Raw genomic sequence first — 54,682 nt, 5'->3', positions numbered from 1 at the left:
TGCCGGACTGGGTGGCCCGCAAGCGGGAGCAGCTCGCCGACCCGCAGTTCGTCGACTTCTATCTCACCCTGGGCCAGGCTCTCGACCGCCCCGGCGACGACCCGCGGCTGGTCGAGTTGGCCGACAAGCTTGCCGCCTACATCACGCGGATGGCCGACGAGCAGGGCGAGGACTACCTCGACGACGCCGACATCGAGCCGCCGTTCGCCAAGCTGATGGACACGCTGGCGTTCGACACCGCGCCTCCGGCCCGTCGCCTGATCGAACTGCTGAAGCAGCGAGGCTGGACCGGCTGGACCAAGCTCGAACGCGTGGACCCGGTCGCGAAATGAATTGCGCAAGGGGGTGGCGATCGGATAGATCTAGCGGCCGGACCCCTGCCGGGACGAGCGAGGGGCCACGACATCGAGAGGAGGGATAAGCCCATGATCCCCATGATCACTGCGCTTGTGTCCTCCCGGGGCGCGGACCACGTCTGACCCCGGAGCGGACAGGCGCCTTCACCTGGAGCGTGCCTTGACCGTGAATCAGAACGACCTGACCATTCGCCCGATCACCGGGCGGGAAGAACTCGACCTTTTCTCCCGGCTGCCTTACGTCCTCAACGAGGAACTGGCGGACGACCTCGCCGCCGGCCGCCGCCGGCCGGAATGGATGTGGGTCGCCCTGCGCGATGACCACCTGCTGGCCAGGGCCGCCTGGTGGGGCCGGGCCGGCGTTGACACGCCATTCCTCCTGGACATTCTCGACCTCGACGACAACAGGGTCGACATCGGCGTGCGGCTGCTGCGTTCGGCCATGGCCGAAGTGGTCCCGGCAGGCGCCCGTCCCCCCGAATACATCCGGATGGTCCCGCCCGACTGGCGCGAGGGCGGGGTGACCAGGCGCGTCGTCGAGGACCGCATGCTCGCCTTGGAACGGAGCGGCGCCCGCCTGCTCGTCGAACGGCTGCGTCTGGAATGGCGCCCCGGGACGCCGATCCCCGAGCCCACCGGGCGCCTGGCGTTCCGGCCGGTCCGCGACACCGAGGAGATCCTCGCCCTGATGACCGAGGTCCTGGACGGCACGCTGGACGCGCACAGCAACGCCGACCTGACCCGGATGTCCCCCCGCGAAGCGGCGGTCAGACACTACGAGGACGAACTCGCGCACTACCGCAGCCCGCGCGACTGGTGGCGGGTCGCGACACTGCCGGACGGCGAGCCGGTGGGGTTCGTCACCCCGGCCCGCAACGACTACAACCCCGTCATCGGCTACCTCGCCGTACTGCCCGCACATCGGGGCAACGGCTACATCGACGACATCCTCGCCGAAGGCACCCGGATCCTCGGCGCGCAGGACGACGTCCCGCGCATCCGGGCGGCCACGGACCTCGGCAACACCCCCATGGCGAACGCCTTCCGGCGCGCCGGATACGTCAACTTCGAACGCACGATCAACATGACCTGGGACTGATCCGGGGCCCCGGCGACCTCGAGGGTCGCCGGGGCCCGGAGGCATCACGTCAGGCGATCTTCTCGAGGAGGTAGGTCCCCGTGCCGTCCGCCATGCCCATGCTGTACTGCCGTACGCTCTCGGCGTCCGCGATCCTCGTCTGGCCCGCCATGTAGCCGCTGCTCTTGACCTGGATGCCGACCAGGTTCGAGCCGGGCACGTCCCGGTAGAGGTAGAAGCGCTGGCGGTCGTCCACGGTCAGGCAACCCCCCTCCATGAGCCGGCCGCCCTCGCTGAGGGTCTCCGCGGAGTGCAGGGTCAGGCACTTGCCGCTGTAGCGGGTGATGAGGACGTACTCCGGCAGGCCGTTGCTCACCGGCCCCTGGCACAGGCTCCATTGGGAGCGCGACGAGCTCGACCAGCCGCGCAGGCGGATCTCGTCGGTGCCGTCCTCGTTCCACCAGTTGAGCAGCCGGTCCGGGGTGCCGATCCGGTAGTAACCGGGCTCGCAGGTGAACCCGGGCGGCGCGGCGAACGGCGCGACCACCCTGCCCGCCTGCTCGCCCGCCTGCTCGCCCGCCTGCTCGCCCGCCTGCTCGCCCGCCGGCTCCGAAGGCGTGGCCCGCTGCTGCTCGCGCGCCTTGGCCGGCGCGCCGTCGCAGCCGAGCTGGATCTGGGCGAGCCGCATGAGGCTGTTCGCGGGCACGACGTCCTCGCACCGGATCGCGCCCTCCTCCATCACCGAGTACGTCGTGTAGGTGCCGCCGGGGCGCTCGGCCCACTCCGTGGCGTACACGCCGCCGCCCTTGTCGACGCGGGTGCAGTTGAGGCTGCCGTACTCGCCGGTGACCTTCCTCGTGCCCTTGAACAGGCCGTAGTAGCCGGGCGCGAGGAAGTTCCAGGTGATGGTCGTGGTCTCCTTGTCGGTGGAGGAGGTGATCTTCTTGACGGTCCGGTTCACGAAGGACTCGACCCTGCCGAGGGTGGCGATGTTGAAGGAGGCCAGGATCTGGGTCGTGGTGCCGACCTCGACCGTGATCGTGGTGGCCGTCTCGAGTGTGATGGTCTGGGTGCCCGTGGTGCCCGCGGTGACGAAGAACGTCTTGAAGTGCGTGATCGTCGGTGTCGTCGTCGCACTCTTGACGAAGGGGTAGCGCTTGCCGAGGTCGGCCGTGGTGCAGGCGTCGCCGGCCTTCGGATCGGCCGCCGCGCTCGCGGGGCCGGCGGCCGCGACCGTGCCGGCGGCCATGATGACGGCGATCAGCGCAGGTAAGAGCACGCCCCTGGTCCAGCGGCCGGGCCCGGATAATGACCGTTTCACTGTGACTCCCTTCGGCCGGCCCTCCTTCATGAGGGCCGGCGCCATCTTTGCTGCAAGCGTTTTCAGCGCGATTTAACAGTGAGCAGCCATGGCGGGCCTGTCAAGAGGTTGTGTCAAGGTGGCGTGCGGCGGTGGGCCAGAGCGTCAGACGGCCCCGCAGCCGCAGCTTCCGCGGATCACCAGCTGCGTCTCCAGCACGAGGTCGGCCGCCCCCGGGCCGCTGCCGTCGATCCGGCTCAGCAGCAGCCGCCCGGTCTCGCGGCCGAGCTCGCGCATCGGCTGGCGTACGGTGGTCAGCCCGGAGACCGGCAGCCCCGCCATGGGGATGTCGTCGAATCCGGTGACGGCCACGTCCTGCGGGACGCGATGGCCCTTGTCGAGGAGGGCGAGCACGGCCCCGATGGCGGTCTCGTCATTGGCGCAGACGAGCGCCCTGGGCGGCGGCCCGGCGTCCAGCAGCCGGTCGACCGCGATGAACCCGTCCGACTGCGTCAGCCCCACCCGGACGGGGCTCTCCGGCGTCCCGGCCCGGACGTGCCGGTGCGCCTGCGTGAACCCCCGCCACCGGTAGCCGGCGTCCGGCGAGCTGTCGGGATCGCCCACGAACGTCAGCCTCCCGTAACCGTGGTCGACCAGAAGATGCCTGGTCAGGCGGTCGAAGGACGAGACGTTCTCCGTCCGTACCGTGGGGATGCCCGCGCGCGGCCTGCTGGCCAGCAGGACCACCGGGTCGCCGCGGTCGCGCAGCCGGTCCACCAGCTCGTCGGGCAGCACGCCCCCCATGACGGCGAGCCCGTCCACCCGCGCCGCGGTCTCCCTGACCAGCTCGCCCGACTCGCGCAGCAGGTGGGTGCCGAGGATGACGACGGCGAGCTGAGCGCGTACGGCCTCCTCCTCGAAGCCGCCGATCACCTCGGAGTAGTACGGCCCCGACAGGCCGGGGAACACGATCCCCAGCGCGCCGTGGGAGCGCTGGGCCAGCCCGCGGCCCAGCCTGCTCGGACGGAAGTCGTGACGCTCGATGGCGGCCAGCACGCGTCGGCGGGTGTCCTCCGAGACCTGCCCCACGCCGCGAGCCACCCGGGACACCGTCGCCACCGACACGCCCGTCTCCTGGGCGATCTCCTGGAGGGTCGCGCCCCGCCTGCCCTGCCTTGCCATCGCCGCACCCGAGCTCTGCAAACGCTTACTGAAGGTTTTCTGAAACTCTATGCCGTGCCCGTCGCGGCGCGCAACGTGCACCGCGGGCGTCGGTCGGCCACCGCGGGGTCGCGTGGGCGGGGTACGGCGCGGGACGGTCGGGATTTCGGGCAATCGCTTGATCGCGGACCTCCGAAGCGACGCTGACGCCTCAGGGCCTGAGGCTTTCGGGGAATCCGGTCCAGCGCAGGTCGGCCGGGAGGTGGCTCATGTCGTTGAACATCACGATCGTGGGCGGCAGGCCGCCGCGGTACTCGATGATCGTCAGCGCGGTGTTGGCGCTGTTCAGCCCGAGCCACCGGGACGGCGGCGCGTCCAGCGCGTGCCGTACGAGCCACGCGATCGGGTACGCGTGCGTCACCACGACCTCATGGGCGTCGGTGTCGGGAACCTTCGCGAACCGGGCGACCAGCGCATCGGCAAGCCGATGGCCCGAGGCCGCCTCGGCGGCGTCGTAGCCGTCGAAGAAGCCGGCCCAGGACGGGGGCGTTTCGGCCGCGCCGGGAACGTAGGGCACGTGGTCGATGAGTTCGGCGGCCTCGGCCACGGGCACGTTCGGCAGGTGCCGGGCGAGTTCGCGCGCGCTCGCGACGGCGCGTGGCAGCGGAGAGTGCCACACGGCGTCGACCGGTACGCCGGCGAGCCGTTCGCCCAGCAGGCTCGACTGCCGGTGCCCGATGTCGGTGAGATTCCCGAACGCGTCGGCCGCGCCATGGCGTGCGAGGTACAGGTGTCGAGTTGCCATGAGCGGTGAGGGGCGCGGTGCCCGCGTCCCAGCTCCTTTCGAGCAGAAGGTGTGGGGTCGGCTCCCGGCCGGTTACGCGTTCGCCGCCGTGACGGTGCCGGCGGTGCCGTCGATCGTGACGATGGCGCCGTCGCGGAGCCTGCCGGTCGCGTCAAGGACGCCGAGGACGGCGGGGATGCCGTGCTCGCGAGCCACGATCGCGGCGTGGCAGAGCACGCCGCCGGTCTCGGTGACGACACCGGCGGCGATGCGCAGCAGCGGCGTCCAAGCGGGGTCGGTGAAGGGGCAGACGAGGATGTCGCCCGGGCGCACGCGTCCGAAGTCGCCGGGACCGCGGACGATCCTCGCGGTGCCGGTCACGCTCCCGCGGCTGCCCGGTGTTCCGGTGAACGCGCCGGCCGCGACGTCTACCGCGCGGGAAGGCGGTGGGGGCGCGGCGGTGACCGGCCGGGCCTGCAGGACCCAGACGCGGCCGCCGGCGATCGCCCACTCGATGTCCTGCGGCCCACCGCGTACGGCGGCGATCTCCGCGCCCAGCGTGGCGAGCCGCGTGGCGGTCACGTCGTCGATCGCCGGCTGCTCCCTGGCAGAGGCGGGCACGTCGCGAACGACGAGCCGCGTGCCGTGCCGGTCAAGGCGGGTCCGTTTGTCGGCGACGGTTCGGGTGACCGATCCGTCCCCGGCGACGCGGTAGGCGTCAGGGGTGACCTTGCCCTCGACGACGCTGGGGCCGAGCCCCCAGGACGCCTCGATGTCGGTCGGCTCCTCCGGGTCCGCGGGTGTGAACATCACCCCGGAGACCTCGGCATCCAGATGGCGCTGGACGATGACGGCCATCGCGAGATCGTCGTGGCCGGAGGCGCCCCGGTAGCCGATGGCGCGGGGGGTGAACAGCGAGGCCCAGCAGGCACGTACGGCGTCGGCGACCTCGCCGACTCCGCGCACCGCGAGGAAGCTCTCGTGCTGACCCGCCGCCGACGCCTGACCGGTGTCCTCGTTCGCGGCCGACGATCTCACCGCCACGGGCGGGTCGCCGAGCTCGCCGAGCGCGCGTCCCAGCGCGCCGATCACGGCGGCGTCGACCGGGCGGGCCCCGATCGCCTGCCGCGCCGCGTCGAGATCGTCCGGCTCGCCGAGGTCCAGGTCGCGGACGGCGGCCAGGTACGCGGCGAACGGGACGACGAAGCCGTCGGGCACCGGCAGGCCCGCGCGGAGCAACGAGCCGAGCGCGCCGGCCTTGCCCCCGCAAGTGCCGGCGACAGCCTCCGTCAGGGTTATGATCACTCACTCCTGCCTTTCAACAATTGGTTGACAACGTTTTGTTGATTCTGCATCATGAGTTACATGTCACGCAAGCAGGACATCTCACACGCCGCCCACGCTGACCACGCCCAGGCTCACCGTGAGCGGGAGGCGCGCGAGCGCCTTCTGAGCCGGGGCGCGGACGCGCTCGACCCGCGTCCGTGGCGGCCCCCGCCCGTCCCACCGTCGGCGGTCGACCTCGTGGAGTTCGCCGTCTATCGCCACGCCGACCTGAGCCCGGAGGACATCCTCAGCGCGCTCGCCCTCCTGCCCGCCGCGCGCGCCGAGGTCGAAGGGCTCGAATCGGGCCTGCTGTTCATGGCCCGGAGCGCAGGGCTGACCTGGGCCCAGATGGCGCAGGTGATGGGGTTCAACTCCCCGCAGGCGTGCCAGCAGCACTACAACCGCCTGACGGCACGGCAGGAGGCCGACTCATGACGCCGGACTCCGCGCTCGACCTCCTGGTCCTGCACGCCGTACGCGTCACCGGGTACGCGGACACCCCGGTGATCGCCGATCGGTACGGGCTCGACGCGGCCGAGACGAAAGAGGCGCTGCACGACGCCGAGGCGCGTGGCTGGGTGCAGTACACCGCCTTCGCCGGCACCGGAGGCTGGTCGTTGACCGAATCGGGCCGGGCCGAGAACGAGCGCCGGCTCGCGGCCGAGCTCGCCCGCGCCGGCGGCGCCGACGAGGTCCGTGACGTCTACCGCGAGTTCCTCCCGCTGAACGCCCTCCTGCAACGAGCCTGCACCGACTGGCAGCTCCGGCCCACCGCCGGCGATCGGCTCGCCGCCAACGACCACTCCGATCCCGCCTGGGACGCCAGAATCCTCTACGAGCTCGCCGGCATCGACCGCGCGCTCATCCCACTCGCGGACCGGCTCGGGAACGTCCTCACGCGGTTCCGCGGATACGACGCCCGGTTCGCCGCGGCTCTGGCGCGCGTCCAGGCCGGGGAGGGCGCCTGGGTCGACCGCACCGACGTCGACTCCTGCCATCGGGTCTGGTTCGAGCTCCACGAGGACCTCATCGCCACGCTCGGCATCGACCGGCACGCGAACCCCTGACCGTTAGCGCTAACGTGATCGGATGTCCCGCCTGCCCATCCTCTGCGTCGCCGTTCTGACCGTCGCGGCCGGATTGGGGGTGCGCGCGTTGTTCGACGGCCCCGTGTCGAAGTACGCGGGCGACGCCCTCTACACCGTGCTGATCTACACGCTCGTGGCGCTGATCCTTCCCAGGGTGCGCCCCTGGGTGGCGGCGGTGGTGGCGGCCGGGGCGAGCTGGGTGATCGAGTTCGCCCAGCTCGGGGAGATCCCGGCCGCGCTGCGGCCGCTGCTGGGCAGCACGTTCAACCCGCCCGACCTCTTCTGGTACGCGGTCGGCGCCGCGGCGGCCTGGGCCGCGCACACACTCTGGTTACGGCGGGCGGGGGCAGATCATCCGTCCCCCTTATGAGGGTTCGTCGCGGAAGTCCCCGGCGTGGTCGCGGGCCCACTGGCCGTACGTGCGGGCCGGCCGGCCGGTGACCTTCTCGACCGTGTCCGTGGCCGGCGTGGGCCGGTCGACAGCGGCGGCGGACTCCCTGATCACCACGTCGGCGACCTGGGGCGTCGTCCAGGAGCTCAGCTCCGCCCGGTACTCCTCCAGGTCCTGGACGGCGAAGTGGACCGGACGGCCGACGGCCTCCCCGATGAGCTCGGCCTGGCGTCTGCGGCTGACCAGCTCCGGCCCGGTCAGCGTGTACGTCGCGCCTTCGTGCCCCGGCTCGGTCAGGGCACGCACGGCGACCGCCGCGATGTCCGCCTCGTGCACGGGGGCCGACCGCGAGTCCGGGAAGGCGTCCCGCACCATCCCCTCGGCCCGGACCAGGGGAGCCCACTGCAGCGTGTTGGTGGCGAAGTCGCCCGGGCGCAGGAACGTCCAGGCGATCCCCGAGCGGGTCACCGCCTGCTCGGCGTCGCCGTGCAGGCGGCCGATCGCGTCGGTCGCGTCGGGGTCGGCGAGCAGCGCCGAGAGCAGGACGACGTGCTTCACCCCGGCGGCCGCGGCCCGGGCGAGGAAGCCGTCCAGGCCGCGCGGCTCGGCGTACAGGAAGACCCTGGTGACGCCGGCGAGCGCGGTGTCGAAAGTGCCCGGGTCGGCGAGGTCGCAGAGCACCACGTCCACTCCGGCGGGCAGGCGCGCCGCGCCCGGGTTCCGGCCGGCCGCGCGGACGGGCTGCCCCGCGGCGAGAAGTTGCTGAATGAGGCTGCGCGCCACGTGCCCGCGCGCTCCGGTGACCAGAATCGTCATACGACCAGGCTGGCCGCCCGGCCGGGACGGCGGGTAGGCCCCGGCGGGCCTGGGACTCGTGATACCAGGCCATGATGGAAGACGATGAACAAGGACGAGCTGGGCAGTTTCCTGCGAAGCAGGCGCGGGCGGGTCAGGCCGGAGGAGGCGGGGCTGGCGCCCGGCCGCCGGCGCCAGACACCGGGCCTGCGGCGCGAGGAGGTCGCGCTGCTGGCCGGGATCTCCGTCGACTACTACATCCGGCTGGAGCAGGGGCGCGGGCCGCAGCCGTCCGCGCAGGTGCTCGTCGCGCTGAGCCGTACGCTGCGGCTGACCGGCGACGAGCACGACTATCTGCTGCGGATGGGCGGCCAGACCCCGCCTCGGGCCGGCCCCGCGCCGGAGGTCCCCAAGAACGTGCTGCGCCTGCTGGAACGCCTCGACGAGGTTCCCGCCGTGGTCGTCAACGTCTGCTGGGACCTGCTCGCCTGGAACAGGATGCTGGTCGCCCTCATCGGCGACCCGGCGGCCAAACCGCGCCGCCAGCGCAACACGCTGCGCTGGCTGTTCGGCGGCGCGCCCGCCCTGCTGGGCAACCACGCCGGGCTGGCCCGCCAGGCCGTCGCCGACCTGCGGGCCAGTGGCCGCTATCCGGACGATCCTGAGGTACGGCAGTTCGTGGACGAACTGGCGGCGGCCAGCCCGCTGTTCGCCGAGTTGTGGGCGGCGCAGGACATCGAGGTGCAACGCACCGTCACGAAGCGGGCCGTGCATCCCGTAATGGGCGAGATGGAACTCGACTGCGACATCCTGCCCCTGCCCGGCGGCGAGCACCGCATCGTCATCTACACCGCCGCCCCGGGCACCCCCTCACACCACGCCCTCCAGCGCCTGCGGTCACTCAGCGACAGCGGTCCTTCCTGAGCCCGCTCCAGGGGTCGTCCCGCGGGCGGCGCCCTACGCGGCCACGTCTTCGCAGCGAACCGCGACCACCGCGAAGAACACGTGCGAACGCGCATCCTGCGAAACCACCGACTCGAACACGTCGCACGCCGTGAACCCGTGGCTGAGCGCGTTCTGCCTGGCGGCGGCCTCGGCGTTGGCGAGCGCTGTGCCCTCGTCGATGCCCTTGCCGAAGCCGTCGAACAGCGCGCCGCTCTGCACGGTGACGCTCGCGGAGGCGGGCAGTGCGGCGCCGAGGGCACCGGACGCGGCCAGCGCAGCCGCAGCCACCGCGACCAGCAGTTTTCTCTTCAGGTACATCATGGAATCTCCTCGCGATCGGGTCACTGGGTCTACACCCGGTGGGCGTTCCATCCCGTTCCACGTCGCCGGGCAGCCAGGTGGCGCGCTCCGCCATGGGTGTCGTCCGCCGGTCTGCCGGGCCGATCACGACAGGAGGTCGCGCCAGCGCTCGGCCGACTCCAACGTGTCCAGGCCGATCCGCTCCAGGTACGCCCCGCCCCGGGCCAGCCGGCGCCCCACGGGCGTGTCGAGCCCGACCTTCTCGGCTGCCTCCTTCGAGACCTCCGCCGCCTCCAGCGTCTGCCGCGAGCTGGTCACCATCGAGTGGTGCCAGGCGTCGTCGTCGAACACGTAGATGTCGCGGCGCCGCCGCGGATCGCGCTCGCGCCTGATCAGCCCCTGCTGGACCAGGTAGCCGACGGCCAAGGAGACCGAGGCCGGGCTGACCTTCAGCCTGCGCGTCAGCTCGGCCGCGGTGAGCCTGCCGGCCTCGCACAGCCACAGGCCGATGAGCACGCGCGCCATCATCCTCGGCAGCCCTATCCCGACCGCCATCTCGACGAGGTGGTATTCCGCCTCGCCCGCAGTGCCGCCCGATGACCCGGCCGCTGGCGGGGGAGCGGGCGTGCCGCGCCGCGCGCGCCGCTCCGTCGCCCGATGCGCCCGCTCGGGCCGGTAACCGCCGGGGCCGCCGTTGCGGCCGACCTCCCGGCTGATCGTCGAGGTCGGCCGGTCGAGCCGCCTGGCGATCTCGGCGTAGGAGAGCCCTTCGGTGAGCCCGGCCGCGATGCGCTGGCGGTCCCGCTGGGTCAACCTTCCTCCTGGCATGGCGCCATTATTGCGTTCGTCGCCATTCCATTGCAACGTAGCATTGCATTCGCATCCAGCGTCATTGCATCAATTTATCGGTCTTGAGCTGCGTAAACACAATCTTCTGATTGACATACATTTTAAACGCAACGTAGCTTTCGAGACATGTCGAACACGTACTATCGCGAAGAGCCGGTCGCCCCCTCCCTCGACCGGGCACCGGCCTGTCCCTTCGACCCCGCCCCCGAGGTCACCGCCCTGCGCGCCGAGCAGCCGGTCGTCCGCCTGGCCGCGCCCGAGGGCGCCCCCGGCGTCTGGCTGGTCACCGGTTACGGGCCGGTCCGCCAGATCCTCGCCGACCCGCGGTTCAGCTCCCGCTACGAGACCCAGTACCACCCGTCGATGGGCGGGCAGCTGCCGCCCGCCCCCGTCGGCGACCTCACCGGCATGGACGCGCCCGAGCACACCCGCATCCGCAAGCTGCTGACCGGCAAGTTCACCGTCCGCAGGATGAACCTGCTCACCGAGCGGGTCACCGAGATCACCCGCGAACGGCTCGACGCGATGGAGCGGCAGGGGCCGCCCGCCGACCTCGTCGAGGTCTTCGCCCAGCCCATCCCCGCCCTGATGATCTGCGAGCTGCTCGGCGTGCCGTACGAGGACCGCGAGCGGTTCCAGGGCCGGGCGCGGACCGTCACCGACCCCGGCGACCCTGAGGTGCAGTACGCGGCCTTCATGGAGCTCGGCGCCTACCTGCGGGACCTCGCGCTCGCCAAGCGGGCCGAGCCGACCGACGACCTGCTCAGCGACCTGGCCACCGGCGGCGACCTGACCGACGACGAGCTCGGCGGCGTGGCCGCCCTCCTGTTCGGCGCCGGCCTCGACACCACCGCCAACATGCTCGCGCTCGGCACGTTCGCCCTGCTGCGCGACCCGGCCCAGCTCGCCGCCCTGCGCGACGACCCCGGCCTGGCCGCAGGCGCTGTGGAGGAGCTGCTGCGCTACCTGTCCATCGCCGCCCTCGGCATGCGCGGCGTGCTGGAGGACGTCGAGCTCGGCGGTCGGCAGCTCAAGGCGGGCGACACGGTCGTCATCGCGGTCAACGCCGCCAACAGGGACCCGGCCAGGTTCTCCGACCCCGACGTGCTCGACCTGCGCCGCTCGGCCGCCGGGCACCTCGCCTTCGGGCACGGCATCCACCAGTGCCTCGGCCAGCAGCTCGCCCGCGTCGAGATGCGCGTCGCCTTCCCCGCGCTGTTCACCCGCTTCCCGGCGCTGCGGCTCGCCGTGCCGGCCGAAGAGGTGCCGCTGCGCACCGACCCCGTGCAGATCTACGGCGTGCGCAGCCTGCCCGTCACCTGGGGTCCTATGTGAGGGTTCACCAAGGTCGGTACGCCGCCGCACTCGGTCCGTTCGACCGTGACGCCGGGCAGGCCCCTGACCCATCGGCCGGTGATCTCGCCGAGCCGTGCGGCCTGCGGGGGAGTGCGGCCCAGCCCGATGGCGTACCGGGCCGATCGGGGACCGGTCTCGAACGGGCGCGGCCAGGCATGCACGTCCCGGATCCCGGCCTCCTCCAGGGCGGCGAGCAGGTCCAGCAGCCGTCCCCTGACCCGGCCGAGCTCTTCGGAGGGTACGGTCAGCACCGCCCACGCCGCGTGCCGCCGGTGCAGGGAAGGTGGTGCGGACAGCTCGGCGGACCGGCCGGTCCCGATGAGCTCCCAGGCCTGGTAGAGCTCCTGGGTGAGCAGGTCGAGGCCGCCGGGGGAGACCTGGCGGGCGCAGTTGCGCACGGGGGCGCTGGGCGTCAGCACCGCGATCGGGTCAGGCCGGGGCGGGGCCGGGCCGAGAGCGACCGGGTCTCGCCAGTTCCAGGCGGCCCACGTACTGAAGAAGCGCCCGAGCAGGTCGTCGGCGGGGAGGTCGCCGCTCTCGCGTACGGTGTGCGCGGCCATGACCGCCCAGGCCAGGCCGGGGAGCCCGCCGAACGGGGCCGAGTCCAGGCCGCGGGCCCGCGCCCACGCCTTCACCTGCCTGGCGAGCAGGGCGAAGCGGGCGTGGTGCCCGCCGACGGCGGCGCGGATCGCCTCCGCGTCGCTGACCGCGCTCAAGGCGATCGCGGCCGCCTCGCCCAGCTCGGCGCGGCGGCCCACGGCCTGCTCGGGGGGAAGGGATCCGGTGGGGACCACGGTCAGGTCCACCTCCAGATCGGCCGTACGGAACCGCAGGCCCGGCACCCGCGCGCCGATCACCTGGCGCAGCCGGGCCGCGTCGGGCAGCGCCGCACGCACCCGGGCCGCCACCTCGGTCATGTCCGTCTCGCCGGGCAGCGCCGCCACCAGGTCCAGGTCGGCGCCCGGCAGCTCGCAGCCCATGCGCCGGGATCCGGCGACGCGCACGAGGCCCGGCCGCAGCGCCTCCTCCAACCGCAGGGCCACCCGGTCGGCCACGGCGTCGCGCGGTCCCTCTGCGCCGATCAGGGCGTCACGCTGTCTGTCCGCGCCGATCAGGGCGTCGCGCTGTCCCCCCGCGTCGGTCACGGGCTCGGGGAGCCAGCGGAGCTCGCCCGTGCCCAGCGCGACCCGCGCTCTGGGGCGCATGGGCTCGTCCGCGCGGCGCGACAGCAGCACCAGCTCCCCCACCTGTGCCGTCATCCCGGCCAGGCGGATCGCGTCGTCCGTACGGCCGAGCGTCAGGTGCGGGGTGAAGCCTTCGGGGCGTCCCTCGCAGCGGGGGAAGCGCCGTTCGAGCGCGCGACGCAGACGCGCCCACGGCGCCGGGTCGCCGGCGGCGGGGTCGAGCCAGGCCGTCGAGTGGTCGCGGTGCCGGAACGTCCGCACCCCTTCCAGCCTGGCGGCGAACGGCTCGACCTCGGCCGCCGCCGCGGCCAGCAGCGGCGCCGCCGCCTCGAACTCCGACTCCGGCACGAAGCCGAAGAGCAGGTTGACGTGCGGCGGCCAGCGGTCGATCTGCGGATCGTGCGCGCGGCGGACGGCCTGGATCGGCGGCCACAGCTCCCGCGGCGGTATCCACGCCACCGCCGTCCGCGCCGTCGGCGGCACGTCGAGCACCCCGCCGGGCTCGTCCCCGGTGGCGTCGAGGACCGCCTCCACCCCGTAGTGGTCGGAGACGTACAGCCCATCGGGGGTGGGCGTGTCGCCGCGCAGGGCCGCCGAGATCACCCGAGTCCGGCCCCTGAGCAGGATCCGGTCCAGGCGGGCGGCCCGGCCGGATAGGGAGGAGAGCGCCGCCAGCGGGTTGGCGCCCGGGTCGAAGGTGGGGGTCTGGTCGGGTCCGTACGCCTCCGTCCAGGCGTCGCGGAGGCCGAGCGCGGACGCGGGGGTGTCCGTGCCGTCGTTGAAGTCGCCCAGCAGGACCACGTCGCCGTCCACGCCGGCCAGCCCCTCGGCGATCCTGGCCAGCTCGGCCCGCCGCCTGGTCGCGCCGTCAGCGGAATGGTCGCTGGTCAGGTGGGTGACCGCGACGACGAGGGGGCCGGTGGCGGTGTCCACGACGATGGCGGCCACCGACTTGTGCGGGCCGAGCTCGTGCCGGGCCGCCTCCCGCACGGGCAGCCGGCTGAGCAGCAGCAGGCCGCTGTCGTCGACGTCCGGGCCGTACGGGTCGGTGCCGACGGTGTAGCCGGCGCGTACCCAGGGCGCGGCCAGCAGCATCGACACCAGCGCGGGCTCGACCTCCTGCAGGGCGATGACGTCGGCGTCGGCCGCTTCGAGGGCCGCCAGGAGCAGGGGGCGGCGCCGGGCGGTGTCGATGAGGTGGCTGTCGTAGCGGTCCCACAGCGTGTTCCACGTCAGCACGCGCGCAGCCATGTGCCCGGCGCGCGCGTGTCCCGTGGCGGGGCGCCATCCGCCGGCCGGGTCCCAGGCGTGCGGGGTCCTGGCCGTGAAGAACGGCGGCCGCAGGCGGAGCGGGTCCCTGGCCCGGCCGGCCTCGCAGGTGTCGACGCGGTCCAGGCCCGTGGCGCGGTCCCAGACCAGCTCGCCGTCCGCCTCCACGAACAGCACCCGATGCCAGGGGATGTCGCCCCCCGGGGTGAACGCGGGCAGCGCGACGCGCTTGGGCGCGGCGTCCCGCTGGCTGACTCCCAGGACGAACCGGGACGGGTCGAACCGCGGGTCCCAGCGGACCCGGTGGTAGATCTCCTCGCTGGTGCGCATCACGCCTCCGCCCCGTCCAAGGTGCCGTCCACGTCGTCGACGGTCCCGGACGCCCCGACGTACCAGGTGCGATGGGCCTGCCCGGGATACGGCGGGACGAACCGGCGCGCCTGCGCGGCCAGCACGTGCGAGGGCACCGGGTGGTCGCGGCGGGCGTTGCGCCGGTGCAGCTCGTCCTCCTCCACCAGCGCGACCGCGTGCGTCGTCAGCGCGTCGCGGCGGCGCGCCACGGCGTGCACCAGGGAACGCTGGTGCTGGTTGAGCGAGGTGGCGTCCCACACGACGGTGCCGCCGGCGGCCAGGGCGGCGTCGAGCCGGTCGAGCCCCTTGCCGAGCACCTCCCGGTTGGCCCGCTGGTCGGCCCGCGCGCCCCGGGCCTGGCGCAGGTCGTCCAGCGACAGGTACGTGTCGACCCCCGGCAGGCCGGCCGCGAACGTGCTCTTGCCGCTGCCCGACGGCCCGACCAGATGCACCAGCCTGGGGAACGGCCTGGACCGCCACCGCCAGGTCGCCGCGACGGCCTCCTCGACCGTGGCGATCCGTCCCCTTGCCCAGGAGTCGCGGGCCTCCGCCCAGCACCGTCCGGCCGCCTGCGCGCCGAGGCCGGACAGGGCCTCGCGCAGGCCGTCGCGCAACGGCTCCAGCGGCTCCGGCCCGAGCAGCCCGGCGTCCTCGGCGTGCAGGGCCGACCACTCGACCTGCTCGCGCGCCTGGTCGTCCGCGCGCCCGGCCGGCACGGCCGCCGCCACGGCGTGCAGCACGCCCAGATCGGCGGCCAGCGCCATGCGCCCGAGCCCGGCCCGCCGCTCCTCGTCCGGGTACGGCCGGTGCAGCGCACCATGCAGCCCGACCAGGTCCGCGACCCGCCGTGCCGGCCCCATGCCCAAGGGGCCCGCCAGCCGCGCCGCCAGCCTGGCCCGCGGCACGGCGTGCAGCGCCACGGCCAGCACACCCGCCAGCCGGGCGTCCCCGCACCGGCCGATCGCGTCCAGCCGGGCCGACACCTCGGCCACCGCCTCCGGGGTCACGCACCCCGCTTCGGCCCCGGCCACCGCCTCCGGGACCACGCGCCCCGCTTCGGCTCCGGGATGACCCACCGCGTTCAGCAGAGCGCTTACGTCGGGGTCCGCGCCCGAGCGCACCGACCACAGCGCCGCGGCCGGGCCCAGAGCGTTCGGCACGACGGCGGCGTGCATCCAGTGCGTGTCCGTCCGCACGTGCCGCGGCCGCACCCACTTGGCCACCCGCCCCGCGAACTCCTCCCGCGCGAACCCTTCGACGGCCCGCACCACGTAGCCCTCCTGCCGCTCCGGGTCCAGCCGCAGGCCCCGCAGCGCCCGCTCGTCGAAGACGCCGCGCCACAGCACCGGCGGCGCCGGAATCCCGAGCCCGCGCAGGAAGGCGACCGTGCGGTCCCAGCCCAGGCACCGATCGCCGTCCCAGACCGAGAACCCGTAGAACCAGCTCTCCAGCCCCTGGTAGGCGATGGAGTGCCGGGCGTACATGTTCTCCCCGCACACGCGCCACCCCGCCGGGATCCGCCCGCCGATCCGCCCCTGCAACCCCTTCACCCACGCCCGCGACGGATGGTGGGCCGAGTCCAGCGACCTGGCGTGCATGCCGTCGGCGTACAGGGTGGTGTTCTCCCCGTCGAGCTTCTCGGTGACCACGACCTCGCGCCCGCGCAGCCCGGACAGGTCGCCCGCGCGCACGTCGTCCGGGGTCGCGCCGGGCGACCAGGGCAGGTGAGGGGTACGCGGATAGTGCACGCGCATGATCCCTCCCCTCTCGGCCGGAGTCACTGTACAAGCGGCGAGAGACCCGCCTCCATCGAATTAGTCGCAGGGTCCTCGCCACCGAGGGATACCGGAGCAGCGGAAACTCCAACATCACGGTGGGCGGCTCCTCCGGCGGCGGTGGCGGCAACCCCGGCGGCGGCTGCACCGCGTCGTTGTCCGCGGGCCAGCAGTGGAGCGACCGCTACAACCTCAACGTCGCCGTCAGCGGTTCGAGCAACTGGACCGTGACGATGAACGTGCCGTCTCCCGCGAAGGTCATCGCCACGTGGAACATCACCGCCGGCTATCCCGGCGCGCAGGTGCTCACCGCCAGGCCCAACGGCAACGGCGACAACTGGGGCGTGACGATCCAGCACAACGGCAACTGGACCTGGCCGACGGTCTCCTGCGGCGCGAGCTGACCGCCGACCCCCCGGGGGGGACGTCCTTTTTGATCTTTTCGGCCCGTTCCTCTCGACCATGAATGCCCTCTGAGCCACAATCGGCGCTGACGCCACAAGCGTGCTACAGAGCCACCATAAAGGCGAGGAGGTGGGTCATGGTCGACACGACCTTTGCAGTCTTGGGCCCGGTGCGGGTGTGCCGGGCCGACGGCCGGGAGGTTCATCTCACCGGCAAACCGCGGGCCCTCCTTGCCAGCCTGCTTCTCAACGTCAACACACTGGTGTCCAGGGAGCGGCTGGTCGAGGCCCTGTGGGAAGATCCTCCCGCCTCGGCCATCCCCAACCTTCAGACCTACATCGGCCAGCTCCGCAGGGGCCTTTCGCTCGACGAGCGGCTCCTCACCAAGGAGACGGGATACATCTTCGAGGCCGGCGCCGAGGAGGTGGACCTCCTCCAGTTCGAACAGGCGGTCCGGCTGGCGCGGAAAGAGACCGAGACGGGCGACGTCCGCGCCGCCGTCGCCCAGTTCGAGAGGGCTCTGGCGATGTGGCGGGGGAGACCCGCCGAAGGCACCAAGCTCTCCGGCCACATGCTCGCCCGCGTGACCGAGCTGGAGGAGCGGCTGGCCGCGGTCAGACTCGACTGGGCCGAAGCGAAGCTCGCCCTCGGCCAGCCGGCGGAGGTGATCGAAGACCTCCGCGCGTTCGTCGCCGAGCAGCCGCTGCGCGAGCACGCGTGGCGGCTGCTCATGCTCGCGCATTCACGCGCGGGACAACGGGACAAGGCGCTGGAGGCCTTCCAGCACGCCCGCTCGGCGCTCACCGACGAGCTGGGCCTGGAGCCCGGCGAGGAGCTGCAGCAACTGCAGGCCGCCATCCTGGCCGGCACCACGTCGGTGAGCGAGTCATTGCCGTGGACGCCGGTCTGCCAGCTCCCCTCGGACGTCAAGCATTTCGGCGGCAGGGAGGCCGAGCTGTTCGTCCTGGACGGGCTGCTCCCGCTCGCGGACGAGGCGCCGTCGCGCACCGCCACGACCTGCGTGATCACCGGCCCCGGCGGGGTCGGGAAGACCGCGCTCGCCGCGCACTGGGCCCACGCGGTGCGTGACCGCTTTCCCGACGGCCAGCTCTACGTGGACCTGCGGGGGTTCAGCCCGGCCGAGACGTCCATGTCACCGGCGGAGGCGGTGCGGATCCTGCTGGGGTTCCTCCAGGTGCCCCACCACCGGATGCCCTCCACCTTCGGGGAGCAGATCGGGCTCTACCGGAGCCTGCTGGCCGGTCGGCGGGTGCTCGTCCTCCTGGACAACGCCCACGAGCCGGACCAGGTGCGCCCGCTGCTGCCCCCGTCCCCGGAGGCCCTCGCCCTGGTGACCAGCCGGACCGCGCTCACCGGTCTGATCGCGGCCGAGGGCGCCCAGCTGCTGCGGCTGGCGCCGCTCTCCGACGAGCAGGCCGGTCTGCTGCTGAGACGCCGTCTGGGCCAGGACCGCATGGCGGCCGAACACGATGCGGTGGACGACATCATCAAGACGTGCGCGGGGTTACCGCTGGCGCTCGGGATCGTCGCCGCGCGAGCCATCATCAACGCCGGCCTTCCGCTGGCGGCGCTGGCGGACGAGCTGCAGGCGGAGACCACCCGCTTGGACGCACTGCAGACCGAAGAGCTCAGCACCGACCTGCGGGAGGTCTTCGGCTCCTCCTATCGCGTGCTGACCCCTCAGGCGGCCGAGACCTTCGCCTACCTGGGCCTCGCGTCCGGCCCCGACATCAGCCTGCCCGCCGTCGCTGGCCTCATCGGCCATCCGGTGGCTCGCGCCCGCACGCTGCTGCGCACCCTGGAGACCGCCCATCTGCTGTACCAGCACGTTCCCGGCCGCTATCGGATGCACGACCTCGTCCGCCTCTACGCCATCGAACGCGCCCGCCTCGACCTGAGCGCGGACGCCCGTACCGCCGCCGTGCGCCGTCTCGTGGACTTCTACCTGCACACGTCGCACGCCGGCGACCGCCTGCTCTCTCCCCGCCGCCGGAGCGCCATCGAGATGGAGCCGCCGGCCCCTGGCTGCCTTCCGCACGCCTTGGCGGACGCGGCGCAGGCCCAGGCCTGGTTCAAGGCCGAACACGCGTGCCTGCTCGCCGCTCAGCGGCTGGCCGTCGAGCACGGCCTTCATACCGCCGTATGGCAACTGGCCTGGACACTGGACACCTTCCACCTGGGCCACAACATGCTCCACAACAGCGTTTCGGCGTGGCGCCTGGCCTCCAGCGCCGTCGAACACCTGAAGGATCCGGCCGCCCACGCACTTGTCCACCAGCTGCTCGGGCGCGCCTGCACCCGGGCGGGGCACCACGCGGAGGCCCTGTCCCATTTCGCCGAAGCCCTCGCCCTGTACGAGGGGACAGGGAACATCGCCGGCCAGGCCCATGTCCGCCACACGATCGCGCTGGCCTGGGGCCACCGGAACGAGCCCCAGCAGGCGCTGGTCCATCTGGAGCACGCGCTGCGCCTCTACCAGGACATCGACGACGCCATGGGGGAGGCCAACGCGCTCAACTCCCTGGGGTGGGGCCACGCGATGCTCGGCGACTTCGCCCAGGCCCAGGGGTACTGCGAGCAGGCGCTGGCCCTGCTCCGCCGGCACGGCGACCGCAACGGCGAGGCGGCGACCCTCGACAGTCTGGGCTACATCGCCCACAACACCGGCCATTACACCCGAGCCCTCGACTACTACCGCAACGCCTTGAGGGTGCGGCGGGAGACCGGCAACGCCAGCCAGGAGGCCGACACGCTGTCCCACCTCGGCGACACCTACCAGGCCCTCGGCCAGTACGGCGAAGCCACCCGAGCCTGGAGCCAGGCCCTGGCCATCTACCGGGACCAGCACCGCACCGCGAAGACGAAACACGTGCAGGAGAGGCTCGACGCCTTGGGCGCGAGATCCTCCTGAGCCTCGGCGGGCCGGGCTCAGCGGGGGATCGGGAGCGTGCGATCGGGACGATCCGCCCGGTACGCCTCGCCGTCCGGATAGACGCACCACGAATCGCCCCGCCGCAGCAGGATCGGGCTCGTCCACGCCTCACCGGGCGCCGGGAGCTGGAGGTGCCGGACGCGTTTCGCCGCGTCCCAGATCAGCAGCCCGCGGATGTTGCCGAGCAGATCTGTTTTCACCGGGTCGTACAGAGGATGGCTCCACAGGCCGCCCACCTCGGCGTGGACGAATCGGTCGTCCAGCCAGGCGACGTGCTCGTCGCACAGCGGGCCCCACCTCCGGTCGCACGGCACGGGCACCGGCTCGCCGTCGACCCACAACTGCGCGCCGATCCCGTCAGGGGCGCGGATCGCCAGGGCCTGGTGCCGCAGGCCGGGAGCGAAGGCGACGCGGACCACGCCCTTGCCCGCGCCGTCGAGGAAGTCGTACGCGCACCGCTCGTCCGTGAACTCCCAGCCGATCTCCCCGTACTCGGCGGGCGTCACCCCGGCGGGCGGAGCCGGGTAGGTCCGCCCGCACCTGTCACCCGCACGCGCGGCCACGCGCCCGGCCGCGCCCGTCCACGCCCACATCGCCAGGGCCCGCGCCGGGTCTTGCATCGCGCCCGTCGAGAACCGATGCTCCAGCCAGCGCTCCAGGGAGGCGGCCTGCGGCTCGCCCCCGACGCCGGTCGGGACGGCGGCACTCCGGCCATCCACCGCACCAGGGCTTCGCCACTCATGGTCGCCATTCTGAGAGCACGGCGCGGATGGCGCCACCGGTCGCGCAGGCGAGTCGGCAACGGTGATCCCGGCTCGCGCGGTCCTGCGTGCGTGCGGCTCGCCAAGCGCTCAGGCTCGGCTCGATCGACGTCCAGCGGGCATCGGACAGATGAGCCGGGGCACGGCAGGTGCTGTTGGATTCACCGTTCTGACGCGATGCCCGGCACTGCCGACCCTCGACCCGGCCGACGCCCGCCGTCTGTACGAGCTGACCCGCCACCTGCACGGCTGATCAGAGCCAGACCTGGCTGGGCCTGAAGGTGGCGGAGGCCGAGGCCGCCCGCGCGTCACCCACCGGCAGGCCCGCCGGTCTCCACGAGCCGGCCGCCGGACAGCTCCAGCCGGCGCTCCACCCCGATCTCCGCCAGGAACCGCTCGTCGTGGCTGACCACCACGAACGCCCCCTCGTACGCGGCGAGCGCGCTCTCCAGCTGCCCCACGCTGACCAGGTCGAGGTTGTTGGTGGGCTCGTCGAGCAGCAGGAGCTGGGGCGCCGGCTCGGCGCAGAGCACGCAGGCCAGCGTGGCGCGCAGCCGTTCGCCGCCCGACAGCACGCCCACGGGCAGGTGCGCACGCGCGCCGCGGAACAGGAAGCGGGCGAGCAGGTTCATCCGCTCCGCCTGCGGCATGCCGGGGGCGAACGCGGCCAGGTTCGCCGCCACGGTGCGCTCGACGTCGAGCAGGTCGAGCCGTTGCGACAGGTACGCGACGCGGCCGTCGGCCCGCCTGGTCGTGCCGCCGTCCGGCGCCAGGTCGCCGCTGATCAGGCGCAGCAGGGTCGACTTGCCCGCGCCGTTGGGGCCGGTCAGCGCGATGCGTTCGGGGCCGCGAACCGTCAGGTCGACGCCCGGCTCGGCGAACAGGTCCCGGGCCCGCAGGTGCTCGCCGTGGAAGACCGTGCGCCCGGCGGGCACGTTCGTGCCCGGCAGCTCCAGCGCGATCTTCTGGTCGTCACGCAGCGCCCGCCCGGCCTCGTCGAGCCTGGCCTTGGCGTCGCTGACGCGGGCGGCGTGCATCTGGCCCGCCCGCCCGGCCGACTCCTGGGCGCCCCGCTTCATGTTCCCGGCGAAGATGCGCGGCAGCCCGGCGCTCTTGAGGTTGCGGGCGGCGGTGCCCGCGCGGCGCTCGGCCCGCTCGCGGGCCTGTTGCATCTCCCGCTTCTCGCGCTTGAGCTCCTGCTCGGCGCTGCGGACGTTCCGTTCGGCGGCCTCCTGCTCGGCGCGTACGGCCTCCTCGTACGCGGTGAAGTCGCCGCCGTAGGAGCGGACCTCGCCCCGGTCGAGTTCGGCGACGCGGTCCACGCGGTCGAGCAGGGCGCGGTCGTGGCTGACCACGAGCAGGCAGCCGTTCCAGTCGCCGAGCACGTCGTAGAGCCTGCGGCGCGCGGCGAGGTCGAGGTTGTTCGTCGGCTCGTCGAGCAGCAGGACGTCGGGCCGCCTGAGCAGCTGCGCGGCCAGGCCGAGCGAGACGATCTGGCCGCCGCTCAGCGTACGCAGCGTGCGGTCGAACCCGAGCTCGCCGAGCCCGAGCCGGTCGAGCTGGGCGCGGGTGCGCTCCTCGACGTCCCAGTCGTTGCCGATCGTGGTGAAGTGCTCCTCGCTCGCGTCGCCCGACTCGATGGCGTCCAGCGCGGCGATCACAGGCGCGATGCCGAGGACCTCGGCCACGGTCAGGTCGCCGGCGAGGGGCAGGCTCTGCGGCAGGTAGCCGAGCGGCCCGCTGACGGACACGCTCCCGCCTCCGGGCCGGTACTCGCCGGCGATCAGCTTGAGCAGCGTGCTCTTGCCGGCGCCGTTCGGGGCGACGAGGCCCGTACGGCCGCCGCCCACGGTGAAGGACAGGTCGCTGAAGACGGGCGTGTCGTCAGGCCAGGAAAAGGACAGGCTGGAGCAGATGATGAACGCATCGGACATGTGAGAAGACCTCGTACGAGAACGCGGGCGCGCCGAACGCACCCGGCAAAGGGGGACAGGGATCGGGGAACGACGACATGGGCCACATCGGCGGCGGTCATGCGCGCCTGCCGGGGCCGGTCAATCTCCGGTATCACCCGGAGATGTCGTCGTCACCTGCCACGTCTGGTCTCCTAGCTTCCGATCACGAGCGTTTCACACCATAGCAGCCCACCGGCAAGCCCCCGCCACCGAAGCGCAGGATCAGGGAGCCTGGACGAGTGGTTGCAGGACCGTGAGGCCGCGGGACTCGGCCGGTGACGGCGGCGCGGACTCCGGCGCGGTGCGGCGGAACGCGGTCGGCGCCATCCCGTAGACCGCGCGGAACCGGCGGGAGAAGTGGTACGCGTCCGCGAAGCCGCACTGCGCGGCGATCGCCCGCATGGACAGGTTGCTCTGCCACAGCAGGGGTTCGGCCCTGGTCAGCCGGAGCAGTTCGACGGCGGCGACCGGTCCGACCCCGAAGACGCGGCGGAACGTACGGGACAGCGTGCTCGGCGAGACCCGGGCGGCCGAGGCGAGCTCCCGCATCGGGACCGGCCTGGCCACCCCGTCGGACCAGTGCTCGCGCACCGCGCGCGTCATCGCGATCACCGGTGAGGGCAGGGTCGCCGGCGTGCGCTGCGCGGGCGCGGGATCGGCCAGGAACGTCAGCGTCAGCAGTCGCAGCGTCTCGCAGGCCAGGACCCGCCACCCCGGCGGGCACTCGGCTCCCAGCCAGAGCAGATACTGGCACAGGGCGCCCATCGGGTCGTGCCGGCCGGTCAGGTCCCGCACCAGCGGCCAGTCCACGGGCAGCTGACCGGTGAGCGTGAAATGCACGTACGCGTGCCGGGTCGGGGTACGCGGATCCCACCGGAACGCGTCACGCATGCCCGGCCGGATGAGCAGCAGCCGTCCCGGAGCCAGCGACAGCGCCAGGTCGTCCCACAGCCAGGTGGCGCTGCCGCCGAGGAGCCAGACGAACTGGTACGACCTGGCCTCCCGCGGGCCGAAGGCCGAGCCGGGCGGATAGTCCGCGACACTCGGCCCGAGCCGGGCCACCAGGTCGACGGAGATCGTCATCTGTCACAGCCGCCGTCGCGATTCGGGCGGATCCGCGGCCGGCGCACGTCCTCGACGCCCTTGTACGCGTACGGGTCGGTGCCGGAGACGAGGACGACATCGCGGAAGTCCGCCTGCGCCATCCCCGTCCCCTCTGCCGGGACGGCCCAGGGCAGCAGGGATTCGGCGCTCATGTAGTGGTTGACCAGTGCCCGGCGGTAGCCGCGCCGGCCGGTGTTGGGCAGCGACTTGTGCAACAGGTAACCGTTGAACACCACCACGCTGCCGGCCGCGACCTCGACGGGCACCGCGTCGGAGCCGTCGTGCGGGAAGCCGTACGACTCCACCGTGCAGTCGTAGCGGGGGTCGTCGTGCTCGCGGTTCGGGTAGAGCACGCCGCGCCGGTGGGATCCCGGCAGCACCCAGAGGCACCCGTTCTCCACGGTGGCGTCGTCGAGCGCGAGCCAGGCCGCCGTCAGCGAACGGTCGCGGGTCGGGATGAACAGCTCGTCCTGGTGCCACGCCTGCCCCGGCTCGCCCTCGGACTTGATGAACAACATCGACTGCATCGCCTTGACGTTCGGGCCGATCAGCGAGGTGAGCGCCGAGACGATCGCCGGATGGCGCATCGTGGCGAGCATCAGGCCGGAGAGCTTGTGCGGGTAGTGGACGCACAGGAACCTGCGCAGCACGTCGTCGTCGGTGTCGGCGTCCCCGGCGGGGAGCGCGCCGCGGATGCCGCCGAGCTCGCCCCGGCAGATGCGGACGGCCTCTTCGAGCAGCTTGCCGACCTCGCCGGAGTTGAGGGCCTGGTCGAGGACGAGGTAGCCGTCGCGCTCGTACGAGCTCTTCACGTCAGGGTTCGTCATCGCCCCATCATCGCCATCGCGCTCCGGCCCCGGCCATGGCCCGATCACGCATCCGGATGGCGAATCCTGTCATCCGCCGGCGCGACCGCGATGGCCTCGCCCGGGCCGGAGGAGCCGCCGGTGAGATCGACGCCGGGGAGGGCCTGGCGAGCGGCGGTTCGGGCAGGTCGACACCTCTCGCGGGCCGGTGTCCCGGTCAGCTCTCCGGATGCACCATGAGCAGGACGGCGCGATTGTGCGCGGCGTGCCCCCGGTAAAGGTGCGGGCGGGCGGCGCTGAACCGGATGGAATCGCCTTCGGCCAGGTCGATGGGGGCCTCGGCGGGCCCGGTGGTGACGTGTCCGTGGGTGAGCACGAGGCACTCCTCGACGCCGGACAGGTGGGCGTCGGAGTGCTGGGTGCTCTGGGCGACGGCGATGTCGTACACCTCCACGGTGCCGCGCAGGCTGATGCGGTGGAGCAGGCGCGCGCTGACCGCGTCGCCCTCGACCTGCGGCCGCCTGTCGTCGGCGCGTACCACCTCGACCGTCGAGGCCCGCGCCTCCAGCAACTCGCCGAGGGACGTCTTCAGCGCGGTGGCCAGGGCCCACAGGGTGCTCAGGGTCGGGTTGCCCTGGCCCTGCTCGATGCCGTGCAGCGTGGTCTTGCTGATGCCGCTGGCGGACGCGAGGTCGGCCAGCGATATCCCGGCCGCCGTGCGCAGCCGCTGCACGTTCTGCCCTACCACTTGCGTGAGATCCATGCGTATCAGCATAGTGGTATGAACGTACCAGCAGGGTGGTCCATCTTGGAGGCGGTATGACGGTGACGCGGCTGCGCGACATCCCGGGCATCGGTGTGGACACCGTCGGCGACGCGGCCGACGCCGTGGGCGACCCGGAGTTCCTGCGACTGGAGAACCTCGACACCGACCTGCGGCCGCCCGCCGTCGCCCTCGCCGCCACGCGTGCCGCCATCGACGACGACGCGGCCAACAGCTATCTGCCGTTCCAGGGGCGCCGCTCGCTTCGCGCGGCCGCCGCGGCGCACGTCGGGCGCATCTCCGGGCGCGCCTACGACGCCGACACCGAATGCGTCAGCGTGGCCGGCGGGCTCAACGGCATCCTCAACACCCTGCTGGCGACCGTGGAGCCCGGCCAGGAGGTCGTGCTGTGCGACCCCATCTACGCCGGCCTGGTCAACCGGGTCCGGCTCGCGGGCGGCATCCCCCGTTTCGTCCCCGCCCGGCCCACCGCGGACGGCTGGACCGTCGACCCCGAACGACTGGCCGGCGCCGTCGGCCCCGGCACGGCGGCCGTCCTGATGATGGGGCCGGCGATGCCGACCGGGCTCGTCCTGGACGAGCGCCACTGGTCCGCCCTCGCCGACGCCTGCGAGCGCCACGACGCCTGGTTGATCTACGACGCGGCCATGGAGCGCATCCGCTTCGACGGCCGCCCGCCGAGTCACCCGGCGGCCCACGAGGGCCTGGTGCGGCGTACCGTCACCGTCGGTTCGGCCTCCAAGGAGCTGCGGCTCATCGGCTGGCGCGTCGGCTGGGTGACCGGTCCCGCCGACATCGTCGCCGACATCCGCCTGGTCGGCCTGACCAACGTCGTCTGCCAGGTCGGCCTGGCACAGGACGCCGTGGCCGCCGCGCTGGACGCGCCCGACGCCGACGCCGACGTGGCCGCCGCCACCGCCGAATGGGGACGGCGCTGCGAGACGGTCCTGCGCGAGCTCGCCGGCTATCCGGTCATCCGGCCGCACGGCGGGTGGTCGCTCCTCGTCGACGCCAGGCCCCTGGAGCTGACCCCCGCCGAGCTGTCCCGGCGCCTGTTCGACCGGGCGAAGATCGCGGCCACCCCCATGGACGGCTGGGGTCCCAGCGGGCGGCACTACCTGCGGATCGTGTTCGCCAACGAACCCGTCGAACGCCTCACCGGCCTCGGCGACCGCTTCCGCCTGGCCGTCGGATGACGCGCCCGCCCGGGGTGGTCAGCGGTCGTGGGCCGCGTTCGATCGCTGGGCGGGTCGCCGGTCAAGCGGAGACCTCTCGGTGATCTGTTCGCGAGGTAGCTCGCAGAGCGCGTGCAGGGCGCGGAGGAATCCGTGGCGGTCGGCCTCGGGCAGGCGCGCGAGCAGGCGCTCCTCGTTGGCCTGGATCTCGGCCCGCACCGATCTGCGCACCTCGCGGCCCTCGTCGGTGATCGTGAGGATCCTCGCGCGGCGGTCGTGCGGGTCCGGTTCGCGGGTGATCAGCCCGGCCGTCTGCAGTTTGTCGAGGGTGGCGATGATGCGGGTCTTGTCGGCGCCGATCGCTTCGGCCAGCGCGGCCTGGGTGCGTACGGACCCGTCGTCCAGGGCGCCGAGCACGGTGTAGCCCCACATGGAGACCCCGTGCGCCGCCAGCACCGGCAGCTCCGCCGCGATGAGCGACTGCAGGAGGGGGTGCATCATCTCGGCGAGGTCGCGGCGGCCCGTCACGGGTCCAAGATAACCGTTTGACAGATAATAATCGTGTGCACATCATATGCGGATGCGTATGAATGACGTGGTCGCAAAAGCTGATCTTGTCGCGCTCGACGCGCAGGCCGTTCGCGCCGGCGTCGAGCTGGCGGCTCTCGTCCGGCCCGCGGATCTGTCCCGTCCGACGCCCTGCCTTGGATGGACCGTGTACGGGCTGCTCGCGCACATGGCCACGCAGCACTACGGCTTCGCCGCGGCGTCCAGGGGAGACGGCGATCTGGCTCAGTGGAAGTCGCGTTCCCTCGGCGACGACCCCGTGGCGAGCTACCGAGCCTCGGCCGAACACGTCCTGGAAGCCTTCGCCGCCGACGGCGTGCTGGAGCGGACGTTCCCGCTGCCCGAGCTCTCAAGCGGAAGCGCCTTCCCCGCTGCGCAGGCGATCAGCTTTCACTTCATCGACTACGTGGTGCACTCCTGGGATCTCGCCAAGGCGCTGGGCACCGAGGTCGAGTTCCCGGCGGACCTGCTGGACGTGGCCCTCGCCGTGGCCGAAGCCGTACCCGACGGTGCGGCGCGCCTGGCGCCCGGCGCGGCCTTCGCGCCGGCGCTCCCGTGGTCGGAGGGGTCGCGCCTGGATGAGATCGTGGCAATTCTGGGCCGTTCACCGAACTGGCCCGGGTGAACTCTTCGAAATGGAGCACGATATGAGCAGCAGCGTCAGACTGATCCGCAATCACCAGCTCACGCAGCAGGTGGAATATGCCTATGCCGCGGTCGCCGACGCGCCGGTGCGGTCCATCTGGGTGGCCGGCGCGTGTCCCCTTGATCTCAAAGGCGAGACCGTCGCGGTCGGCGACTACGCGGGCCAGGCGCACCAGGTGATGCGCAACCTCGTGACCGCGCTGGAGGGGGCGGGCGCGTCGCTCACCGACGTCGTCAAGACCACGGTCTACGTGGCCTCCTCCCGGCAGAGTGACCTGGTCGCGGCGTGGGAGGTGTATCGGGAGTACATGGGCGAGCACGACGTGCCCAGCACTCTGCTCGGCGTGACCGTGCTCGGCTACAAGGACCAGCTCGTCGAGGTCGAAGCCGTCGCCGTGCTCGCCGCGGCGGACGTCTGATCTCCCTGCCGAGAACGGTGGCGGCTGGAGACCCGGGCTCGGGTGACGCGGCGACGGCACGCCCTTCTCCGGCGCGCCGGTGAGCCGCCACGGGCCTGACGCCCTCACCGACCTTGCCGCCGATTCGGCTGCGCAACTCGAAGTCCGTCGTCCCCCAGCCCGCTGAGGAGCTGGGGGACGACCTCAGGCGGCGCGGATCCGCGGTGTCTCCACGCTCATCCGCTGGGGCGACGGTGGTTACGTCGGCTGGCTGGTGGGACGCTGTCCGGCTGGGCGAGGGCGTACGGCAGGCGGTCGAGGACGGCGCCCGCCCACCGCGATGAAGCCTGCCTCGAAGGACGCCGGCTCACGGTGCGACGCGCACCTGAGGGATGTCTTCGATTTCCTGTAGGTGATCTTTGGGCGCTTCGGAAGAGGGGATGGCTCCTCAGAAAGCGTCGCGCTAGGAGAAATCATCACAATCCACAACCAGGTGAGAGGCCCACTTGGGAATCTTGTCGAAGTCGGCCTCGTTCAGATCGATCCGTTCCAGCGAGGGAAGCTTCTTCAACCATTTCGGCAACTCACTCAGATACGTGTCGGTGACGTCGAGCTCGACGAGGGCATGGAGCGTGGCCAGCGAGTCCGGCAGCTCGCTGAGTGGGTTGCCTGCCACGTCGAGCCGGGTGAGCGAGGCGAGGTTTCCGAGTGAATCGGGCAGCTCGCTGAGGTTGTTGCCGTGGACGTCGAGCATTTTGAGGGCGGTGAGCTTCCCCATCCACGCAGGCAACTCGTCCAGGGAGCCATCGGACAAGTCCAGGACGGTCAGCGACTCGAGGTCGCCCAACCACATGGGTAGCTCCTCGAGGTGGTGACCGGCCAAACCGAGTTCCTGGAGAGCGTGAAGGCGGGTCAGGGATTCGGGAAGTTCGCGGAGTCTGTTGCCTGCCAGGTCCAGCTGGGTGAGCGAGGTGAGCCCGCCCAGCCAATCCGGTAGCTCGCTGAGCTTGTTGAAGTTCAGATTGAGGTGGGTGAGTGAGGTGAACGCGGCCAGTGTTGCCGGCAGGCTGCAGAGCTCCATAGCGGAGAGGTCCAGGACGGGAGTGCCGGTGCGCAGTGCGTGATTTATGCGCTCTTCGGCTTCTGGTGCCATCGATGCCTCCTTGAGGAAATACACGCCAGGCCAGCGTTGAAGATCAGAACAGGACCTGCCACCAGAGAGCTGCGGGTCGCTGCGTGCGTCGCCGTGGACGCCCAGATGACAGCCGTTCCGCCAACGGGTTGCCAATAAGGCGGCCACCTGTGGGGAGTGCGAGAAGCCGTCTCCCGGGCCGAGCACGAGGGGAGGGCATCAGCCGCGCTCCTCCAACCAAGCGACGACGGAACGGACGAAACCGTCGACGCGCGACAAGGGTCTGCCGGCGAACACCGCGTGGAGGTGCCCGACCCCGACCGCGTCGTTCCAGGCCCAGGCGCGTCGGTAGGTCTTCTCGTCGGTGGCGCGGAGGACGTCCCAGCCGTGCCAGGTCGCGATAAGTGCCGCGTCGATCGCCGGGTCGGACAGGATCGCCATGTCCCAGTCGAAAACGCCGGTCAGCTTGCCGTCCTCGCCGAAGTGGACGTTGCTGCCGCCGAGGTCGCCGTGGACGAGTCTGGCCGGGACCTCCTCGAGCGCCAGCAGCGTGTCCAGCCGCTGCCGAACTCCGTCACGCCACTTCGTCGGCAGGCGCGGAACGATCTCGTCGTTCAGGATGTCGGCCCATCCCAAGCCATCGGCATAACGGCGCGGCGTGTGGAGAACAGCCTCGAGCTCCGGCGAGATCTCAACCTCGCGCAGTGCCTCCAAGAGCAGGCCGAACGCCGCCGGGTCCCCGATGCCTTCCGGTAGCCCCTCGCCGTCGATCCACGAAATCGCGACGGCCGCGCGTTCCCCGAACGTGGCCACCGCAGTCAGCGGCTCCGGCACGGCGAAAGGCAGGCCGGCCGCCGCAACGGCTCGAAGAATCTCGACTCGGCGCGGCAACTCGGCGGCGGCATCGGGGCGCTTGCTGATACGCACGGCGGCGACGTCGGGGAACAGCACGACGTGGTGCATATTCCCGTGCTCGGCAAGGCGTGCGGAGCCAAGAGGAGCGTCGGGGACAAGTGCTTCAGCGATTTCCATGAGGTCGGCGGGGACTGGTTGGGGCATCCCGCTATTTTGGCGGACGATCGCACTCGGTGAAGCCTTTGTGTCGCCCGAAACCATCGGACGTCTGGAGCGTTTCGTGAGACCTGCGCTTCCTGGGCGAGCGCGACGATGGTCAGCGGAGCTCGACCGGCTCGTTGACGCCCGCACCTCGACACTCGCCGACGCGGTCGCGCCCACCGCGACGAACGTCGACAACGCCGGCATCAACTGCGCCGCCTGGCCTTCCGAGCACGGCATTGCCGGCACCTACTCCTACGCCCCCGCGACCGGCGAGGAGGACCACATGGAGAGCGCCGAACTCCTCCTCCGCCCCACCCTCACGACCCAGGTCGCGACGCCGCCGGCAAGGCGGCACTCCTCACCGCCAAGAGGAAGACGGTCAGCCTCCTCGGCACTGGGACCACGCTCGCGGTCGCCGCGGAAGAGCCTCCAGCCGGCTTCATCGACCGGTACGGCCCACCGCCCGGCATCTACTCCGCCGACATCAACCACTGGCTCTGGACCGTCGCCGTCGACCTCCTCTCTGTCCACACCGCCGACTACCCCATGCGCGCCTGGGCCCCCGGAACGCCTCCGTCGAACGACCATCTCGCCAAGCTCGACACGCTCATCGGCGAAGCCGCCCACGCCGCGCCCGACGCGGCGGTCTCGCCACCGCCGACCACGGCAGGAACGCCAAGAGCCTGGTCCACGACCTCGGACAGACGCTCGCCGGACGCGACGCGCCCATTCGGCCCTCTCTGCCCGCCGGGAAGGACAAGGGGTGTCTCGCTCCGGGATATCTGGGCGGACATCTCCGCGCCTTCCAGCGAGTTGATCAACGTGTGGGCGAGGTCGCGCGCGATGTCCTTGGGGAAGCCGGATCGTCCACCCGCTCCAACGTGGCGCGCAGAAGGCCGGCGAACTCCTTGTCCCTGTGGTGGACGGCGGCGACTGCCGGCTCCGTCCTGCCGCCCGGGAAGAAGTGGTAAACCGAGCCGAGGGTGGCCTGGGCCTCCGCCGCGGCATCGCCGCTCTCTGCGACGGTGGTGCGGACACGGGATGAGCCGGCCGATCAGTCAGCCGCCGCGCCGGTCGTCGACGACCACGGACAGGCCGGGCCAGCCGTCCGCGAAGCGGCGCAGGTCGTCGGTGAGCGGGGGCAGGTGCGCGCCGGGAAGGAAGCGCACGGTCGTTCCCGTGGTGCCGTCGCCGGCGACGGACTCCAGGTCCGTGACGGGGACGCCGTGCTCGTACCGCTGGGTCCAGGACCCGTTCAGGCGGCGGTTGGTGTGGACGAGCCACTCGCTGAGCGCGGCGACGACGGACATGCCGCGGCGCGGATGCCCGTCGGGCAGTGCCTCCGCGCCGGGATCGTCGAAGAAGCGCAGGTCCTTGGAGGCCATGACGGGCTTCTTCACCGGCCGCCCCCGCTCGTCGAACCGGGTGTCGGTGCCTCGCCCCTCGTCGGCCACGGACACCGAGCCGTCGGGGTGGAGGGTGACGGCGCAACGTCCGCCGCCCGTGCTCGCCGCCTCGTCGGCCGGGTAGGCGAGAACCTCGAGGATCAGGTGCCGGACGCCGCCGGGAGCGAACTCCGCCGGCTTCTCCCGGATGCGGCCGAGGTGGCCGAGGTCGACGTCGGTCGCCCAGTCATGGGTGGTGTTACGCCAGGAGGCTCGGGAGGTGCTCACCGCAGCACCCTACTCACGACTCGGAAGGGTCGGCATGTCCGAGCGGCCTCACCAGGTGACCGGGAGCTCGTCGGCGCCGAGAGCGTGCTGCCCGACCGGCTGGCCGAGCTCGGCCACGCCCCGCGACACCGGCATGAACTACTGGGCTTCTCCCAGGCGGACGGCGATGTGACCGCGCGGGTCAGTACACCGGACGGCGATGTGGCCGCGCGGGTCGGCACACCGGACGGCGAGTCGACGTTGCGGGCCGCCGCGTACCTGGCTGGCATCGACCTGTTCCAGTGCCAGGGCGCCGTCCCGCTCGAAGGCGAGGTGGACACGTCCGCGGCCGGGATCACCGCGATGCCGCGCGAGCGCACCGGACGCGCCGGCCGAGTCGCTGCTCGACTCGTACGAGGCCGAGCGCCGGCCGTTCCAACTGCTTGCCGGTCCCCGGTGGACGCTGATCGGGTACGGGGTACCGCGCGCCGGACTGCGCGTCCACACCACCGGGGTCCGCGGCGACATCCTGGACGGCGGCGGTCACCTGCGCGACGCGTACGCCCTGTCGCCCGATGACTGGGTCCTGATCCGGCCGGACGGATACGTCGCTCTGGTCACCGCCGACCTCGCCACCGTCGGGTCGTACCTGGACCGGGCCGGGTTGCGCCGGTCGCAGAGCTGAGGAGAGCCGGCCACGTCGCAGTGCCGGTAGTCCCAGGGGTGCGCGCGGGGCCTTCGGCCTCACGAGGTTGACTTTTCGTATCTATATGATTACTAATCGCTATGGAGCGTTCACCGCAGGAAGGAATCCCGTGCGCCAATCCTCCAAGGCAGCCCTCGCCTCCGTCGCCCTCACATGCTGCGTTCTCGCGTCAGCTCTCCCCGTTCGGGCCGCGGTTCCGGCAGGCAACGCGCCCGCATGCGTAACCGTCTGGCAGGCCACGGGCAGGATCACCAAGACCGGGTACGCGCGCAACGACTGCGGCCGCACCCTCCGGCTGAACATCGTGTGGGCGCGCGGCACCGACGGCGAGTGCTACACCGTCCGGGCAGGCGAAACCATCTCCTCCAAGGTCGCCCGGGGAGTCCGAACCTTCGACGGGGCCGACGCCTGCTGACCTTTGCACTTGGAGGTCGGTAAAGAGAGCGGTATTGAGAAGAGATCTTTGCATAGATATCTTCTCATCATGCCCGAATCGCAACCGCGCGTGCTGTCCGACATCGACGCTCTCAAAGCCCTGGCTCACCCGCTGCGACAACAGCTGCTGACCTGGCTTCACCGTCATGGCTCGGCGACCTCTGCCGACCTGGCCTCCGAGTTCGGCGCGGATCGCGGAGCGACGAGCTACCACCTCCGGCAACTGGCCCGGTTCGGGTTCATCGAGGAGGACACGGGCCGTTCGTCAGGGCGTCGCAGGTACTGGCGGCCCATCCCGCAGGACGTACGGTTGCCGCGGCGCCCAGCCGATCCCGAGATTGCCGCCGCCGCCGATGAGATCGGCCGGCAGTGGATGGAACGTGCTGATCGCGATCTCACCGCCTACTTGTCCGACAGGGAGGCGTTCGGCGAGTTCGCCGCTGCGGCGATGCACTCCTTCGGCGCCACCGTGCTCAGCGCCGAGGAACTGGCCGAGTTCGGCGAGGACTACCTGGCCTTCCTCAAGCGCTGGCACCGGGCACCCGGTCAGGCGTCTCCCGGCAGCCGGCACATCTCTGTGGTGTTCCACGCGTTCCCCACCCCGGACGGCAGAGATGCGTCGTGACCGTGCGGGGAGAGTCGCTGTGGCGCAACCGCGAATTCGCCGCCTTATGGAGTGGTCAGGTCGTCTCGACCCTCGGGGCCCAGATCAGCGGGACGGCGATGCCGCTGCTCGTGCTCGTGACCACCGGATCGCCCTCCGCCGCCGGGATCGTCGGAACCGCCGGCACGCTGCCCTTCCTCATCGCCCACCTGCCGGCCGGGCCGCTGGTGGACCGGTGGGACCGCCGTAAGATCCTGCTGGTCAGCGAGCTCGTCGCGGGCCTGGCGCTCTGCACGGTCCCGATCGCCATCTGGCTGGGCGTGCTCACCGTGGCGCAACTCGCGGTTGTCGCCTTCGTACGGGGGCTGTGCTTCGTCTTCTTCGGGCTGGCCGAGCGCGCCGCCCTCCCCATGATCGTCCCGACCGGGCTCCTCCCCGAAGCGGTCGCCCAGAACGAGGCCAGGAGTCGCGGCGCGGCTCTGGCCGGGCCGCCCCTGGGCGGCCTGCTCTTCGGCATCGACCGTGCCGCGCCGTTCCTGGCCGACGTGCTCGGCCACGTGATCGCCTCGATCGGGCTGCTGTTCATCCGACGCGACCTGCGCAGCCCCGCGAGGCCGGAATCGGAACCGCTGTGGCAGGCGGCCGTCGCGGGCCTGCGGTGGATTTGGCGCCACCCCCTCATCCGCGCCGCGATCTTGCTGATCGCCGTCAGCAACCTGGTCTTCCACGCCCTCACGCTCGTTCTCGTCGTGCTCGCGCAGCACCAGGGTGCCTCCGCCGCCACCATCGGCGTGATACTCGGCATCTACAGCGGTGGCGGTCTGATCGGAGCGCTTGCGGCGAGCAGGCTCCATCAGCACTTCACCCCCAGAACCGTCATCATCGGAGTCAACTGGATCTGGGCCGCGCTTCTGCCCCTGTTCGCGGTCGCGTCCAGCCCGTTGCTGCTCGGGGCCGTCGGTGCCGCCTGCGCGTTCATCGGACCGTTGTGGAACGTCGTGATCACCACGTACGCGACCGTCCTGGTCCCCGACGAGCTGCTGGGGCGCGTCACCAGCGCGGCCATGACAATGTCCTGGGGAGTCACGTCCCTCGCCGGCCTCGGCGCCGGCTACCTGCTGGCCGCACTCGGACCGGCCGGTTCCATCGTGGTGCTCGCCGCGGTGGCCCTCGTCACCGCGATCATCGCTACTGTCAGTCCGGCTGTCCGGCACGCTCCACCGCTCCCCAGACCCGACAAGGGACCCGACAAGGCGACCTGACCCCCGAGTACCTGGATCGCCTGGGCGCGGGCTCAGGCGAGCGTGACCTCGACCGGCAGTTTCTTGATGCCGTTGACGAAGTTGGAGCGCACCCGGGGCACCTCGCCGGTGACGCGGATGTCGGCGATGCGGGGGATGAGCTCCTCGAACATGATGCGGATCTCGGTGCGCGCCAGCAGGTTGCCCAGGCACAGGTGCGGGCTGCTCTTGCCGAAGGTGACGTGGTCGTTGTGGGTGCGGGTGACGTCAAGGCGGTACGGCTCGTCGAAGACCTTCTCGTCGCGGTTGCCGGAGGCGTACCACATGACGACCTTGTCGCCTTCCCTGATCCGCTTGCCGTCCAGTTCGACGTCGCGCGTGGCGGTGCGGCGGAAGTGGTAGACCGGCGAGGCCCAGCGCAGGAACTCCTCCACCGCCCCCGGGATGAGGGAGGGGTCGCGGCGCAGCAGGTCGAGCTGGTCGGGGTGCTCGATGAGGGCGAGCATGGCGTGCGAGATGGCGTGCCGGGTGGTCTCGTTGCCCGCGACCACGAGCAGCAGGAAGTAGTTGTCGAAGTCCTGCTCGGACAGGGGCACGCCGTCGCGCGGCGTCTCGTTGACGAGCCTGGAGACCAGGTCGGTGCCGGTGCCGCCGCGCCGCCGCCGGGCGAGCTCCCGGCCGTAGGCGAAGACCTCCAGGGAGGCGGGGGAGCGGAAGGGCAGGTGCTTGTACTGCTCGCTCTCCTGGCTGCCCAGCAGCACGTCGGCGTAGTCGGGGTCGGTGTTGCCGATGATGCGGTTGCCCCACTCGATGAGCTGCTTGGTGTCGCCGTCGGGGACGTCGAGCAGGCGGGCCAGCACGTTGATGGGGAAGTCGGCGGAGACCTCGGAAACGAAGTCGAAGGAGCCCTTGGCGAGCGCCGCGTCGAGGGTGGTGGCGGTCAGGCCGCGCAGGAAGTCGGCGTACCGGCCGATGACGGCGGCGCCGAACTGGCGCTGGAGCAGGCCGCGCAGGGCGCGGTGGCGCACGCCGTCCAGCTCCAGGATGGAGGCGCGGCGCTTGATCTGGTCGTCGTCGACCTCCTCCAGGTTGACGAACCTGGTGGAGGTGAACGTCTCGGCGTCGCGGTCGACGCGGGCGATGTCCTCGTGGCGGGTGACGGCCCAGAAGCCGGCGTTCGGGGCGGGCTCGGGCTGCCAGTGGACGGGATCCTGGTGGCGCAGGGTGTGGAACATGCGCCACGGGGTGATCCCGTCGGTGAAGTTGCCGGGGTCGGCGAGGTCGACCTCGTCGAGGGAGAGGGGCTCGGGGATCATGTGGTGGCGCTCCTACAGGTGGTAGGCGTACTCGGTGAACTCCCAGTCGGTGACGTGCCGGTGGAAGCGTTCGATCTCGTTGCGCTTGTAGGCCAGGTAGGACGTGGTGAAGCCCTTGCCGAGCAGGTCGGTCAGCTCGCCGTCGGCCTCGAAGGCGTCCAGCGCGTCGGCCAGCGTCATGGGCAGGACGGCGGCGCGCGCGGTGTCGTAGCCGTACCCCTCCAGCGGGGGCGGCGGCTCCTGCCCGGCGCGCACCCCCAGCAACGCCGCGGCGACGGTCCCGGCCAGCAGGAGGTACGGGTTGGCGCTGGCGTCGCCGAGGCGTACCTCGAACCGCGTCCCGGCGCCGCGCTCCGGCGGGATGCGCAGCATGGCGCTGCGGTTGTCCAGGCCCCAGTCGATCAGCCAGGGGGCGAGCGTGTCGGGGCCGAAGCGCTTGTAGGAGTTGACGGTCGGGTTGGCCAGCGCCGCCAGGGCGGGAGCGTGGGCCAGGACGCCGGCGACGGCGTGCCGGGCGGTGGCCGACAGCCCGTACGGCGCGGACGGGTCGTCGAAGCAGTTCCGCTCGCCGTCGCCGCTCACACAGGACAGATGGACGTGGAAGCCTGAGCCGCCCTCGTCGTTGAACGGCTTGGCCATGAACGTCGCCAGCCGCCCCTCCACGCGGGCCAGCTCCTTGATCGCCGACTTGAACAGGAAGGTCCGGTCGGCGGCGTCCAGGGCGGCGGAGTGCGTGAGGTTGATCTCGAACTGGCCGCTGCTGAACTCATGGTTGCCCATGCTCACGTTCAGGCCGAGGTCACGCAGGTGGCGCAGGGTACGCAGCAGGTGACCGTCGGGGTCGCCGCGCCGCCCGGCGGTGTAGACGTTGCCCGGAGCCTCGGCGTAGCGCCGCCACCCGGTCGGCGCGGCCGGATCGGGCTCGCACAGGAAGTACTCCAGCTCGGGACCGGCCACCGGGGTGAGCCCCTGCTCGCCGCAGCGGTCGAGCACCGCGCGCAGCAGGTCGCGCGGCGACTCGGGGACCGGTTCGCCGGTCGCGGGGTCGATGACCTCGCCGAGGCACCAGGCGACGCCGGGCTCCCAGGGCAGCGGCCTGATCGTGTCGAGGTCGGGGCGGACCGCGATGTCGGGCAGGCCGGCGTCGAGGCCGCCCGCGACGGGAACCACGTCGCCCTGGGGGCTGGTGTGGTAGACGGCGCGGCAGAAGGCCAGCCCGTGCTCGCACGCGGCGGGCAGGTGGTCCACGAGAACGTCCCTGGCCCGGTCGACGCCGATGAGGTCGGGGTAGATCACGCGGACCACGTCCACGTCCTGAGCGGCCAGCCGGGCCAGCTGCTCTTGGAGGTGGGGGATGTCCTGAGCGCTCATCGGCGTCTCCTCGGGCGGGTGGAGGTGGCACAGTGACTTCGTTTGAAGCCAAACGATATGTGTCGGCAGGCGAGCCCACAAGAGGGCCGCCCTCATCATTTTGCGTGGTCACGGCTCTTGACCTGGTCCCGGGCACCTCCTTATGTTGTTTGGACCCAAACGAACTAGGAGGTGTGGCTCATGAAGGTCGTCGTCGACATGAACAAATGTCAGGACCACGGGCAATGCGTGTTCGCCGCCCCCGACGTCTTCCGGCTCGACGAGACCGGCCACCTGGCGTACGTCGCCGACCCGGACGAGTCGCTGCGCGCCGACGTCGAGAACGCCGCGGACGTCTGCCCGCTCCAGGCCATCACCCTTGAGGACTGACATGCCGTCCCGCGTCGTCGTGGCCGGCGCCTCGATGGGCGGCCTGCGCGCGGCCGAGCAACTGCGCGCGGCGGGCTGGACCGGAGCGATCACGGTGATCGGCCAGGAGCCGGTGATGCCGTACAACCGGCCGCCCCTGTCCAAGGAGGTGCTCGCCGGCAAGGAGCCCTTCGAGTCGCTGGCCTTCCGCCCCCGGGCGAGCGTCGCCGACGTCGAATGGATCCTCGGCGCCACCGTGACCGCCGCCGACCTGGGACGTCGAGCGGTCGGCCTGGCCGACGGGACCGAGCTCGCCTTCGACGGCCTGGTGATCGCCACCGGCGTGCGTTCCCGGCGGCTGCGCTGTCCGGGCCCCGCCCGGGGCCGCCACACCGTGCGCACCATGGCCGACGCCCGCATGCTGCGCGCGGAGCTGGCCCGCCCCGGAGCGCGCGTCGTCGTGGTCGGCGCCGGGTTCATCGGCTGCGAGATCGCCGCCACCGCCGTCGCGCTCGGCGCCGCCGAGGTGACCGTGGCCGACCCGGAGCCGCTGCCGCTGCTTCGCCCCCTCGGCGAGCTGCTGGCCCGCGAGCTGCTGCGCCGTCACGAGGACCGCGGCGTGCGCTTCGCCCTCGGCACCGCCGTGACCGCCTTCGACGGCGAGGACCGCGTGACCGGCATGGCCGCCTTCGACGGCGAGGATCGGGTGACCGGCGTGACGCTGGGGGACGGCCGCCGGCTGGCCGCCGACGTGGTGGTCGAGGCGGTCGGGTCCGTCCCCAACACCGAATGGCTGGACGGCAACGGCCTGGACCTCGCCGACGGCGTCGTCACCGACGAGCTGCTGCGCGCGGGCGGCCTGCCGCACGTCGTGGCGGTCGGCGACGTGGCCCGCTTCCCCAACGCCCGCTACGACGGCGTGCCCCGCCGGGTCGAGCACTGGTCGATGCCCGCAGACACCGCCAAGCGCGCCGCGAAGACCCTGGCCGCGCATCTTGCCGGCGCAGAGCCGGACCCCGAGCCCTTCGCGCCCCTGCCCACCTTCTGGAGCGACCAGCACGACTTCCGCCTGCAGTCCTTCGGCGCCCCGGCGCTCGGCCTCGACGACGCCCGGGTCCTGGAGGGCGAGCCGGGCGGGGACCTGGTCGTCGGCTACCACCGCTCCGATCGGCTGGTCGGCGTCGTCGCGCTCGGTGGCCCCGCCGCCGCCGCCGCGGCCGCCCGCCACCGCTCCGCCCTGCTCAAGCAGCCCGCTCTCACCGCGTGAGGAAACGCATGTCCTTCTGGTATCCGCAGACGGCCACCGGCCGCGCCTCGCTGATCCCCGCGCCGCCGTGGCACTACTCCGGCGACCTGCTCACCATCGAGTACCGCACGGATCCGGCCCGGGTCAGGGAACTGCTGCCCGAGCCGCTGGAGCTCGCCCCCGAGGACCCGGGCGCGGTCGCGCTCATCTGGGCCGACTGGCAGTCCTGCTCCGCCTCCGCGGAGGAGCTGCTCGACCCCGTACGCGCCCAGTACAAGGAGGCGTTCGCGGTCGTGCGCTGCTCCTACCAGGGGCGCACGTACTCCCGATGCGTCCACATCTGGGTGGACAAGGACTTCGCCATCGCCCGCGGCATCCACCAGGGCTATCCGAAGAAGCTCGGCTCCATCCACCTGACCCGCCCCCACCCGTACGGGCCCGCCCCGCGCATCGAGGCCGGCGCCCGCTTCGGCGCGACCCTCGCCGCCGCCGACCGCAGGCTCGCCCAGGCCGTGGTGACGCTGCGCGAGCCCGCCGAGAGCAACGGCTTCGTCAACGGCCACCCGATGGCGCACCACCGCCGCCTGCCCTCGATCGAGAAGGGCGCGGGGCTCGCGCTCGACGAGCTGATCGCCTCCGGCGCGGCCTCCTTCGAAGGCGGCACGCCCTGGCGCGGCGAGGCCGACCTGGAGCTGTTCGAGGCCCCCACGGAAGAGCTGGCCCGGCTGGAGATCCGCGAGCCCATCGGCGCCTACTACCGCCAGGTCGGCGTCGTCTGGGACGGCGGCACCCTCCTCGAAACGAAGGAACGCGCATGACCACGTACACAGCGACCATCGCCGGGGTCGCCGTCGACACCCGGCACTGGATCGGCGGCGCCCGCGTCGCCTCCGCCACGACCTTCACCGACGAGTCGCCCATCGACGGCGGCGTGCTGGCCGAGATCGCCCGCGGCGGCCAGGCCGAGGCGGACGCCGCCGTCGCCGCCGCCCAGGAGGCCTTCCCCGGCTGGGCCGCCACCTCACGGCAGCAGCGCGCCGCGCTGCTGCGGGCCATCGCCGAGGGCGTCGAGAAACGCCTGGAGGACCTGGCGATCGTCGAGACAACCGACAACGGGGCGCTGCTGCGCTCCCACCGGCGCGGCGTGATGCCGCGCGTCGCCCACAACTTCCGCTTCTTCGCCGACTGGCTGGACGGGCTCGGCCACGACGACTTCACGACGTACACCGGCGGCTCCGCCGCGGGCCGCGGCCACACCAACCACGTCTCCTGGGACCCGGCCGGTCCATGCGTCCTCATCACGCCGTGGAACGCCCCCCTCATGCTGGCCACCTGGAAGGTCGCCCCCGCGCTCGCCGCCGGCAACACGGTGGTGCTCAAGCCCGCCGAGTGGTCGCCGCTGACCGCCTCGCTGCTGGCCGGCATCGCGGCCGAGGCCGGGCTGCCCCCCGGGGTCCTCAACGTCGTCCAGGGTTACGGCGCGGAAGCTGGGGCCGCGCTGGTGTCCCACCCGGGCGTGCGCCGCATCAGCTTCACCGGCTCGGTGCCCACCGCCCGGCACATCGCGCGGGCCGCCGCCGCCAACCTCGTCCCGGCCAGCTTCGAGCTGGGCGGCAAGTCCCCGCTGCTGGTCTTCGCCGACGCCGACCTCGACCTGGCCGTGGACCTGGCCGTCGAGCAGTACGACAACGCCGGCCAGGTCTGCCTGGCCGCCACCCGCCTGCTCGTGGAGTCCACGATCGCCGAGGAGTTCACCCGCCGCTTCACCGCCAGGGCGCGGGCGCTGCGCCAGGGCGACCCGCGTGACGAGGCCACCGACCTCGGCCCCAACATCCATCCCCGCCAGCTCAACAAGATCGACGGCTTCGTCCGGCGGGCGCTGGCCGCCGGGGCGCGCGCCGTCATCGGCGGCGAGCGCGGGGAGGGCCGCCACTACCGGCCGACGCTGCTCACCGACGTGGCCCAGGACAGCGAGATCGTCCAGGAGGAGGTCTTCGGCCCGGTGCTGACCCTGCAGACCTTCGACACCGAGGACGAGGCGATCCGGCTGGCCAACGACACCCGCTTCGGCCTGGCCGCCACCGTGGCCACCGGCGACCGCGAGCGTGCCGAGCGCGTCAGCGCCCGCCTCGTCGCCGGGACCGTCTGGGTGAACTGCTTCTTCGTCCGCGACCTGCGCGCCCCGTTCGGCGGCTCGCGCGAATCGGGCGTCGGCCGCGAGGGCGGCACCTGGAGCTTCGACTTCTACTGCGACCTCAAGAACACCGTGACCGCCCCGAAGGGATGGCAGGACCATGGGTGAGATCGTCGGGGCGGGCCTGCTGGCCCACGTCCCCACCATCGTGCTCCCCGAGCAGGACCGGCTGGAGCTGAACGGGGGCAAGGAGATCACCCTCGTCACCGGCCTGCGCGAGCTGCGCGAGGACGTCTTTGAGACCCTCGATTACGACACCGTCGTCGTGCTCGACTCCCACTGGGCCACGACCGTGGAGTTCGTGGTCACGGCGCAGCCGCGCCGCGCCGGGCTGTTCACCTCCGAGGAGCTGCCGCGCGGGATGTGCCGGATGCCGTACGACTTCCCCGGCGACCCGGAGTTGGCGCACAACGTGGCCGCCTTCGCCGACAAGCACGGCACCTGGATCACCCCGATCGACGACGAGTACCTGCCGATCTACTACGCCACCGTCAACCTGTGGAAGTTCCTCGGCGAGGGGCTGCCCGGCAAGCGGTGGGTGTCGATCGGCGTCTGCCAGACCGGGGACATGGAGGACCACCTGCGGCTGGGCCGCGCCCTGGCCGACGGCATCGCCGCCACTCCCGGCCGCAAGGTGCTGCTCATCGCCTCCGGCGCGCTCTCCCACACCTTCTGGCCCCTGCGGGAGCTGCGCGACCACGAGGCCGGCGACCCGCGGCACATCTTCACGCCCGAGGCGCGGGCGGCCGACCAGGAGCGCATCGCCTGGTTCACGCAGGGCCGCCACGACCGGGTCCTCGACACCATGCCCGAGTTCTGGAAGTACAAGCCCGAGGCCCGCTTCTACCACTACCTCATGATGGCCGGCGCCCTCGGCGAGCGGGCGTGCACCGCCCGCGCCCGCCAGTACGGCGAGTACGAGAACTCCATCGGCACCGGCCAGGCCCACCTCTGGTTCGACCGCCCGTCCGGCGGCTGGACCGCACCCCGCCGGGAGGACGCCCATGCCTGAGTACCGCCGCATCCTGCTGGGCGGCGCGGTCGTCGAGACCGTCCGCGACGGGGACCAACTGGTCGCCGGTGACGGCCGCCGCGTCAAGGTCGACGACGCCGCGCATCTCCCGCCGGTCGTCCCGTCGAAGATCATCGCGGTGCACCTCAACCACCGCAGCCGGGTCGAGGAGTTCCAGATCAAGCTGTCGGCCACGCCGACCTACTTCCACAAGCCCACCTCCTCGCTCAACGCCCACCGCGGCGACGTCGTGCGCCCCGAGGGCTGCAAGTGGCTCAACTACGAGGGCGAGGTGGCCATCGTCATCGGCCGGACCTGCCGCAACGTCTCCCCGGAGCAGGCGGGGGAGTACATCGCCGGCTACACGATCGGCAACGACTTCGGCCTGCACGACTTCCGCGACACCGACGCCGGGTCCATGCTGCGCGTCAAGGGCTCCGACACCCTCTGCCCGCTCGGCCCCGGCCTGATCACCGGCTGGGACTTCCACGGCAAGTACCTGCGTACCTATGTCAACGGCGCCCTCGTCCAGGACGGCTCCACCGACGAGATGACGTGGGACATGCACTATCTCGTCGCCGACATCGCCCGCACCATCACCCTCTACCCCGGCGACGTGCTGCTGTCCGGCACGCCCGCCAACTCGCGCCCCGTCCGGCCGGGCGACCTGGTCGAGGTCGAGGTCGAGGGGCTGGGACGGCTCTCGAACCGCGTCGTCACCGGCCCCGTCGCGATCCGCGCCGACGTCGGCGCCCAGCCCACCGAGTCGGAGGAGGTCCTGTCCACGGCCCTCGGCGGTGACTGGGAGTTCCGCGGCATCCGCCCACCCCGCCGATAGATCGGGCGGGGCCGACCCCTCTTGCCAGACGGACGGCACACGCCTCATGATGAGGCGCATTCGTTTGGTTGCAAACGACATCCCCCACCTTCTCGGCACCGGCAGGTGACATCAATGGACACATCAGCGACGGCAGCCACCGGCGTGGCCCAGGACCCGCCCGCGGCGGGCCGGCTCAAGCCGAACGCCCTCGGCGTGCTCGGCATCGTCTTCTTCGTACTCTCCGCACAGGCTCCGCTGACCGGCATCGCCGGTGCCGCCCCCATCGCGATGGCCATCGGCAACGGCGCCGGCGCCCCCGCCGCCTACCTCGGGGCAGGGCTGATCATCCTGCTCTTCTCGGTCGGCTTCGTGGCCATGGGCAGGCACGTCGTCGACGCCGGCGCCTTCTACGTCTACATCGGCAAGGGCCTCGGCCGGACGGCGGGCACCGGCAGCGCCGCCGTCGCGCTGTTCGCCTACTGCGCCATCCAGGCCGCCATGTACGGCCTGTACGGCCTGTACGGCTCCATCGTCTCCGGCCTGGCCGGCGGCCTCGGCCTGAACCTGCCCTGGTGGGTCTGGTCCCTGGTGACGATCGCCGTCGTGCAGGTGCTCGGGCAGGCCGGCATCGAGATCGGCGCCAAGGTGCTGGCGGTCTTCGTACTCGCCGAGTTCAGCATCCTGCTCGCCTTCGGCCTGGTCACCCTCGTCAAGGGCGGCGGTCCCGAAGGGCTCGGCGTCGCCCAGACGTTCGGGCCGAGCGCGGTCCTGTCGGGCGCGCCGGGAGTGGCGCTGATGTTCGCCGTGGCCTCGCTGTTCGGCTTCGAGGCCACCGCCATCTACGGGGAGGAGGCCCGCGACGCCAAGCGCACCGTCCCCAGGGCCACCTACCTGGCGGTCGCCGTGGTCAGCGTCTTCTTCGTGCTCACGTCCTGGATGCTGGTCAGTTCGTACGGCGCCTCCAAGGTTGTCGCGGAGGCCGGCAAGGCCCTGGAGACGGGCGACTCGGCCGGGTTCGTCTTCACGCCCGTGGTGGCGCTGTTCGGCGGCTGGGCCGGCGAGGTGCTGCCGATCCTGCTGGCCACCTCCCTGTTCGCGGGCGTGCTCGCCTTCCACAACTCCGCCAACCGCTACCTGTTCTCCCTCGGCAGGGAAGGGGTGCTCCCGCGCAAGCTGGGCTCGCTCAACCGGCGGCACTCGCCGGCCGTGGCGGGCTGGGTGCAGACCACGGTCGCCGTGGTCCTGATACTGCCGTTCGCGGTCGGCGGGCTGGACCCCGTGATCACGCTGTTCTCCTGGTTCAGCGGCGTGGCCGTGCTGGCCATGATGCTCATGTACCTGCTCACCTCCGTCTCGGTGGTGGCCTTCTTCCGCCGCGAGCGGGTGGACACCCGGCCGTGGAACACGCTGATCGCCCCCATCCTCGGCGCGCTCGGCATCGCGGCCGCCATCTGGATCATCCTGGCCAACTTCCCCACCCTCATCGGCGGCTCGGTCGCCACGGCCGTGTGGCTGGCCGTCGCCGTGCCGGTCGTCATGCTCCTCGGCGTGCTGGCCTCCAGGCGGGCGGGAAAGGCGGCGCGGTGATCGACGAGGACTGGGCCGCCCGCGCCACGCGGGTGGCCCTGCCCACCGGCCACCACCTCGACGGCGCCGACGAGCCCGGCTCCGGCGCGACGTTCACGGTCGTCTCGCCCCGGGACGGCCGGGCCCTGAGCGAGGTCGCCGACGCCGGGCAGTCCGAGGTGGACCGAGCCGTCGCCGCCGCCCGCCGCGCCTTCGACCGCGGCCCCTGGCCGCGCCTGGCGCCCGCCGAACGCGGCCGCGCGCTGCTGCGGCTCGCCGACCTGATCGAGGAGCGGCGCGCGGACCTGGCGCTGACCATCAGCCTGGAGATGGGCAAGCCCATCAAGGACGCCTACGACATCGAGCTGCGCGCCGCCATCTCCACCTTCCGCTGGTACGGCCAGCTCGCCGACAAGCTGACCGACGAGTCCCCGCACACCGCGCCCGACGCCCTGGCGCTGGTCACCCGCGAGCCCGCGGGCGTGGTCGGCGCGGTCGTGCCCTGGAACTTCCCGCTCACCATCGCCTCCTGGAAGGTGGCCCCCGCCCTGGCGGCCGGCTGCTCGGTCGTGCTCAAGCCCTCGGAACGGTCGCCGTTGTCGGCGCTCGCGCTGGGGCGGCTGGCGACCGAGGCGGGGCTGCCGCCCGGCGTGCTCAACGTCGTCACCGGCGACGGCCCCGCCGCCGGCCGGGCCCTGGGCCTGCACCCCGGTGTGGACGTCCTGGCCTTCACCGGCTCCACCGCCGTCGGGCGGCACTTCCTTCGCTATTCCGCCGACTCCAACCTCAAGCGCGTCTGGCTGGAGCTCGGCGGCAAGTCCCCGAACATCATCCTGCCCGACGCCCCCGACCTCGACCGGGCCGCGGCCACCGCCGCCTGGGGCATCTTCTTCAACCAGGGCGAGATGTGCACCGCGCCCTCCCGCCTGCTCGTCCACTCCTCCGTCGCCGAGCGCGTCACCGAGGCGATCGTCGCCCGCGCCCGCGAGCTGCGGGTCGGCGACCCCCTGGACCCGATGACGGAGATGGGCCCGCTGGCCGGCGAGCCCCACCTCGCCCGGGTGCTCGACCACGTCGGCTCCGGCCTCGCGGAAGGGGCCCGCCTGCTGACCGGCGGCTCGCGACCCGCGCTGCCCGGCAGCTACCTGGAGCCCACCGTGTTCGACCAGGTCGCCCCCGGCATGCGGCTGGCCCGCGAGGAGATCTTCGGGCCCGTGCTGTCCGTGCTCACCTTCGACGACCTGGACGAGGCCGTCGAGCTCGCCAACGCCACCGAGTACGGCCTGGCCGCCGGCCTGTGGACCGCCGACCTGTCCACCGCCCACAAGGTCTCCCGCGCTCTGCGGGCGGGCACGGTCTGGGTGAACTGCTACGAGGAAGGCGACCTCACGGTGCCGTTCGGCGGCATGAAGCAGTCGGGCAACGGCCGGGACAAGTCCGCCCACGCCCTGGAGAAGTACACCGAGCTGAAGACCACGTGGATCCAGCTGTGAGACCCCTGATCGCGATCCCCGCCCGCTTCTCCGCCTCCGCCTCCGCCCTGCGGTACGCCGCCGAGGCCAACGCCCGCGCCCTGATCGAGGCCGTCTGGCGGGCCGGGGGCGAGCCGGTCGCGCTCCACCCGCACGCCCCCGGCGGCGCCGCCGACCCCGACGAGGTGGCCGAGCGGCTGGCCCGCTTCGACGGCGTCCTGCTCCCGGGCGGCGGCGACCTCGCCCCGCACCGGTACGGGGACGGTGCCGCGCACGCGAGCGTCTACGACGTGGACGACGAGCAGGACGGCTTCGACCTGGAGGCGGCCCGCCAGGCCCTGGCCGCCGGGCTGCCGCTGCTGGCCGTCTGCCGCGGCCTCCAGGTGCTCAACACCGCGCTCGGCGGCACCCTGGAACAGGACATGGGCGGCCCGGACCGCGAGCACCGGCACCTCGTGCACCCGGTCGCCCTGCTGCCGGGCTCGCTCGTGGAGCGGGTCACCGGGGCGCAGAAGGTGAGCGTCTCCTGCTACCACCACCAGCGCGTGGCCCGGCTCGGCGCCGGCCTGACCGTCACCGCCGAGGCCGCCGACGGGACGATCGAGGCGCTCGAAGCACCCGCCTTGTCGCCGTGGCTGGCCGCCGTGCAATGGCATCCCGAGGACACCGCCCACGAGGACCCCGCGCAGCAGGCGGTCTTCGACGCGTTCGTCCGTGCCGCCGGCGCCCGGCCCTCATCGGCCGTCCGGCCGTGAGCAGCCCCGCATACCGCCTTCCGACCTCCCTGCCTCGACTCCCCGAAGGGTGACGGACATGCACCACCCAATCGACCCCCGAATCGACCGCCGGAGCCTCCTCCAGGGCGGAGCCGCGTTCGCCGCCGCGGGCCTGCTGCCCGCCCGGACCGCGCACGCGGCCGTCGCGCGCACGGACGGCGGCGCCGATCTGATCATCCGCAACGCGCGAGTCCTCGTCCTGGACCGGCGCTTCCGCGTCGCCGAGGCGATCGCGGTGCGCGGCGGCGTCGTGCAGGCGCTCGGCCGCGCCAAGGACGTGCTCCGGCTCGCCGGTCGGCGTACCGAGGTGATCGACGCGGGCGGTGGCACGGTGCTGCCCGGCATCAACGACTCCCACTTACACCTCGGCGGCTTCGGCCTGGACTTCCCGCCCTTGAGCTACGACGTCGACACCGCGTCCGTCGGGGAGGTCGTCGAGATCGTGCGCGGCGCGGTCCAGGCGGCCACCGCCCCCGGCTCGTGGATCCGGGGCCAGGGCTGGAACGACAACCGCCTGCCCCGCCCGCCGCGCGCGTCCGACCTCGACCCGGTCTCCGGAGAGCACCCGGTGGTCCTCAGCGACTTCTCGAGGCACGCCATCGCGGTCAACTCGATCGTCCTGAGACTGGCCGGGATCACCCGGGACACCGTCCCGCCCACCGGCGGCGTCATCGAGAAGGACGCCGACGGAGAGCCCACCGGCGTCCTGCGCGAGACCGCGCAGGACCTGGTGAGCCGGCTGATCCCGCCCTTCACCGACGAGGAGGTCTCCCAGGGCATCGACAACGGGATCCGCATCCTCCAGAGCCTGGGCATCACCAGCGTCACCGAGCCGGGGATCAGCCTCCAGCGGCTGGCGCTGTACGAGAAGAAGGCCCGCGAGGGCGCGCTGGGCCTGCGCCTGACCGCCCTGCTCGCGGGCGGCACGGATCCGCGGCAGCTCCGCGAGACGCTGGCCGCCTACCGCCCCATCAAGGGGCTGGACCCGCGCCGCCTGCGCGTCGCGGGCGTCAAGATCTTCGCCGACGGCATCCCCACCGCCGCGAAGACCGCGTGGTTACACGAGCCCTACCTCGACGGCAGCAACGGCAGCCTGGTCATCGCCGGCTCCACCCTGCGGGAGCAGATCGCCAACCTGCACGAGCTCATCGCCATCGCCCACGCCCGGGGGTTCCAGGTCGGCACGCACGCGACCGGCGACGCCACCATCGACGCGGTCGTGGCCGGCTACGTCAAGGCGCTGCGCGGCGGCCGGCCCGGCGGCGACCCGCGCCACTACGTGATCCACGGCGACCTCACCCCCAAGGCGACCCTGCGGAGGATGGCCGAGCGCGGCATCGGCGTGAACATGAACGCCACGATCAAGTACCTGCTGGGCCGCACGCTCGACCCCGTGCTCGGCGCCGCCCGCACCGACTACCAGTGGCCCTACCGCACCGCCCTCGACCTGGGCGTCCGCGTCTCCAGCGCCTCGGACGCCTCGGTGACCTTCCCCAGCTGGCTGCAGGGCGTCCAGAGCGCCGTGCTGCGCGAGGGACGCTTCGGGGGCGTGGCCGGCGAGGCGGAGCGCATCACGGTCCGCGAGGCGCTGGCGACGTACACGCGCACGCCCGCCTGGCAGGATCACGCGGACCGGTGGAAGGGCACGCTGGAGGTCGGCATGGCCGCCGACATCTGCGTGGTCGGCGGCGAGGTCCTGGACGCCGACCCGCACGAGCTGATCAACCTGCCCATCGACGCGACCATGCTCGGCGGGGAGGTGGTGTACCGGCGTACGGATTCCACGGCCCCCGCCTCGTACGCCAGGACCGCTTCGGCGTGGAACGCCCGCGGCACCGCCTGCCTGGCCGGCGGGAACTGCTGCTGCCGCACCGCACACGCCTAGCGAGCTCCCCGAGGACCGGCGGTCTTATCAGGGCCGGCGGCGCCGGCCGCTGCGGCGCGGGGCGGGTTCGGCGCCGTCGAGCAGCTCCAGCCTGCGGTCCTCACCGTGCTCCTCCACCTGCAGGACGACCTGCCGCAACCCGTTCGCCAGCGCGCGGCAGGCGTCGTCGTCGAGCCGGGTGGTGACGAAGCTCTCCTCGGCGTTGAAGGCGGGGAAGACCCGCCGCATCAGCTCCTCGCCCTCCGCGGTGAGGCTGAGCAGCAGCAGCCTGCCGTCGGAGGGATGCTCGGCGCGTTTGACCAGCCCACGCGACTCCAGCGTGCGGACGACCCCGGTCAGCGTGCCCTTGGAGATGCCGGCCTCCTCGGCCACGTGCCGGCTCTCCGACTCGCCCCAGATCCACATCACCCACAGCACCACGAACGCGGTCCAGGACAGGTCGCTGCTGCGCAGGACCGCGTTCTCCAGGTGCTGGCGGACCGCCGCGGCGGCGCGGTAGATGTTCGCCACGACCGCCATGCTCACGTGGTTGACCGACGCGCCGCCGAGCTTCGCCTCGACCAGCTTCTCCGCCTCGGTGATGGACCGTTGCCCGGGCACCCGGCCTCCCCTCCCTTTGGACCGAAGTTCATTCGGGTCCAAATTGTATGTCGTCCACGGGCATCGCCGCCGGTGAAGGGTCAGCGGTGCGGCAGGATCGGGAGGTTGCCCCAGCCGTGTGCGATGAAGGACGGCACGTGCGGCGGCTCGCTCTCGTCCGCCGCCGGCCGGACGTCCGGGCGCGGGCAGGGCGGTGAGCGCCTCCTGGCGGGCGAGCGGGGCCCCGATGCAGCGGTGCACGCCGATGCCGAAGGCCGGGTGCTCGTCGCGTTCCTTGGCCGGGTCGAACCGGTCGGCGTCCGGGCCGTGCTGGTCGGGGTCGTGTCCGGCCGCCAGGTAGCTGGTGATGATCGCGTCGCCCGCCTCGATCCGTACCCCGCCGATCTCGATCGGCTCGATGGCGAACCGCAGCGGCAGGTTGGCGATCGACGGCGCCCGGCGCAGCGTCTCCTCGATCACCGCGTCCCAGGAGATCTCGCCCGACCGGCGCGGTGTCGGGCAAACAGGTTCGTCGGCGCCCTGGCGCGGATCGCGGACGAGCGCGAGGAAGGCGCCGGCGTGGTCGGTCGTCATCGGCTGCCACGCTCCGGAGGCCGTCATCATGCCGTGGAGGCTGCCGTTGACGAGACCGCCTTCGGCCGGCGCCGCGAAGAACCGCTCGATGATCGCCTGCCCTTGCGCGCCGAGATCCGGCAGGGCCACCGAGATCAACTGGACGCGGTCGGACGACAGACCGGAGCGCGGGCGCGACAGTTCGGGATGCCGATCGAACCAGCCCGGCGGGTCGTTCAGGAGCGTAAGCAGCCGCATGTGGGTCGAAGTACAGCTGTTGGATGTCCAACTCCGGAGCCTCCGGCATGGCGGAGTTGAGGACCGCGTTGCGCGCCAGCGGTTGCGGCAGCTCACCAGCGTGTCGTTGGTCGGCAATTCGCCTATCCGCGGCGTCGACCCCGACGTCGCGCCCTACCTCGGGCGGACCGGCCTGCACTGGGCGATCCCGGGTGGTCATCTCGAGGTGATCCGCCTGCTTCTGGAGCGCGGTGCCGACCCGTCCATCCGCGACGATCTCCTCCAGATCGACGCCGACGGCTGGCTGCACATGTCCCACGCAGCTCACCCGCACGATCCCGTGACCCAGCGGATCCATGACCTGATCGAGACTCGATCGCGCTGAGCTACTGCTGAGGGCCCGGGCTGTCCACCGCGCAGATCGCCCGGTTCTGCCTCGTCTTCGAGTCCACGAGGGGACTCCACCCCCGACATTCGGGTCCGTCGGGGTACGAGTCCTCTGGACTGAGACTGTCCGTAGGCGTGTCGCATGAGGGACGCGGGTCCGCCGGGTCGCCACCTGCGACAAGCGAAAAGAGGCCAACGCTCAGCTGCTGGCGGCGGCGGTCTTCGCGGTGGTGGAGGCGGTGGCTTGGGCGCGGTCCCCGCCCTTCGTCCTGCCTGGAGGACCCCTTGCCACCGCCTGGCCCTATGTCCGTAGCAGCTGCACTCCCTTGTCGCCGCTCAGATCACGCTGACGGAACGCCCGATTCGCGACACTGCGGACCAGCTTTTCCAACCGAAGCCGCCGGCCTGTCACGGGCTTCCTGGCAGCTACGCGAACGAGACGAGCTTTCGATCAGCCATTACGTCACGCCCTCGTCCTCCGTCCTGCTGGGCGCACGGAGGGCTGAGGTCAAAGGGCGACGGTCCACGCGCGAACGACATGGCAGCCATTTGGCTGGCCATAGACCGAGGAAGTCGGCCCGAACTGCTGCTCTGTGCTCTTGTACACCACCGGGCCGTCGATGTTTCTTGTGTACGGCCAGTGGGCCGAGTTGCATTCGACCACTACGCGATAGTTGCCGTAGCCTTCGTAGCAGGTGGTTTGTCCCACGTTGCGGGTGGTGTCGACGCTCGGCTCGCAACGCCATACTTCAGCCTGAGCAGCTGGGACCCCCAGCACGGACGTGAGGCAGAGGACCGTGCCAAGCATTGTCGTGCTGATCATTGCCTTTTTGACAGGCTTCATATTTTCCTTACTCGTACTTCGGGATCGTGGACTTACCGCGTTCCGCACCCAGATCGCATGGCCCGTCGCGGAACGTCATCACTCGTAACCGGGAACGGCCATCCCGCTCATCGCGCTGCTGGGTGCGCCTTACATTGAACCGGGGAACATGGCCTGCGACTATCCGAGCCGCGTCCCGAGGATCGCGCTTTTCGGATAGAGGCCCGCCCCTGGCCTCGGTGGCTCAGCTGCGGACTGCATGGTCCCATCCGTCGCAGGACACCCTTTACCGGGGCGGCAGCGGCTTACGTGGCTCGGGCCAGACCGAGGCCAGCGCCTTCTCCACCGTACGGAAGCCCAAGTGAACCGCCGACCACCGTCACCCTCCGGAGCCAGAATCCGATCACCCAAGGTCATCACATGACAACATCGGCCCAGTTAAATGCGAAGACCCCCTTTAGGCGATCCCGCGGTACGTCTTCGCTGTATGTATCGAGCGCGACACAGGCCGCCCACTCATCCCCTATTGGACGGTGTTGTGCGTTGCGGGAGGTGTCCCGGTCATGCTCCGCGACCCGAACACAACGCACCGCCGGTTGCAAGCGTCGTTCCGACGAATGATTGATTCCATCACTGGGGATTAGGCTTCAGGCAATCCAGCTTTGGCCATATCGCGCGGGCCTTGCGGTTCCCCACCATGAACGCCTCCAGGCGGCTACCGCTTTCCTGGCATGCTGTTGTCCCCTCGGGTTTTCACCATCAGGTAGGCCAGGTGACCCATGAACCTCCTCCCGAGTTCATCCCGACCGCGCCGGGGATACAGCAAAGCGCCTCACGGCGCACAAGCACATCAATGCTCTCACCGCAAGCCATCGGGCGCTGTTACTTCTCAGCGACATCGCCTTCAATCGGAAACGATCGATTTCGCAGCAGGCCGGCAAACGCTGTCACATGTCACCGACAAAACCAGCGAGCCCTTCACCGGCTATACCGACGGCATTTATGGTGTGGCGTTCAGCCCGGACGGGCGGACCCTGGCCACCGGAAGCAAGGACGGCACCGCCCGGCTATGGGATCTGAGGAAATTGCGATCCTCATCAGGAGGAACTGCAGACGCACGTCGTCCTCCAGGACGCTGTCTCTCAACCCTCCTGTCTGTCGCTTTGATCCTTCGTGTAAGGGCGGGAGCTGGGACGCCAAGATCAAGGACTGGAGCTTGCCGGGATACCCTGGCTTCCAGAGTCGGCCCGGCCCCGGAGCGGTGTGGCAGCTGCCGCGCGTCACCTCGGGCGCTGTGAGCGGGCTTGGGCCACCGACCGGGTGGTCCCGGGAGAAGCGGGGGGACATGCGATTTCTGGAGCGGGAACGTGCCACAGTGGCGAAGCTGCTGCCGGGGCTGGATGAGAGTCTGCGGGCGTTACCTCTCATAGAGCTGGAGGGGCCGAGTAGCCCCGGCATCCAGATCTTCCGCGACAGCGGCGGCCCCGGGCTGCTCGCGCCGAGCTCCCAGCAGGGGCGGGGAGCCACCGCCCTGGACGCGCTGCGGGTGCAGCGCGCATTGGGTAGCAGGACACCGTCGCTGGCCGTGGCCACCACCATGCACCACTTCTCGATGGCCACCTTGATCGGTCTGGCCCCTGCCGAGGGTGACCTGGGATCGATGCTTGTCGAGGGGGTGGCCTCCGGCAACCAGCTCATGACGTCCGGCTTCGCCGAGGAGCGCCCCGACGCCGGAATCCTTTCCCCCTCGATGACCGCCACGGAGGGGCCCGACGGGATGCTGATCAACGGGGTGACGCGCCCATACAGGCTGGCCCGGTCGATGGATGTGCTCATCGCCAGTGTCATGGTCTCCCGCTCGGACGGCCAGGGCGAGGAACTGGCGGTGGCGCTGGTATCCGCCGAAAGCGAGGGTGTGAGCGTCAGCGAGGCGGGGGCGGAGAGCGATCAGGTCACCCTCGACAACGTACTGGTGCCGCCGGAGCTGCTGGTGCGGACCTCGGACTCCGACGGGCGGCTGGACGTACTGCTGACCGCGGGCTTCGCCTGGTTCCAGCTGCTGATGACCGGCAGCCACCTCGGGGCCGCCGGCGCACTGGTCGAGCGGGTGCTGCTCGACCACCGGGTGCCCGAGTCCGAGCGGGTCGGGCTGCTGGTGGAGGCCGAGGGCGCGATGTCGGCCGCGGAGGGCGTCGCCCGCCGGATCGACGACGGCGGCCCGGACGAGTCGACGCTCGCCCACTCGCTCTACGTCCGGTATTGCGTGCAGGACGCCCTCTCCCGGATAGTCCCGCGCGCGGTCGAACTGCTCGGCGACCTCGACTCCACGGCCTCCGACGAGGTCGGCCACCTCGCCACCTACGTCAACGGGCTGGCCCTGCATCCGCCGGCACGGTCTCAGATGACCGGTCCGCTGGCGGCGTACCTGGCCGACGGGCCGCTCACCATCGCCTGATCCCATGGGTGTGTTCTTGGCGTGCCCTCTGGATCATCAGCCGAGAGGATGACAGACATCTTCTCAACAGACGCCCCCAGCGGCCCCGCCCTCCGCGCGATGGGCGAGCTGATGACCATGACCGACCGATGACCCGCCCCCTGCCTCCCGCGCGCATAGGGGTAGACCGGCCCGGAAAGTCCCCGAAACCCTCCCCCCTTCCAGAGGAAACCCAGCACGAAGAGAGCCCCCCGGCCCCTCAAAAAAGCCGCCGAGCCGCAGGTGGGATCCGGTCGGGCCGACCCGAGCGGTGGGCCCAAAGGCCGTTGCCCGGCCCCCGAGTCCTCGGGGGCCGGGCAACGGCCTTCATAAACGCCCATCAGCGCATCAACCAACTGCCGAACCGCCACGACAAGAGCGCGGCAGAAACAGCGACATCAACCTGGTACGTCACAGATAGAGCGGTCGCCGGGGCAGTGTTCAGGGCCTCGTGCAGGGGGCGGAGGCCGATGCCGCAGTCGGCGACGATGCCCGACCTCTCCAGCGGCGGCGCGGCATCAAGGCCACCATCCCCAGCGGGAACGCATCCGGGGTGGCAATTCCACGGCCCGCGGTCAGTTCCGGGGTGCGATGCGGTAGGCCCGGATGACGGTCTGCTCGACGGTGTTGCCCGCGGTGTCGGCGGCCTTGGCGCGCAGCGAGACGAACCCCTCCGCAGCCGGGTGGTTCACCGTGACCTGGCCCTCGCGGATTTGGGCCGGGCTCCAGGTGGCGCCGTCGTCGAAAGAGACCTCCACGGTGAGGTCGCGCACCTCGCCGGCGGTCGAGCCCTGCTGTCGTTCCACGCGGACCGGTACCCGGTAGGTTTCGCCGCTGGGTGCGGTGTTACGGGTATCCAGCGCGGGGGAGAAGCGGACGACGGAGACCGGCAGCGGATTGTCGTCCTCGGTGTG

Annotated in this window: 55 protein-coding genes (2 of these 55 cut by a window edge); 30 read left to right on the top strand and 25 right to left on the bottom strand. The window is 71.8% G+C overall.

What is annotated here, in order from left to right; translation table 11 throughout:
* Together ACIBQ1_RS38090 and ACIBQ1_RS38085 are read left to right on the top strand one after the other, a co-directional pair.
* Positions 1-332, top strand: partial view of a MerR family transcriptional regulator gene (locus ACIBQ1_RS38090; protein ID WP_397284530.1) — the end only. It extends 448 nt beyond the left edge of the window; 332 of the gene's 780 nt are visible here — the last part of the coding sequence; its start codon lies off the left edge, out of view; it ends in the stop codon at positions 330-332.
* A 184-nt stretch (positions 333-516) separates the two neighbouring features.
* Positions 517-1,455 (top strand): GNAT family N-acetyltransferase, encoded by a 939-nt coding sequence (locus ACIBQ1_RS38085; RefSeq protein WP_397284528.1) that lies wholly within the window; start codon positions 517-519, stop codon positions 1,453-1,455.
* 49 nt (positions 1,456-1,504) lie between these two features.
* Here the strand turns inward: ACIBQ1_RS38085 and ACIBQ1_RS38080 are convergent, their stop codons facing one another.
* The 4 genes from ACIBQ1_RS38080 to ACIBQ1_RS38065 form a co-directional block, all read right to left on the bottom strand.
* Positions 1,505-2,755 carry a hypothetical protein gene (locus ACIBQ1_RS38080; RefSeq protein WP_397284526.1) on the bottom strand — a complete coding sequence of 417 codons (1,251 nt, stop codon included), beginning with the start codon at positions 2,753-2,755 and terminating at the stop codon, positions 1,505-1,507.
* 144 nt (positions 2,756-2,899) lie between these two features.
* Positions 2,900-3,916 carry a LacI family DNA-binding transcriptional regulator gene (locus tag ACIBQ1_RS38075; protein ID WP_397284524.1) on the bottom strand — a complete coding sequence of 339 codons (1,017 nt, stop codon included), beginning with the start codon at positions 3,914-3,916 and terminating at the stop codon, positions 2,900-2,902.
* Positions 3,917-4,106: 190 nt separating this feature from the next.
* Positions 4,107-4,700: a histidine phosphatase family protein gene (locus tag ACIBQ1_RS38070; protein ID WP_397284522.1), complete on the bottom strand. Its 594-nt coding sequence runs from the start codon at positions 4,698-4,700 to the stop codon at positions 4,107-4,109.
* A 72-nt stretch (positions 4,701-4,772) separates the two neighbouring features.
* Positions 4,773-5,984: a PEP/pyruvate-binding domain-containing protein gene (locus ACIBQ1_RS38065; protein WP_397284520.1), complete on the bottom strand. Its 1,212-nt coding sequence runs from the start codon at positions 5,982-5,984 to the stop codon at positions 4,773-4,775.
* A gap of 60 nt (positions 5,985-6,044) precedes the next feature.
* On the opposite strand from ACIBQ1_RS38065, the gene ACIBQ1_RS38060 reads away from it, so the two are divergent.
* From ACIBQ1_RS38060 to ACIBQ1_RS38050, 3 genes are read left to right on the top strand one after another with little or no spacing between them, the layout of a single operon-like run.
* Positions 6,045-6,440: a DNA-binding protein gene (locus ACIBQ1_RS38060; RefSeq protein ID WP_397284518.1), complete on the top strand. Its 396-nt coding sequence runs from the start codon at positions 6,045-6,047 to the stop codon at positions 6,438-6,440.
* Positions 6,437-7,072, top strand: coding sequence for a transcriptional regulator (locus ACIBQ1_RS38055; protein ID WP_397284516.1), 636 nt, complete (start codon positions 6,437-6,439; stop codon positions 7,070-7,072). The genes ACIBQ1_RS38060 and ACIBQ1_RS38055 overlap by 4 nt, the downstream gene beginning before the upstream one ends.
* A gap of 22 nt (positions 7,073-7,094) precedes the next feature.
* A complete protein-coding gene (locus ACIBQ1_RS38050) occupies positions 7,095-7,463 on the top strand; it encodes a DUF2809 domain-containing protein (RefSeq protein WP_397284514.1) in 369 nt (122 codons plus the stop codon).
* On the opposite strand, the gene ACIBQ1_RS38045 is transcribed toward ACIBQ1_RS38050, so the two are convergent.
* On the bottom strand, positions 7,458-8,300 hold the full coding sequence (locus ACIBQ1_RS38045) for an NAD(P)H-binding protein (protein WP_397284512.1): 843 nt from the start codon (positions 8,298-8,300) through the stop codon (positions 7,458-7,460). The genes ACIBQ1_RS38050 and ACIBQ1_RS38045 overlap by 6 nt on opposite strands.
* Positions 8,301-8,384: 84 nt before the next feature.
* Between ACIBQ1_RS38045 and ACIBQ1_RS38040 the strand changes: the two genes are divergently transcribed.
* Positions 8,385-9,203, top strand: a complete 819-nt coding sequence (locus ACIBQ1_RS38040; RefSeq protein ID WP_397284510.1) for a helix-turn-helix transcriptional regulator — start codon at positions 8,385-8,387, stop codon at positions 9,201-9,203.
* 33 nt (positions 9,204-9,236) lie between these two features.
* On the opposite strand, the gene ACIBQ1_RS38035 is transcribed toward ACIBQ1_RS38040, so the two are convergent.
* The gene (locus tag ACIBQ1_RS38035) at positions 9,237-9,545 is read right to left on the bottom strand and encodes a hypothetical protein (protein WP_397284507.1); all 309 of its coding nucleotides are present in this window, start codon (positions 9,543-9,545) and stop codon (positions 9,237-9,239) included.
* A gap of 123 nt (positions 9,546-9,668) precedes the next feature.
* Complete coding sequence (locus tag ACIBQ1_RS38030) at positions 9,669-10,337, bottom strand: helix-turn-helix domain-containing protein (RefSeq protein ID WP_397284505.1); 669 nt, start codon at positions 10,335-10,337, stop codon at positions 9,669-9,671.
* 162 nt (positions 10,338-10,499) lie between these two features.
* Here ACIBQ1_RS38030 and ACIBQ1_RS38025 point away from each other — a divergent pair, with 162 nt between their 5' ends.
* Positions 10,500-11,708: a cytochrome P450 gene (locus ACIBQ1_RS38025; protein ID WP_397284503.1), complete on the top strand. Its 1,209-nt coding sequence runs from the start codon at positions 10,500-10,502 to the stop codon at positions 11,706-11,708.
* Here ACIBQ1_RS38025 and ACIBQ1_RS38020 read toward each other — a convergent pair.
* Both ACIBQ1_RS38020 and ACIBQ1_RS38015 read right to left on the bottom strand, forming a co-directional pair.
* On the bottom strand, positions 11,666-14,512 hold the full coding sequence (locus ACIBQ1_RS38020; protein ID WP_397284501.1) for a poly(A) polymerase: 2,847 nt from the start codon (positions 14,510-14,512) through the stop codon (positions 11,666-11,668). The genes ACIBQ1_RS38025 and ACIBQ1_RS38020 overlap by 43 nt on opposite strands.
* The gene (locus ACIBQ1_RS38015; protein WP_397284499.1) at positions 14,512-16,287 is read right to left on the bottom strand and encodes an RNA ligase family protein; all 1,776 of its coding nucleotides are present in this window, start codon (positions 16,285-16,287) and stop codon (positions 14,512-14,514) included. The genes ACIBQ1_RS38020 and ACIBQ1_RS38015 overlap by 1 nt, the downstream gene beginning before the upstream one ends.
* Positions 16,288-16,406: 119 nt before the next feature.
* Here ACIBQ1_RS38015 and ACIBQ1_RS38010 point away from each other — a divergent pair, with 119 nt between their 5' ends.
* Together ACIBQ1_RS38010 and ACIBQ1_RS38005 are read left to right on the top strand one after the other, a co-directional pair.
* Positions 16,407-16,712, top strand: coding sequence for a hypothetical protein (locus ACIBQ1_RS38010; RefSeq protein ID WP_397284497.1), 306 nt, complete (start codon positions 16,407-16,409; stop codon positions 16,710-16,712).
* 137 nt (positions 16,713-16,849) lie between these two features.
* Positions 16,850-19,645, top strand: coding sequence for a BTAD domain-containing putative transcriptional regulator (locus ACIBQ1_RS38005; RefSeq protein ID WP_397284496.1), 2,796 nt, complete (start codon positions 16,850-16,852; stop codon positions 19,643-19,645).
* 17 nt (positions 19,646-19,662) lie between these two features.
* On the opposite strand, the gene ACIBQ1_RS38000 is transcribed toward ACIBQ1_RS38005, so the two are convergent.
* Complete coding sequence (locus ACIBQ1_RS38000; protein ID WP_397284494.1) at positions 19,663-20,385, bottom strand: hypothetical protein; 723 nt, start codon at positions 20,383-20,385, stop codon at positions 19,663-19,665.
* A 172-nt stretch (positions 20,386-20,557) separates the two neighbouring features.
* Here ACIBQ1_RS38000 and ACIBQ1_RS37995 point away from each other — a divergent pair, with 172 nt between their 5' ends.
* Complete coding sequence (locus ACIBQ1_RS37995; RefSeq protein ID WP_397284492.1) at positions 20,558-20,680, top strand: hypothetical protein; 123 nt, start codon at positions 20,558-20,560, stop codon at positions 20,678-20,680.
* A gap of 55 nt (positions 20,681-20,735) precedes the next feature.
* On the opposite strand, the gene ACIBQ1_RS37990 is transcribed toward ACIBQ1_RS37995, so the two are convergent.
* The 4 genes from ACIBQ1_RS37990 to ACIBQ1_RS37975 form a co-directional block, all read right to left on the bottom strand.
* The gene (locus ACIBQ1_RS37990) at positions 20,736-22,361 is read right to left on the bottom strand and encodes an ABC-F family ATP-binding cassette domain-containing protein (RefSeq protein ID WP_397284490.1); all 1,626 of its coding nucleotides are present in this window, start codon (positions 22,359-22,361) and stop codon (positions 20,736-20,738) included.
* 243 nt (positions 22,362-22,604) lie between these two features.
* Complete coding sequence (locus ACIBQ1_RS37985) at positions 22,605-23,465, bottom strand: helix-turn-helix domain-containing protein (protein WP_397284488.1); 861 nt, start codon at positions 23,463-23,465, stop codon at positions 22,605-22,607.
* Positions 23,462-24,313, bottom strand: coding sequence for a phytanoyl-CoA dioxygenase family protein (locus ACIBQ1_RS37980; RefSeq protein ID WP_397284486.1), 852 nt, complete (start codon positions 24,311-24,313; stop codon positions 23,462-23,464). Before ACIBQ1_RS37980 ends, ACIBQ1_RS37985 begins: the two co-directional genes overlap by 4 nt.
* A gap of 196 nt (positions 24,314-24,509) precedes the next feature.
* Positions 24,510-25,055 (bottom strand): helix-turn-helix domain-containing protein, encoded by a 546-nt coding sequence (locus tag ACIBQ1_RS37975; protein WP_397284484.1) that lies wholly within the window; start codon positions 25,053-25,055, stop codon positions 24,510-24,512.
* 56 nt (positions 25,056-25,111) lie between these two features.
* Here ACIBQ1_RS37975 and ACIBQ1_RS37970 point away from each other — a divergent pair, with 56 nt between their 5' ends.
* Positions 25,112-26,272: a pyridoxal phosphate-dependent aminotransferase gene (locus ACIBQ1_RS37970; protein WP_397284482.1), complete on the top strand. Its 1,161-nt coding sequence runs from the start codon at positions 25,112-25,114 to the stop codon at positions 26,270-26,272.
* 18 nt (positions 26,273-26,290) lie between these two features.
* Here ACIBQ1_RS37970 and ACIBQ1_RS37965 read toward each other — a convergent pair whose 3' ends face one another.
* The gene (locus ACIBQ1_RS37965) at positions 26,291-26,779 is read right to left on the bottom strand and encodes a MarR family winged helix-turn-helix transcriptional regulator (protein ID WP_397284480.1); all 489 of its coding nucleotides are present in this window, start codon (positions 26,777-26,779) and stop codon (positions 26,291-26,293) included.
* Positions 26,780-26,831: 52 nt separating this feature from the next.
* Here ACIBQ1_RS37965 and ACIBQ1_RS37960 point away from each other — a divergent pair, with 52 nt between their 5' ends.
* Both ACIBQ1_RS37960 and ACIBQ1_RS37955 read left to right on the top strand, forming a co-directional pair.
* Positions 26,832-27,443: a TIGR03086 family metal-binding protein gene (locus ACIBQ1_RS37960; protein WP_397284478.1), complete on the top strand. Its 612-nt coding sequence runs from the start codon at positions 26,832-26,834 to the stop codon at positions 27,441-27,443.
* Positions 27,444-27,465: 22 nt separating this feature from the next.
* Positions 27,466-27,882, top strand: coding sequence for a RidA family protein (locus ACIBQ1_RS37955; RefSeq protein WP_397284476.1), 417 nt, complete (start codon positions 27,466-27,468; stop codon positions 27,880-27,882).
* Between the two features lie 442 nt (positions 27,883-28,324).
* Here ACIBQ1_RS37955 and ACIBQ1_RS37950 read toward each other — a convergent pair whose 3' ends face one another.
* The 5 genes from ACIBQ1_RS37950 to ACIBQ1_RS37930 all read right to left on the bottom strand — a co-directional run bounded on the left by ACIBQ1_RS37950 (position 28,325) and on the right by ACIBQ1_RS37930 (position 31,725).
* A complete protein-coding gene (locus ACIBQ1_RS37950) occupies positions 28,325-29,014 on the bottom strand; it encodes a leucine-rich repeat domain-containing protein (protein ID WP_397284474.1) in 690 nt (229 codons plus the stop codon).
* 198 nt (positions 29,015-29,212) lie between these two features.
* Positions 29,213-30,052 (bottom strand): aminoglycoside phosphotransferase family protein, encoded by an 840-nt coding sequence (locus ACIBQ1_RS37945; RefSeq protein WP_397284472.1) that lies wholly within the window; start codon positions 30,050-30,052, stop codon positions 29,213-29,215.
* Between the two features lie 252 nt (positions 30,053-30,304).
* Positions 30,305-30,583, bottom strand: a complete 279-nt coding sequence (locus ACIBQ1_RS37940) for a hypothetical protein (RefSeq protein WP_397284471.1) — start codon at positions 30,581-30,583, stop codon at positions 30,305-30,307.
* Positions 30,584-30,591: 8 nt separating this feature from the next.
* Entirely contained in the window at positions 30,592-30,873 is a 282-nt protein-coding gene (locus ACIBQ1_RS37935; protein ID WP_397284469.1) for a hypothetical protein, read from the bottom strand.
* A 237-nt stretch (positions 30,874-31,110) separates the two neighbouring features.
* Entirely contained in the window at positions 31,111-31,725 is a 615-nt protein-coding gene (locus ACIBQ1_RS37930; protein ID WP_397284467.1) for a hypothetical protein, read from the bottom strand.
* A 199-nt stretch (positions 31,726-31,924) separates the two neighbouring features.
* On the opposite strand from ACIBQ1_RS37930, the gene ACIBQ1_RS37925 reads away from it, so the two are divergent.
* The 4 genes from ACIBQ1_RS37925 to ACIBQ1_RS37910 all read left to right on the top strand — a co-directional run bounded on the left by ACIBQ1_RS37925 (position 31,925) and on the right by ACIBQ1_RS37910 (position 34,711).
* On the top strand, positions 31,925-32,389 hold the full coding sequence (locus ACIBQ1_RS37925) for a hypothetical protein (RefSeq protein WP_397284465.1): 465 nt from the start codon (positions 31,925-31,927) through the stop codon (positions 32,387-32,389).
* Between the two features lie 130 nt (positions 32,390-32,519).
* On the top strand, positions 32,520-32,825 hold the full coding sequence (locus tag ACIBQ1_RS37920; RefSeq protein WP_397284463.1) for a hypothetical protein: 306 nt from the start codon (positions 32,520-32,522) through the stop codon (positions 32,823-32,825).
* A 69-nt stretch (positions 32,826-32,894) separates the two neighbouring features.
* On the top strand, positions 32,895-33,470 hold the full coding sequence (locus ACIBQ1_RS37915) for an ArsR/SmtB family transcription factor (protein ID WP_397284461.1): 576 nt from the start codon (positions 32,895-32,897) through the stop codon (positions 33,468-33,470).
* Positions 33,467-34,711 carry an MFS transporter gene (locus tag ACIBQ1_RS37910; RefSeq protein ID WP_397284459.1) on the top strand — a complete coding sequence of 415 codons (1,245 nt, stop codon included), beginning with the start codon at positions 33,467-33,469 and terminating at the stop codon, positions 34,709-34,711. Before ACIBQ1_RS37915 ends, ACIBQ1_RS37910 begins: the two co-directional genes overlap by 4 nt.
* Positions 34,712-34,743: 32 nt before the next feature.
* On the opposite strand, the gene ACIBQ1_RS37905 is transcribed toward ACIBQ1_RS37910, so the two are convergent.
* Entirely contained in the window at positions 34,744-36,006 is a 1,263-nt protein-coding gene (locus tag ACIBQ1_RS37905; protein WP_397284457.1) for a cytochrome P450, read from the bottom strand.
* Between the two features lie 12 nt (positions 36,007-36,018).
* Entirely contained in the window at positions 36,019-37,377 is a 1,359-nt protein-coding gene (locus ACIBQ1_RS37900; RefSeq protein WP_397284455.1) for a glutamine synthetase family protein, read from the bottom strand.
* Positions 37,378-37,557: 180 nt separating this feature from the next.
* Between ACIBQ1_RS37900 and ACIBQ1_RS37895 the strand changes: the two genes are divergently transcribed.
* The 10 genes from ACIBQ1_RS37895 (at position 37,558) to ACIBQ1_RS37850 (ending at position 48,696) form a co-directional block, all read left to right on the top strand.
* Positions 37,558-37,746 (top strand): ferredoxin, encoded by a 189-nt coding sequence (locus ACIBQ1_RS37895; RefSeq protein WP_397284453.1) that lies wholly within the window; start codon positions 37,558-37,560, stop codon positions 37,744-37,746.
* A 1-nt stretch (position 37,747) separates the two neighbouring features.
* Complete coding sequence (locus ACIBQ1_RS37890) at positions 37,748-38,992, top strand: NAD(P)/FAD-dependent oxidoreductase (RefSeq protein ID WP_397284451.1); 1,245 nt, start codon at positions 37,748-37,750, stop codon at positions 38,990-38,992.
* Between the two features lie 8 nt (positions 38,993-39,000).
* Positions 39,001-39,789, top strand: a complete 789-nt coding sequence (locus ACIBQ1_RS37885) for an acetoacetate decarboxylase family protein (RefSeq protein WP_397284449.1) — start codon at positions 39,001-39,003, stop codon at positions 39,787-39,789.
* Positions 39,786-41,273 carry an aldehyde dehydrogenase gene (locus ACIBQ1_RS37880; RefSeq protein ID WP_397284447.1) on the top strand — a complete coding sequence of 496 codons (1,488 nt, stop codon included), beginning with the start codon at positions 39,786-39,788 and terminating at the stop codon, positions 41,271-41,273. The genes ACIBQ1_RS37885 and ACIBQ1_RS37880 overlap by 4 nt, the downstream gene beginning before the upstream one ends.
* Positions 41,266-42,177 carry a 3,4-dihydroxyphenylacetate 2,3-dioxygenase gene (locus ACIBQ1_RS37875; RefSeq protein WP_397284445.1) on the top strand — a complete coding sequence of 304 codons (912 nt, stop codon included), beginning with the start codon at positions 41,266-41,268 and terminating at the stop codon, positions 42,175-42,177. Before ACIBQ1_RS37880 ends, ACIBQ1_RS37875 begins: the two co-directional genes overlap by 8 nt.
* Positions 42,170-43,015: a fumarylacetoacetate hydrolase family protein gene (locus ACIBQ1_RS37870; RefSeq protein WP_397284443.1), complete on the top strand. Its 846-nt coding sequence runs from the start codon at positions 42,170-42,172 to the stop codon at positions 43,013-43,015. Before ACIBQ1_RS37875 ends, ACIBQ1_RS37870 begins: the two co-directional genes overlap by 8 nt.
* 114 nt (positions 43,016-43,129) lie before the next feature.
* Entirely contained in the window at positions 43,130-44,584 is a 1,455-nt protein-coding gene (locus ACIBQ1_RS37865) for an APC family permease (protein ID WP_397284441.1), read from the top strand.
* Entirely contained in the window at positions 44,581-46,056 is a 1,476-nt protein-coding gene (locus ACIBQ1_RS37860) for an aldehyde dehydrogenase (protein WP_397284439.1), read from the top strand. Before ACIBQ1_RS37865 ends, ACIBQ1_RS37860 begins: the two co-directional genes overlap by 4 nt.
* Positions 46,053-46,790 carry a gamma-glutamyl-gamma-aminobutyrate hydrolase family protein gene (locus ACIBQ1_RS37855; RefSeq protein ID WP_397284437.1) on the top strand — a complete coding sequence of 246 codons (738 nt, stop codon included), beginning with the start codon at positions 46,053-46,055 and terminating at the stop codon, positions 46,788-46,790. The genes ACIBQ1_RS37860 and ACIBQ1_RS37855 overlap by 4 nt, the downstream gene beginning before the upstream one ends.
* Positions 46,791-46,848: 58 nt before the next feature.
* The gene (locus ACIBQ1_RS37850; RefSeq protein WP_397284435.1) at positions 46,849-48,696 is read left to right on the top strand and encodes an amidohydrolase; all 1,848 of its coding nucleotides are present in this window, start codon (positions 46,849-46,851) and stop codon (positions 48,694-48,696) included.
* Positions 48,697-48,723: 27 nt separating this feature from the next.
* Here ACIBQ1_RS37850 and ACIBQ1_RS37845 read toward each other — a convergent pair whose 3' ends face one another.
* Positions 48,724-50,106, bottom strand: coding sequence for a cytochrome P450 (locus ACIBQ1_RS37845; protein WP_397284433.1), 1,383 nt, complete (start codon positions 50,104-50,106; stop codon positions 48,724-48,726).
* Here ACIBQ1_RS37845 and ACIBQ1_RS37840 point away from each other — a divergent pair.
* Positions 50,105-50,470, top strand: a complete 366-nt coding sequence (locus ACIBQ1_RS37840; RefSeq protein ID WP_397284431.1) for a hypothetical protein — start codon at positions 50,105-50,107, stop codon at positions 50,468-50,470. The genes ACIBQ1_RS37845 and ACIBQ1_RS37840 overlap by 2 nt on opposite strands.
* A 510-nt stretch (positions 50,471-50,980) precedes the next feature.
* Here ACIBQ1_RS37840 and ACIBQ1_RS37835 read toward each other — a convergent pair.
* Positions 50,981-51,316 carry a hypothetical protein gene (locus ACIBQ1_RS37835; RefSeq protein WP_397284429.1) on the bottom strand — a complete coding sequence of 112 codons (336 nt, stop codon included), beginning with the start codon at positions 51,314-51,316 and terminating at the stop codon, positions 50,981-50,983.
* Between the two features lie 758 nt (positions 51,317-52,074).
* On the opposite strand from ACIBQ1_RS37835, the gene ACIBQ1_RS37830 reads away from it, so the two are divergent.
* Both ACIBQ1_RS37830 and ACIBQ1_RS37825 read left to right on the top strand, forming a co-directional pair.
* Positions 52,075-52,593, top strand: coding sequence for a WD40 repeat domain-containing protein (locus ACIBQ1_RS37830; protein WP_397284427.1), 519 nt, complete (start codon positions 52,075-52,077; stop codon positions 52,591-52,593).
* A 47-nt stretch (positions 52,594-52,640) separates the two neighbouring features.
* Positions 52,641-53,750, top strand: a complete 1,110-nt coding sequence (locus tag ACIBQ1_RS37825; RefSeq protein WP_397284425.1) for a hypothetical protein — start codon at positions 52,641-52,643, stop codon at positions 53,748-53,750.
* A gap of 593 nt (positions 53,751-54,343) precedes the next feature.
* Here ACIBQ1_RS37825 and ACIBQ1_RS37820 read toward each other — a convergent pair.
* Positions 54,344-54,682 carry the end of a S8 family serine peptidase gene (locus ACIBQ1_RS37820; RefSeq protein ID WP_397284423.1) on the bottom strand. The gene runs 2,877 nt beyond the window's last position, so 339 of the gene's 3,216 nt are visible here — the last part of the coding sequence; its start codon lies beyond the right edge, outside the window — the gene reads right to left on this strand; it ends in the stop codon at positions 54,344-54,346.

The sequence above is a fragment of the Nonomuraea sp. NPDC050153 genome (genome assembly GCF_044460125.1).
Lineage (GTDB): Bacteria > Actinomycetota > Actinomycetes > Streptosporangiales > Streptosporangiaceae > Nonomuraea.
This window is presented reverse-complemented; position numbering and strand designations above follow the sequence as displayed.

What these genes read in the sequence shown, in the direction of transcription:
- ACIBQ1_RS38050 (WP_397284514.1), top strand. Translation starts at nt 7,095, where the DNA reads ATGTCCCGCCTGCCCATCCTCTGCGTCGCCGTTCTGACCGTCGCGGCC.
- ACIBQ1_RS37830 (WP_397284427.1), top strand. Translation starts at nt 52,075, where the DNA reads ATGAACCTCCTCCCGAGTTCATCCCGACCGCGCCGGGGATACAGCAAA.
- ACIBQ1_RS37865 (WP_397284441.1), top strand. Translation starts at nt 43,130, where the DNA reads ATGGACACATCAGCGACGGCAGCCACCGGCGTGGCCCAGGACCCGCCC.
- ACIBQ1_RS37825 (WP_397284425.1), top strand. Translation starts at nt 52,641, where the DNA reads ATGCGATTTCTGGAGCGGGAACGTGCCACAGTGGCGAAGCTGCTGCCG.
- ACIBQ1_RS37885 (WP_397284449.1), top strand. Translation starts at nt 39,001, where the DNA reads ATGTCCTTCTGGTATCCGCAGACGGCCACCGGCCGCGCCTCGCTGATC.
- ACIBQ1_RS37975 (WP_397284484.1), bottom strand. Translation starts at nt 25,055, where the DNA reads ATGGATCTCACGCAAGTGGTAGGGCAGAACGTGCAGCGGCTGCGCACG.
- ACIBQ1_RS37835 (WP_397284429.1), bottom strand. Translation starts at nt 51,316, where the DNA reads ATGAAGCCTGTCAAAAAGGCAATGATCAGCACGACAATGCTTGGCACG.
- ACIBQ1_RS38045 (WP_397284512.1), bottom strand. Translation starts at nt 8,300, where the DNA reads ATGACGATTCTGGTCACCGGAGCGCGCGGGCACGTGGCGCGCAGCCTC.
- ACIBQ1_RS38035 (WP_397284507.1), bottom strand. Translation starts at nt 9,545, where the DNA reads ATGATGTACCTGAAGAGAAAACTGCTGGTCGCGGTGGCTGCGGCTGCG.
- ACIBQ1_RS37995 (WP_397284492.1), top strand. Translation starts at nt 20,558, where the DNA reads ATGAGCCGGGGCACGGCAGGTGCTGTTGGATTCACCGTTCTGACGCGA.
- ACIBQ1_RS37880 (WP_397284447.1), top strand. Translation starts at nt 39,786, where the DNA reads ATGACCACGTACACAGCGACCATCGCCGGGGTCGCCGTCGACACCCGG.
- ACIBQ1_RS37905 (WP_397284457.1), bottom strand. Translation starts at nt 36,006, where the DNA reads ATGATCCCCGAGCCCCTCTCCCTCGACGAGGTCGACCTCGCCGACCCC.
- ACIBQ1_RS37925 (WP_397284465.1), top strand. Translation starts at nt 31,925, where the DNA reads ATGTGGCCGCGCGGGTCGGCACACCGGACGGCGAGTCGACGTTGCGGG.
- ACIBQ1_RS38040 (WP_397284510.1), top strand. Translation starts at nt 8,385, where the DNA reads ATGAACAAGGACGAGCTGGGCAGTTTCCTGCGAAGCAGGCGCGGGCGG.
- ACIBQ1_RS37895 (WP_397284453.1), top strand. Translation starts at nt 37,558, where the DNA reads ATGAAGGTCGTCGTCGACATGAACAAATGTCAGGACCACGGGCAATGC.
- ACIBQ1_RS38020 (WP_397284501.1), bottom strand. Translation starts at nt 14,512, where the DNA reads ATGCGCACCAGCGAGGAGATCTACCACCGGGTCCGCTGGGACCCGCGG.
- ACIBQ1_RS37890 (WP_397284451.1), top strand. Translation starts at nt 37,748, where the DNA reads ATGCCGTCCCGCGTCGTCGTGGCCGGCGCCTCGATGGGCGGCCTGCGC.
- ACIBQ1_RS37980 (WP_397284486.1), bottom strand. Translation starts at nt 24,313, where the DNA reads ATGACGAACCCTGACGTGAAGAGCTCGTACGAGCGCGACGGCTACCTC.
- ACIBQ1_RS37990 (WP_397284490.1), bottom strand. Translation starts at nt 22,361, where the DNA reads ATGTCCGATGCGTTCATCATCTGCTCCAGCCTGTCCTTTTCCTGGCCT.
- ACIBQ1_RS37950 (WP_397284474.1), bottom strand. Translation starts at nt 29,014, where the DNA reads ATGGCACCAGAAGCCGAAGAGCGCATAAATCACGCACTGCGCACCGGC.
- ACIBQ1_RS38075 (WP_397284524.1), bottom strand. Translation starts at nt 3,916, where the DNA reads ATGGCAAGGCAGGGCAGGCGGGGCGCGACCCTCCAGGAGATCGCCCAG.
- ACIBQ1_RS37985 (WP_397284488.1), bottom strand. Translation starts at nt 23,465, where the DNA reads ATGACGATCTCCGTCGACCTGGTGGCCCGGCTCGGGCCGAGTGTCGCG.
- ACIBQ1_RS38070 (WP_397284522.1), bottom strand. Translation starts at nt 4,700, where the DNA reads ATGGCAACTCGACACCTGTACCTCGCACGCCATGGCGCGGCCGACGCG.
- ACIBQ1_RS37875 (WP_397284445.1), top strand. Translation starts at nt 41,266, where the DNA reads ATGGGTGAGATCGTCGGGGCGGGCCTGCTGGCCCACGTCCCCACCATC.
- ACIBQ1_RS38025 (WP_397284503.1), top strand. Translation starts at nt 10,500, where the DNA reads ATGTCGAACACGTACTATCGCGAAGAGCCGGTCGCCCCCTCCCTCGAC.
- ACIBQ1_RS37960 (WP_397284478.1), top strand. Translation starts at nt 26,832, where the DNA reads ATGCGTATGAATGACGTGGTCGCAAAAGCTGATCTTGTCGCGCTCGAC.
- ACIBQ1_RS37870 (WP_397284443.1), top strand. Translation starts at nt 42,170, where the DNA reads ATGCCTGAGTACCGCCGCATCCTGCTGGGCGGCGCGGTCGTCGAGACC.
- ACIBQ1_RS37945 (WP_397284472.1), bottom strand. Translation starts at nt 30,052, where the DNA reads ATGCCCCAACCAGTCCCCGCCGACCTCATGGAAATCGCTGAAGCACTT.
- ACIBQ1_RS38005 (WP_397284496.1), top strand. Translation starts at nt 16,850, where the DNA reads ATGGTCGACACGACCTTTGCAGTCTTGGGCCCGGTGCGGGTGTGCCGG.
- ACIBQ1_RS37915 (WP_397284461.1), top strand. Translation starts at nt 32,895, where the DNA reads ATGCCCGAATCGCAACCGCGCGTGCTGTCCGACATCGACGCTCTCAAA.
- ACIBQ1_RS37970 (WP_397284482.1), top strand. Translation starts at nt 25,112, where the DNA reads ATGACGGTGACGCGGCTGCGCGACATCCCGGGCATCGGTGTGGACACC.
- ACIBQ1_RS37840 (WP_397284431.1), top strand. Translation starts at nt 50,105, where the DNA reads ATGTGGGTCGAAGTACAGCTGTTGGATGTCCAACTCCGGAGCCTCCGG.
- ACIBQ1_RS37955 (WP_397284476.1), top strand. Translation starts at nt 27,466, where the DNA reads ATGAGCAGCAGCGTCAGACTGATCCGCAATCACCAGCTCACGCAGCAG.
- ACIBQ1_RS37850 (WP_397284435.1), top strand. Translation starts at nt 46,849, where the DNA reads ATGCACCACCCAATCGACCCCCGAATCGACCGCCGGAGCCTCCTCCAG.
- ACIBQ1_RS38015 (WP_397284499.1), bottom strand. Translation starts at nt 16,287, where the DNA reads ATGCGCGTGCACTATCCGCGTACCCCTCACCTGCCCTGGTCGCCCGGC.
- ACIBQ1_RS38055 (WP_397284516.1), top strand. Translation starts at nt 6,437, where the DNA reads ATGACGCCGGACTCCGCGCTCGACCTCCTGGTCCTGCACGCCGTACGC.
- ACIBQ1_RS37900 (WP_397284455.1), bottom strand. Translation starts at nt 37,377, where the DNA reads ATGAGCGCTCAGGACATCCCCCACCTCCAAGAGCAGCTGGCCCGGCTG.
- ACIBQ1_RS37845 (WP_397284433.1), bottom strand. Translation starts at nt 50,106, where the DNA reads ATGCGGCTGCTTACGCTCCTGAACGACCCGCCGGGCTGGTTCGATCGG.
- ACIBQ1_RS38060 (WP_397284518.1), top strand. Translation starts at nt 6,045, where the DNA reads ATGTCACGCAAGCAGGACATCTCACACGCCGCCCACGCTGACCACGCC.